Here is a 41,544-nt window from a genome sequence, read left to right as displayed (position 1 = left end):
CGATGTCGGCGGAGGCGGCTATCTATCCAACCTCGAATTCCGTGTCAAATCGTTTTTTTCAAAACTTTCCGACTTTCTCAATCCGTCCAACCCGAAGGCATTTCCGGAAGAGTTGGCAGCTTCTAAAGAAACCACCAAACCCAGTCAAGTGATTATTTTGAAGAAATCTTCAGAAGAACCAGCGACTAGACTTTCGAAATACTTGGAAGCTCTTGCGAACCTCTTCGGCATTTCTCAAGGAGGGCGGCTTCTAACGAAACCGAAACTCCCTGTCAACCGACCGTTCTGAACTTTGTTTCCAGCCCGGCGAGCGCCGTATCCAGAGACAAAAGCGAACCCGATAGCGCGCCCGAAAGGTGCGCTTGCCAAGTCCGTGACCGAGTCGATTGAGGCCGTGGAACCTAGCGATCCATCTTCCGAAAAGCAAGGCCCGAAAGCCGTGGTTTCGTCCGATGGGCGTTGGCCCCGAGGCGAGGGGCGGCTTCTAGAGACCCCTCCCCGGACTCGCAAGCGCTGAATCGGCGAAATATCCCCAGACCCGCCATTCCCCTGTGCACGGATGCTTGCGCCTCGCCTTTTCCTCCCTCAGAAGTCGGGATTAGAGGAGCACCCGCGTTCATGTTGTCCCAGAAGGCGCGTTACGCACTGCGCGCGATGATCGAACTGGCCCGCGAAGACGGGCAGGTCACTGCCGGCGAACTTTCGGTCCGGGCCGACGCCCCGCGCAAGTTCCTGGAGGCCATTCTCCTTACACTGGCGCGCGAGGGCCTGGTGGTCAGCCGCCGAGGCAAGTTCGGCGGCTATCTGCTGGGACGTCCGGCGACGGGGATCAGCTTCGCCGAGGTCATCCGCCTGGTCGACGGCCCCCTGGCCCTGGCGCCCTGCGTGAGCCGCACAGCGTTCCGGCGCTGCGAGGACTGCCGCGACCTGGCCACCTGCGCGCTGCGCGAGGCGCTGCTCAAGGCGCGCGACGCCACGGCCCAGGTGCTGGAAGGCTACAGCCTGGCCGACGCGGTCGAGGGCGAGGGCGCGGAGCTGCTCGGCGGCTAGCCCCTCCCCCTCTCTATATAGAGGCGCGATCGAACCCCGGACGGATCAGCCCGCGGCGATATAGGCCTTGAGGCCGTCGGCTTCCGCCGTGGCTTCGTGGATCTTGTACTTCACCAGGTCGCCGATCGAGATGATCCCGGCCAGACGGCCGCCCCGCACCACCGGCAGGTGGCGGATGCGGCGGTCGGTCATCCGCTCAAGCAGGGCGTCGATCGTCTCTTCGGGTTGGGCGAAGATCACCTCGGCGCTCATGCAACTGGCGATCGGCTTGGTCAGGGCGCTGGCCCCTTCCTTGGCGATCACCCGCACGACGTCGCGTTCGGACAGGATGCCGACCACGGCCTCGTCGCCGTCGACCACCACCATCGCGCCCACGCGGCGGGTGTGCAGCAAGGCCGCGGCCGCGCCCACCGTCTCTTGCGGCGACGCCGTGAAGACGAGATCGCCCTTGTCCTTCAGGATCTGAGAAACCAGCACTGCGCATCTCCCTTGTTGTTTTTAGAGAACGAGGGTCTCGCACAACGGCTCGGGGATCAATGGGTCTTAGGGCTTCGACGCCAGACGGGCGATCGGCGCGATCAGCAGGGCCCCGGCCGCGAAGCCGAACAGATGCGCCTCCCAGGCGATCAGGCCGATCCCGAACCCGGGCAGCCCGCCCACCACCGCCAGCACCAGATTGACGATCAGCCAGCCCAGGGCCAACGACACTACGCGCGGCGCCAGCAGTCCGCTGAGCCGTCCAGGGCTGTCCATCAGCCGCGAGGCGGCGCCCATCAGTCCCGCGACCGCGCCCGAGGCGCCGATCAACGGATCGATCGAGGCGGGATGCACGGCCACGTAACCCAATCCGGCCAGGACGCCGCTCACTATATAGAAGAGCACGAACAGCGCCCCGCCCCGTGCGCCCAGACCCAGGAACCGCGCGACCGGCGCGCCGAAGGCCAGGCCGAAGACCGCGTTCATCAGCGCGTGAGCCCAACCGCCATGTATGAAGAGCGACGTGACCAGGCCCGTCGGGTCGCCGGCCACCACCTGGGCCGGCACGAGGGCGAGCCGATAGAGCGCCTCGTCGCCGAGACCGCCCGACATCAGATGTGGAACCAAGATGCTGGCAGCGACCAGCAGCGCCGGCCAGGGCGCGTTGAAGATCGGTTCGGGGCGGTCGTCGGGACGGTCGGAGGTCATCTGGCTCACATATATACGCGACCGGCGGATTCAGAGTCGCACCCCTCCCCGCTTAACCATTTTGCGAGACCTTGGCGCTAGACCTGATGCTGTACGGATTTGGCACAAGGGTTGCTTGAGCCTTTGTGTCGACAGTCGCGGAGCCTCCCATGGCCTGGCATCGGAAGAACACCATCGGTTTCGGCGCGGGCATGACCGCCGCCGTGCTGGGCCTTGGCGCGCTCTGCGCCGGCGCCTCGGCCGACGCCCAGACCATGACCACCAACTCGGCGTCGTTCAACGCGGGCTATGGCCGGATCGCCGGCCAGGAGAACCGCGTCGTCGAATATTCGACCCGCGACGCCAACGGCAACCGCATCATCGTCGACGGCGTCATGCTGACCGGCGCGGACCAGAGCGTCTATTCGTCCAGCAATTCCTCGGGCTCGCTCGACTCCTATTCGGGCGTCGGCAGCCTGGGCGGCTACAGCGGCGCGACGGCGATCGGGAACAACCTGACCGTCATCACCCAGGGCAACAACAACACCGTCATCGTCAATTCCACGCAGACAAACACTGGCAACATTACCGCGGGATCGTCGACAAACGGCGGGGTCTCCAATGGTAAGTAAGCGTCTCTCCCTCATCGCGGCGGCCCTGGCCTGCAGCGCCCTGACGGCGTGCGGGACCTCCGTGCCCAAGGTGTCGATGGCCGGCAACTACGCCACGCCGATCGGCACGGCCCCGGTGACGGCCAACCCGACCGACTATTCGGCCGCGCTGGTCTGCCTGAACCAGTACGCCAAGCAGAACCGCATCGCCGCGCCGCGCGTCGCGATCGGCCGTATCGCCGACTACACCGGCAAGGAAGAGTCCGACGGCTCGGGCCGCAAGGTCACGCAAGGCGCCTCGCTGCTGGCCATGACCGCCTTCGCCAAGGCCGGCATGCCGATGGTCGAACGCTTCGACACCTCGGTGTCGGAGTTCGAACTGAAATACGCCAACAACAAGCTGATCTCGGACCGCCCCAACCCGGCCGCCGACGCGCCGGTGGACTATCGCCGCATCATCGCCGGTCAGGTCCCGGGCTCGGACTTCTACGTGGTCGGCGGAATCACCGAGCTGAACTACAACATCCGCTCGGCCGGGGTTGACGCCTATGTCGGCGACAAGGACACCGACGGCCTGAAGGGCAACTTCAAGCGCCGCGTGTTCGTGATGAACATCGCGCTGGACCTGCGCCTGGTGAACACCCGCACGCTGGAAGTGGTCGACGTGGTCGCCTACCAGAAGCAGGTGGTCGGTCGCGAAGTCAGCCTGGGCGTCTTCGACTTCCTCAATGGCAACATCTTCGACATCTCGGGCGGCAAGGGGGCTCTGGAGCCCATCCAACTGGCCGTGCGGGCGCTGATCGAGCGCTCTGTCGTCGAGTTCTCCGCCAATCTCTACGGCATGCCGGGCCCGCAAGGCTGCATGCGCTACGATCCGATGGGCGACCCCACCGTGGGACAGACGGGAGCCTTCACCCCGGCCTACAACAATCTGGGAACCAACAATGCGCAGACCCGCGAAGACCCGTCTCGCTGGAACGCTAATCGCGATCCCGATATGCGCGATGCTAAGCGGGGTCGCTACTAGCCAGACCACGTCCGGCCAGGTTCTCAACCAGGTCAATCTCGGCGAGGTCTTCTCCGAGCAGACCCTGAACGTCGAGTCCGTCTCCGAAGGCTTCAGCACCACCACCACGTCGGCGGCCAACAGCCTGCTGATCTCGCCGCGCGGCGCGGATCTGACCAAGAACTCCAACCAGGAGAACTATGGCCAGGTCACCGCGCACGGCGTGGTCAATGTCGGCTCGAACGGCGGAACCGCGAGCAACATCACCACCACCGCCGTCGGCAACGCCGGCACGGCCGCCGCCATCGAGGGCACGCTGACCACGCGCGCGACCCAGCTGAACACCGCGGGCGTCACCGCGCGCGGCCAGCTGGAAGCCGAGAACGGCCAGTTCGGCGACGTCTCGATCAGCACCCTGGCCTCCGGCAACAGCCAGGGCCTGACCCTGGTCAACGGCGCCATGGGCGCGCGGGTCAGCCAGGGCAACACCGGCGACACCCTGGCCGACGGCGGCGCCATCGCCATGTACGTCTCGGGCACAGCCGCCGTCGCCGGTACGGCCACGGGCAACAACATCACCCTGTCGGAGACCGAGCAGTCGGCCGCCCGCGCGATCACCGAACAGTCCAGCACGGGCATCACCCAGGCCAGCAAGTTCACCGCCTACGGCAACGCCCAGCTGTCCAGCACCGTGGCCACCGCCAGCGCCAACAATCTGTCGGCGACCAACGAGGGTCCGCTGCTGGACGTGACCGCCAGCCAGTACAATGCGGGCTATGTCCGCGCCCAGGCTGAAGGCACCGCCTACGAGTTCGGCGCGGCCCAGGTCGGCGCGCATGGGGTCGGCAATTCCGCCCTGGTCGGCAACTACGGCCAGGAAGTCGTGCTCGACAACACCCAGACCAACGAGGGCGGCGGCGTCGAGGTGATCGCGAACCTGGGCGGCGACTCCGGCTATGACGCCGTGGCCAGCGCCACCGCCATGGGCAACGCCGTCACCGGCTACGCCTGCAGCGACTGCAGCGGCAAGATGACCGTCAACAACAACCAGACCAACAGCGCCGACATCGGCGCGCGCACCACGGTCTCGGTCGCCAATTCCGGCCGCTCGGTCGTCGGGATCGCCACGGCGACCGGCAACAACGCCAGCTTCTATGTGAGCTCGCCCAGCGGCAACTGATCGGGCGCTTCGGGTCAGTCTCGCGCGGCGGCCCGCCGCCCGCGGGCGACCTGGCCGTCGCTCCATTCGGCGATCCGGGTCAGCAGCTCGCGCGGATTGATCGGCTTGCCGACGTGATCGTCCATGCCCTGCGCCCGATAGAAGGCCACCTGATCGGCCAGGACATTGGCCGTCAGGGCGATGATTGGGGTGCGGGCCGCCTCGCCGTCGAGGGCGCGGATGGCGCGCGTGGCGGCCAGGCCGTCCATCACCGGCATCCGCACGTCCATCAGGACCAGGTCGTAATCGCCCGACCGGACCGCCTCGACCGCCTCGACGCCGTCGCGGACCACGTCCACTACATGACCGGCGGCGCTGGCGATGGCGCTGATCAGCTCGCGATTGGCTTCGTTGTCGTCGGCCACCAGCAGGCGCAGGACTTGGTTGGCGTCGGGCGCGGCGATCTCCCTGGGCGCCTCCGCCGCGCTCGCCACCGGCAGGTCGATCACGCACCAGAAGCGCGCGCCTTGGCCCGCCGTGCTGTCGACGCCGATCCGGCCGCCCATCATCTCGACCAGCTGCCGGGTGATGGTCAGACCCAGTCCGGTGCCGCCGAAGCGTCGCGAGACCTCGGGTCCGGCCTGGGCGAAGCGGTCGAACACCGTGCCCAGCATGGCCTCGGGCACGCCGACGCCCGTGTCGGTGACGGCCAGCTCCAGCCGCGCCACGCCGGGATCGGCCGCCTCCCGGCGGACCACGGAAAGCGCCACGCGGCCCAGGCTGGTGAACTTCACCGCATTGCCCAGCAGGTTGAGCAGCACCTGGCGCAGCCGTTCGGGATCGCCCTCGACCCAATCGGGACAGGCGGTGTCGACGGCCAGTTCCAGCTCCAGCCCCTTGGCCGACGCCTGGACCTCGACGATGTCGACCGCCTGGGACAGCAGGGCCCGCAGCTCGAACGGCCTGGGCGCCAGGGACAGGCCGCCGGCTTCCAGCTTGGAAAGGTCCAGCACATCATTGAGCGTGGCCATCAGCGCCGCGCCGGCGTCCCGCACCCGGTCCAGGCGCGCGCGTTGTTCGGGATTCAAGGGACTGTCGGCCAGCAGGCCGGCGAAGCCGATGACGCTGGTCAGGGGCGTGCGCAGCTCGTGACTCATATTGGCCAGGAATTCCTGACGCGCCCGCGTGGCCGCCTCGGCCCGCTCGCGCGCCTCGCCCAGGGCCGCGCGGGCCTCGACCTCCTCGGTGATGTCCATGGCGTTGACCAGCACGCAACAGTCGCCGCTGACCGGGTCGCGGGTCATGCGGGCGTCGACGCTGTGCCAGCGTTCCCCGGCCCGGGTGACCAGCAGGAACGAGCCGGAGGCTTCCTGGCCGGCCAGGGCCGTGAGCCACAGTGCCTGGCTGGCCTGGCGATCGACGAAGGCCTGGCCGAAATCGGCGTTGGCGATCGGACACGCCTCCAGCGCGGCGGGATTAGCGAACAGGCGCCGGCCCTCGGCGTCGTACAGCGCCACCAGCACGCTGGTGTGACGCAGGGCCTCGGCGGCGCGCTGCTCGTCCGGCTGGATCTCGGCCGCGACGGCCTCGAACAGCATGGCCGGCCCGCCATCCGCCAGCAGGATCTGCGAGATCGCGGTGCGCACGGCCACCGGCGCGCCCTTCGGGTAGAAGGTCCAATGGTCGTGGACGGTCTCGCCCCGGGCGATGCGGGCGTTGATGGCGTCCATGCGGATGCGCACCGAAGGCGACTGGTCGGTGAAGTCGCGCGCCGTCAGTTCCTCGAGGCTGGCCGCCCCCCACAGCTCCAGCGCCGCCTTGTTGGCGTAGACCTTGCGCTTGCGGACGTCGTCGAAGATCCAGACCGGCTGGCGCAGGCGCTCGAACCCGTCCGCCGAGAACGGCAGGCGGCCAAGGGACGCGGAAGGATCGGCGGTCGACGACAAGGCGGCTACTCTACTCCTCAGAGCCAAGCTTTTATCAGTTGCGCGACGGCCAGCCCATCGAGCGGTGATTTTGTCGCGCCCCGCGCCGGCTTGCCCAAATGCGCTCCGTCAGACATCCCATCGGTTTGATAAGGCCGGATTTTGACGTTTCTTCCCCGCCATCCCTGATATACGCCGCATCCTCCGCGACATTCCGACGCCCCTCCCCGACCGTTTCCAAGTACGAGCACATTATGGCTTCCCCCACCCGCGCGCCGATCCTCGCCCTCAAGGACGTCCGACTGGCCGACGGCGCCAAGCCGCTGTTCGACGGCGTCGACCTGGCCCTGGAGCCGCGCGTCCGCGCCTGCCTGGTCGGCCGCAACGGCGCCGGCAAGTCGACCCTGCTGAAGATCCTGGCCGCCAAGGGCGTCGAGGCCGACAGCGGCGAGCGCTCAGTGCAGCCGGGCGCCAAGATCATCTTCGTCGACCAGGAGCCGGAGATCACCGGCGAGACCTTGCTCGACTACTGCACGGCCGGCGGCGCGGAAGACTACGAAGCCCACGCCACCCTGGCCGATTTCGGTCTCGACTACGCCAAGAGCACGCAAGGCCTGTCGGGCGGCGAACGTCGCCGCGCGGCCCTCGCCCGCGCCTTCGCCGAGCAGCCCGACGTGCTGCTGCTGGACGAGCCGACCAACCACCTGGACATCTTCGCCATCCAGACGCTGGAAGAAGAGCTGGCCAATTCCAAGTGCGCGGCCCTGATCGTCAGCCACGATCGCGCCTTCCTCAACCGCGTCACCCAGCGCACCTTCTGGCTGGAGCACCGCAAGGTGCGCCGGCTGGACAAGGGCTTCGCCGAGTTCGAGGTCTGGAGCGAGCAGGTGCTGGCCGCCGAGGCCGACGAGGAGCGTCGCCTCAACAAGCAGCTGGAAAAGGAAAACGCCTGGCTGGCGCGCGGCGTCCAGGGTCGACGGGCCCGCAACGAAGGCCGCCGTCGGGCCCTGATGGCCCTGCGCTCGCAGAAAAAGGACCTGCAGGCCGACAAGCGCGGCAGCATGACCCTGGCCGTGGAGTCCTCGGGGACCTCCGGCAAGAAGGTGGTCGAGGCCAAGCACGTCACCAAGAAGTTCGGCGAGCGCGTGATCGTCGAGGACTTCTCGACCCGCATCCTGCGCGGCGACCGCGTGGCCCTGGTCGGTCCCAACGGCGCGGGCAAGACCACCCTGGTGCGGATGCTGCTGGGCGAGCTGGAGCTCGACGCCGGCACGGTGACTCTCGGCACCAATCTCGAGATCTCCTACGTCGACCAGAACCGCATGGCGTTGTCGGAGAAGATGACGCTGTGGGACTTCCTGACCCCCGGCGGCGGCGACTCCATCCTGGTGCGCGGCCAACCCAAGCACGTGGCCGGCTACGCCAAGGAGTTCCTGTTCACCGAGGCGCAGCTGCGCCAGCCGGTCACCAGCCTGTCGGGCGGTGAGCGCAACCGTCTGCTGCTGGCCCGGGCCCTGGCCACGCCGACCAACCTGATGGTGCTCGACGAACCGACCAACGATCTGGACATGGACACCCTGGACCTGCTCGAGGAGCTGCTGGCCGACTTCGAAGGCACGCTGATCCTGGTCAGCCACGATCGCGACTTCATCGACCGCCTGGCCACCTCGACCATCGCCATGAACGGCCACGGCAAGGTGCTGGAGACCCCCGGCGGCTGGACCGACCTGATCGACCAGAGCCCGGACTTCTTCAAGGGCGCGCGCGGCGCGGCCGGCGACTTCGCCACCGGGACCGGCTCGAACAAGGCCGTCGTCACGCCCTCGGCTCCGCCGGCCAAGAAGACCGTCAAGCTGTCCTACAAGGACCAGCGCCGGCTCGATGAATGCGAAGCCCTGATCGCGGCCAGCCCGAAGATCATCGCCGACCTCGAGAAGAAGCTGGAGGACACCAACTTCTACGCCCGCGATCCGGCCGGCTTCGACAAGGTGATGAAGTCCATCGACAAGGCCCGCGCCGACCTGGCCCAGGCCGAGGAGGACTGGCTGGCGCTGGAAGAGAAGCGCGAAGCCCTGGCCACCTGATCGAGCGCGACCGAATGTCGCGGTCTCCAAGGGCCGTGGATCGTTCTTAACCGATTGTGGGTTCTTGCCTCCAACCTTAGCGTGAACCGTTGGGGGACAAGGCATCATGACAGCAGCGAGAGGCGCGACGACGTCCGCGACGCTCGACGAGCGGCGCCAGCCCCTGCTGCTGGCGGGATTGCTGGCCGCCTATCTGATCTGCTTCCTGTTCAGCGACCTGTTGACCCGGGGCGCCAACGGCATGCCGGCGCTGTGGCCGGTCAACGCCATCGTCACGGCGGGCCTGCTGCACCTGACGCCCGGCCGGCGTCTGGCGCTCTGGATCGGCAGCACGATGACCTGCCTGACCATCCACAGGCTGGCGGGCGATCCCTGGTCGCTGGTGCTGATCTATACGGGCTGCGACATCGTCGAGATCCTGATCGCCTCGATGATCGCCCGGCGGGTGACGCGCGGCCGGGGCCGGGTGCGCAGCGTGCGCCAGGCCTTGCTGCTGGTGGCGACGATCCTGCCCGTGACCATCGTGGCGGCGGTCGTCGGATCGTCCCTCACCGCCCTGATCGTCGGGGTCGACTTCTGGCCGTTCTTCTGGGGCTGGCTGTCCTGCACCGCCCTGGGCATGGCCATCGCCCTGCCCGCCACCCTGGTGATCCTGGATCCCGACAGGCCGACGACGCGCCGCCGCTCTTTGGTCGTGCAGTTTGGCCTCTACGCCCTCGTCGCCGGCCTGACCGCCGTCGCCTATAGCGCCTCCAGTCCGATGCCGTTCCTGGTGTTCCCGGCGGCCATGCTGGCGGCGTTCCAGCTGGGCCCCAAGGGCGCGGCGTGGAGCGCCGTGATCGTCGCCGCCGTCGCCGCGCCGCTGACCGTGGCGGGTCTTGGCCCCCGCGTGATCAACCCGGACTGGAGCGAGCCCGATCGCATCCGCCTGGTGCAGATCTTCGTCACGGCCCTGTTCTTCACCAGCCTGGCGGCCTCGCTGTTCCTCTACAAGGAGGATCGTCTCAAGCAGCTGATGGCCCGCCGCACCGCCGCCGCCCGCGCCGCCCGCGCTCGCGCCCAGTCGGCCAGTCAGGCCAAGACCGAGTTTCTGGCCACGATGAGCCACGAGATCCGTACGCCTCTGAACAGCATCCTGGGCTTCTCCGCCCTGCTGGGCGCGACCGAGCCGCTGTCGCCCGAGGGCCGGCGTAAGCTGGACCTGATCGGCCAGGCCGGCGGACTGCTGGCCAACATCGTCGACGACGTGCTGGATTTCTCGCGCATCGAGGCCGGCCAGATCCAGCTGGATACGGCGCCCGCCTCGCCCGCCGCCCTGCTGCGCGACGCCGCCGCCATCATCGCGCCCGAGGCCGAGGCCAAGGGCCTGATGCTGACCGTCGACACCGGCCACGCCGACGACGCCCTCTATGACCTGGACGCCAGCCGCCTGCGCCAGGTTTTGCTGAACCTGCTGGCCAACGCCGTGAAATTCACGCCCTCGGGCGAGGTCTCGGCGCGCCTGGTCATGGAGACCACGGCGGCCGGCGCGATCCTGGCCATCGAGATCACCGACACCGGCATCGGCATCCCGGCCGAACAGCTGGACCGGCTGTTCCAGCGCTTCTCCCAGGCCGACGGCTCGATCCGCCGCAGCTATGGCGGCGCGGGTCTGGGCCTGGCGATCTGCAAGGCGCTGGTGTCGCGGATGGGCGGCGAGATCGGCGTGCGCAGCGTGGCCGGTCTGGGATCGACCTTCTGGCTGCGCGTGCCCGCCACGCGAACCGAGGCGGCGGAGATCGAGCCCGCCGACGAGCCGCCAGGCCAGGCCGCCCGCATCCTGCTGGTCGACGACCATCCGATGAACCGCGAACTGGGCAAGGCGATGCTGACCCTGGCCGGCTGCGAGGTCGAGACGGCCGAGGACGGCGACGAGGCGGTGCGCATGGCGGCCGAGAGCGACTTCGATCTGATCCTGATGGACATCCACATGCCGCGCATGGACGGCCTGGCCGCCTGCGAAGCCATCCGCGCCCTGCCCGCCCCCAGCGCCCGGGCGCCGATCATCGCGCTCAGCGCCGATGTCCTGCCCCAGCAGATCGAGCGCTGCCGCCGAGCGGGAATGGTCGACCACGTGGCCAAGCCGATCGACCAGGCGACGCTCTACAGCGTGATCAATCGCTGGCTCGCGCCCGACCCCATCGCCGCCTGACGTCAGGTTCCGTCACGCCTCAAGGAGGTCTAACCTCAGCAACCACGCGCGCCGGCGCTTGAAACACATCCGGCCTTATGCATTCTCGTGCGTCCGCCAAGTACAAGGCCGGCGTTTTCGAAGACGGCCTTGACCTGAATACGCCCTTGGCGGACGCCTGCGTCAAAGCGACACAGCAGCCACTAACCCGGCAACCAGAAACGGCCGTGGGCGTATTGATGCGGGGGGACCAAACGAGCATGCAGCATCGGCTGGCACAACAGGAGCAACGACGGCAGAACACCCTGCTGTTGAGCTTGGCCGCCGCCGTGGTCGCCAGCCTCGCCTTCAGCGATTTCCTGACCCGCACGCCGCTGGGAATCGCCACCTTCTGGCCCGCCAACGCGCTGCTGACCGTGGGCCTGATGGTCCTGAACCCGCCGCGCCGCATCGCGCTGACGGTCGTGACGATCGTCTTCCATCTGACGATCGACCTGCTGGTCGGCGACGGCCCCGGCCGCGCCCTGCTCTACACCAGCATCGACGTGCTGGAGGCCTTCGCCGTCTGGATCGTGGCCAAGCGCTTCCTGGGCGAGACCCCGCGCGTGCGCACGATGCGCCAACTGGCCCTGCTGGCCGCCCTGACCGCGCCCATCACCCTGGTCTCGGCCCTGGTCTGCGCCGTCTTCATGGTCGTCGGCTACCAGGCTCCGTTCCTGACGACGATGTGGGAGTGGTTCATGTGCGGCATCCTCGGCATGGCCGTGGTGCTGCCCGCCGTGCTGGTGCTGATCGACGCCGAGCACCGGCGCTCGTTCCATCGCTCCCTGACCGAACGGCTGGCCCTTCTGGCGGCCGTGGCGCTGCTGACCCTGGCCTGCTTCCACCCCGACGGCGTGGCCACGCCGTTCATGATCTTCCCGCTGGCCATGCTGGCGGCCTTCCGTCTGGGCGCGCGCGGCGCGGCCCAGGCTTCGCTGATCGTCGCCTGCGTAGCCGTGCCGTTCATGGTGCCCGGCGCCGACAGCACCTTCCTGCTGGACTGGGGGCCGGCCAACCAGGTGCGGCTGATCCAGATCTTCGTGGCGGTGCTGTTCGGCACCAGCCTGGCCGCCGGCCTGGCCCTGGCCCAGCAGGAGCGTCTCAAACGCCTGCTGGTGCGCCGCGAGCAACTGACCCGCGCCGCACGCGCCCGCGCGATGGCGGCGACCGAGGCCAAGACCGAGTTCCTGGCCACGATGAGCCACGAGATCCGCACGCCGCTGAACAGCGTGCTCGGCTTCGCCCAGCTGCTGGCGGCCCGCAACGACCTGCCGCCCGACGCCCGCCGCCAGGTGAACCTGATCGACTCCGCCGGCGGGGCCCTGCTGACGGTGGTCAACGACATCCTCGACTTCTCGCGGGTCGAGGCCGGCCAGGTCGAGCTGCTGCCGCAGGCGACCTCGGCGGCGGCGCTGCTGCGCGACACCGCCGCCATCATGGCCCCCGAGGCGCGCGCCAAGGGCCTGGCGCTCGACGTCGAGGTCATCGACCCGATCGACGCCCTGCACGATCTGGACGCCGATCGCCTGCGCCAGGTGCTGCTCAACATCCTCAACAACGCCGTGAAGTTCACCGACCACGGCCGCATCGACGCCCGCCTGATCGTGGAACCCGGCGACCTCGAGGATCGGATTCGGTTCGAGATCGCCGACACGGGGGTCGGCATCCCGGTCGAGAAGCAGCCCCTGCTGTTCCAGCGCTTCTCGCAGGTCGACAGCTCGGCCAGCCGCACCTATGGCGGCGCGGGCCTGGGCCTGGCGATCAGCCGGGCGCTGGTGGAGCTGATGGGCGGCCGGATCGGCGTCGACAGCGTGCCCGGGCGCGGCTCGTGTTTCTGGATCGAGATCACCGCCCCGGTCGCCGAGCCGGTGGTCGCCCCCGAGCGTCGCGAGCCGGCCTCGCCCAGCGCCGCCCGCATCCTGCTGGTCGACGACCATCCCATGAACCGCGAGATCGGCGTGGCCCTGCTGACCCTGGCCGGTTGCAAGGTCGACATCGCCGAAAACGGCCAGCAGGCCGTCGATGCGGCCGAGGTCGGCGAGTACGACATGATCCTGATGGACATCCACATGCCGCTGATGGACGGCTTGGCCGCCACCCGGGCCATCCGCGCCCTGCGCACGCCGGCCAGCAAGATCCCGATCATCGCCATGAGCGCAGACGCCCTGCCCCAGCAGGTCGAGCGCTGCTACGCCGCCGGCATGGTCGACCACATCGCCAAGCCGATCCAGCGCGAGGTGCTGTACGCCAAGGTCGAACGCTGGCTGACGGCGCCGCACGCCTGATCTCTCTTGGAAGACGCGGCCTTGGCGCATAACCTCCGGCGACTTGTCCGGGAGGGGTTTCCATGAGTTTCCGTCGCTTGGCCGCGCTGGCCCTTTGCGTGCTCGTCGCCGCCTGTTCGCCGGCCAAGAAGGAGGCCGCTGCGCCTGCCGGCCGCACCGCCATGAAGCTGGCCACTGACTGGCGGGCTGAAGCGGAACTAGGCGGCTACTACCAGGCCCTGGCCACCGGCGAATACGCCAAGCGCGGCCTGGACGTGACCCTGATCCAGGGCGGCCCGGCCGTGAACGTGCCCCAGCTGCTGGCCACCGGGGCGGTCGATGTCGGCGTCGGCTCCAACAGCTTCATCGTCATGAACCTGGCCAAGGAGAAGGCTCCCGTGAAGGCGGTCGCCGCCTTCATGCAGAAGGACCCGCAGGTCCTGATCGCCCACCCCGGCCAGGGCATCAACGGCATCGCCGACATGAAGGGCCGGCCGATCCTGCTGTCGGACGCCTCGATCACCGCCTTCTGGGTGTGGCTGAAGGCCAAGTACGGCTTCACCGACGATCAGGTGCGCAAGTACAACTACAGCGCCGCGCCGTTCCTGGCCGACAAGCGCGTGGTCCAGCAGGGCTACGCCACCAGCGAGCCGTACCTGATCGAGAAGGAAGGCCACATCAAGCCGGCGGTCTTCCTGCTGGCCGACAGCGGCTATCCCGCCTACGCCTCGATGGCCCTGGTCCCCGACAGCGTCATCGCCAAGAACCCGGCCGCCGTACAGGCCTTCGTCGAGGCCACGGCCGCGGGCTGGAAGTCCTATCTCTATGGCGACGCCAAGCCGGGCGACGCGGCGATCCTGAAGGACAATCCGGAGATGACCCAGGACGTCCTGGACCAGGCGCGCGAGAAGATGCGGTCCTACGGCATCGTCGGCGCCAACGGGCCGGGCATCGGCGCGATGACCGACGCCCGCTGGGCGGAGTTCTTCAAGGTCGCGTCGGACCAGGGCGTCTATCCCAAGGACATGGACTACAAGAGCGCCTACACGCTCCAGTTTCTGCCCAAGGGCCAATGACGCCGTCCATCGCCTCTCTGTCCGCCGTCGAGGTCGACTACCCCAGGCGCGGGCGCGCGCTGGGGCCGATCGATCTCGACCTGCGCGCCGGCGAGATCGTCGCCCTGGTCGGGCCGTCGGGCTGTGGCAAGTCCACCGCCCTGCGCCTGCTGGCCGGACTGGAGCAGCCGACCCGAGGCTCCGTCACCCGCGCCGCGGGCAAGGGCGAGACCGCCGTCGTCTTCCAGGCCCCCACCCTGGCGCCGTGGCTGACCGCCCAGGCCAATGTCGCCCTGCCGCTGGAACTGGCCGGCGAGCGCCGCGCCATCGCCCTGGCCACCGCCGCCGAAGCCCTGGCCAAGGTTGGTTTGAAGGACGCCCTGAACGCCCGTCCCGCCCAGCTGTCGGGCGGCATGGCCATGCGCGCTTCACTGGCTCGCGCCTTGGTCACCCGCCCACGCCTGCTGTTGCTGGACGAGCCCTTCGCGGCCCTGGACGAGATCACCCGCCGCGTGCTGGCCGACGACGTCCTGGCCCTGGCGGCCGACCTGGCCCCGGCCCTGGTCTTCGTGACCCACAATGTCGAGGAGGCCGTCTACATGGCCGGCCGCGTTGTGGTGATGACGCCGGGCCCCGGCCTGATCGCCGGCGAGGTCGCGGTCGACGGCCCCGTCGTGCGGCCGCCCGGCTTTCGCGTCACCGAAGCCTTCCGCCAGTCGGCCGAGGCGGTCTCGGCCCTGCTGGCCCAGGCCGGAGCCCGCGCCGCGTGAAGACCCTGTCGGCCTTCCTCTCGCCCCTGGTGCTGATCGGCGTGCTGCTGATTGGCTGGGAGATCGCCTGCGCGCGTCTCGCCATCCCGCCCTATCTCCTGCCCCCGCCCACCGCCATCGGCCGGGCCCTGATCGAGGGCCTGCCGCTGCTGCTGGCCTCGGCCTGGGGCACGCTGTCGACGGCTCTGCTGGCCCTGGTCATGGCCAGCGTCCTGGCCTGCGCCCTGGCCTTCGCGGTCAGCCTCAGCCCGCTGATGGAAGACGCCGTGCGTCCGATCGCGGTGACCTTGCAGGTCACGCCGCTGGTCGCCATCGCGCCACTGGTGACCATCTGGGCCGGCATCGACCATCCCGAGCGGGCGGTGATCGGCCTGGCCGCCGTGGTCGCCTTCTTCCCGATCTTCTCGGGCGCGCTGACGGGCCTCAAGGCCGTCGATCCAGACCTCTCACGCCTGTTCGACCTCTATGGCGCGACGTCGTTCCAGCGGCTGTGGCGGCTGCGCCTGCCCTCGGCCGTGCCCGCCCTGTTGGAAGGTCACAAGGTGGCCGCTGGCCTGGCGGTGATCGGGGCCGTGGTCGCCGAGTTCGTGGCCGGCTCCGGCGGAGCCCAGGGCCTGGCCTGGCGGATCCTGGAATCCTACAACCGCCTGCAGACCGCCCGCGTGTTCGCCGCCCTGCTGACCCTGGCCCTGCTGGGCGTGGCGCTGCACGCCCTGATGGAGCTGGCGGAACGTCGGCTCCTCGCCATTTGGCGCGGACGTTAGGCCGGGATTAAGCGACGCACGGTAAGGCTAGGCACTCGGCGCCTTCCCGCCCGGACCGACCCATGCGCTCTGTCGTTGTCATCGCCGCCCTCGTCTGCGTCGCCTCCGCCGCGCGCGCCGAGGACACGCGCGAGAGCCGCTACGGCCCGGCCACGCTGCGCGCCAGCGTCTCCTTGAGCAGCGCCAACTATGGCGGACCGGTCCTGGGATGGGCCGGCAAGCCGCAGGCCGCCGCGCCGCCGTCCGCGCCCAATCTCCGTCAGGTGGCCGCGCCCTGGCGCCAACCCGCCGCCCCGGCGCCGCGCCAGACCTTGCCCCAGGCGTTCGCCGCGCAGCCTCAGGTCGTCCCGCAGGCGCCGCCGCCGGCCGTCCAAACCTACGCCCAGGCCCCGATCCAGGCGCCCGCCGCCTATGCGCCGCCGGCCCAGACCCAGGGCGCGCGCACCTATTCGGTGGGCCGCCAGTACGGCATGACGCCCGACGCCATTCCGCCCGCGCCGCCGAACGGCATGGTGTTCATCGCCCCATCCGACGATCCCGCCCAGTTGAAGAAGAACGAGGCGCCGCGCCACGGCTCGGCCGAGTGGCTGGCCCAGGCGGCGAGCGACGAGCCGGAAGGCGACGACGCCAAGAACGGTAACAACTGATGCAGTCCCGCCTCCACGACCTGATCGCCTTGGCCGACGAGCCCTCCAGCACCAAGCGCCGCGAATTGCTGCGCGGGGTCACCGACCTGTTCTTCGCCGGCGAGACCCACGGTCAGGTCGAGATGGGCCTGTTCGACGACGTCATGAGCCAGCTGGCTGGCGACATGGAAGAGGCGGTCAAGGCCGAACTCGCCGAGCGTCTCAGCCAGGCCCCCGCCGCGCCGCGCGGCGTCAGCCGCAGCCTGGCGCTGGAAAGCATCGCCGTCGCCCGGCCGCTGCTGCAAGGGTTCAGCGCCCTGTCCGAGGACGACCTGCTGCACGTGGCCCGCACCCAGGGCCAGGACCATCTGCGCGCCATCTCGCAGCGGGCCACCGTGCCCAGCGCGGTGTCGGACGCCATCGTCCAGCGCGGCGACGACGACACCCTGGGCGTCCTGCTGCGCAACGAGGGCGCGGTCCTGTCGCGCCAGGCCCACGAGGCCGTCGTCGACCGCGCCGCCGCCAACCCGGCCCTGCACGAGGCCGTGGTCGACCGCCACAGCCTGCCGGTCGACCTGCTCAACGAGATGTACTTCATGGTCGAGGCCAAGCTTCGCGACCGGATCATGGAGAAGAACGCCGACATGGACCCGGCCACGCTGGAGGCGGCGCTGAACGCCGGCCGCAAGCGTGTCGCGGCCCAGGACGGCGCCCTGCCGGCCGACCACGCCGCCGCCGAGCACGAATTCCGCATCATCAAGACCAAGGGCGGCGTCTCGCCCCAGGCCCTGGCCGGCATGCTGCGCGCCCGCAAGACCACCCTGTTCCTGGTGGCCCTGTCGGACATGGCCGACATCGACTTCCACACCGCCCGCAAGATCCTGGAGCGCCAGGAACTGGACGCTCTGGCCGTGGTCTGCCGCGCCGCCGATTTCGACCGCGCCCTGTTCCTGACCTTCGCCCTGCTGATCCTGGATCCGTCCGATGACGTGATGGGCAAGGCCAAGGTCTATGGCGAGCTCTACGCCGCCCTGCCGCGCGAGTCGGCCCTGCGGACCATCCGCTTCTGGCGCCTGCGCCGCCAGACGGGCGACGTCGCCGCCGCCTGATCGCGGCAATCGCAAGGCCTTCGACGCCTTGCTTGCGCCTTCACGGACGCCCAAGGTGCAGCCTCTAAAAGCTCACCTAACCCTAGGCTGTCTATGATCCGCGCTTCGCGCCTGACGCTCCTCGCCGCCGCCGGCCTGTCCCTCGCCGCCTGCTCTTCCCTGCCGAACCTGCCCTCGATGCCGTCGATGGGCGGCAAGGACGTCGCGCCCGTCGCGCCGGTCCAGCCGACCGGTCCACTGGTCTCGTCGCTGAAGCCGGGCCAGTGGGCCCATGAGCTTTCCGACATCAAGCCGGATCCCCGCGTCCGCTTCGGCGTGCTGCCCAACGGCATGCGCTACGCCCTGGAGAAGAACGCCACCCCGCCCGGCCAGGCCGCCGTGCGCCTGTGGTTCGACACCGGCTCGATGATGGAGACCGACGACCAGCAGGGCCTGGCCCACTTCCTCGAGCACATGGCCTTCAACGGCTCCAAGAACGTGCCTGAAGGCGAGATGATCAAGATCCTGGAGCGCCACGGCCTGGCCTTCGGCGCCGACACCAACGCCTCCACCGGCCTGGACGAAACCGTCTACCAGCTGGACCTGCCCAAGACCGACGACGCCACCGTCGACAGCTCGCTGATGCTGCTGCGCGAGGTGGCGGGCGAGCTGACCATCGACCCCGAGGCCGTCGACCGCGAGCGCGGCGTGGTGCTGTCGGAGGAGCGCACCCGCGACAGCCCGGGCTATCGCGTGGCCATCAAGACCATGGACTTCCAGATGGACGGCCAGCTGCCGCCCAAGCGGATCCCCATCGGCAAGACCGAGATCCTCAAATCCGCCCCGGCCCAGAAGATCCGCGACTATTACGAGGCCTATTATCGTCCCGAGCGGGCGGTCGTGGTCGCCGTCGGCGACTTCGACCTCGACGCCATGGAAGCCAAGATCAAGGCGCGCTTCGGCGACTGGAAGGGCAAGGGCGCGGCCGGGAAGGATCCCGACATCGGCAAGGTCGCCAAGCGCGGCGAGACCGCCCGCATCCTGGTCGAGCCGGGTGCGCCGCTGGCGGTGCAGCTGTCCTGGGCCGGCGCGCCGGACCTGGCCATCGAAACCAAGGCCAGCGACGAGCGCGACACGCTCAAGAACCTGGGCTTCGCGGTGATCAATCGCCGCCTGCAGGCGCTGGGCCGCTCGGCCGAGCCGCCCTTCATCGCCGCCGGCGCCTTCTCGGGCGACCAGTATGACGCCGTGCGCCTGACCACCCTGGGCGCCACGGCCCAGCCGGGCCGCTGGAAGGAGGCCCTGACGGCTCTGGACCAGGAGCAGCGCCGCGCCGTGCAGTACGGCGTGCGCCAGGACGAGCTGGACCGCGAGATCGCCAGCATGCGCGCGGCCCTGGTCGCCGCCGTGTCGGGCGAGGCCACCCAGCGCACCACCGCCCTGGCCGCCGGTCTCGTGGGCACGCTGGGCGATGGCGAAACCGTCACTAGCCCGAGCCAGAACCTGGCGGCCTTCGACGAGACCGTGAAGGGCCTCACGGCCGAACGCGTGTCGGCGGTGATCCGGTCGGCCTTTGCCGGCTCGGGTCCGCTGATCCTGATCCCGACTCCGGTCAATATCGAGGGCGGCGAGCAGACCGTGCTGACGGCCTATGGGGATTCCAAGAAGGTGGCGGTGGCCGCCCCCGCCGGGCCCAGCGTGACCGCCTGGCCGTATTCGAACTTCGGCCCGATCGGCAAGGTGGCCGAGCAGAAGGACGTCGCCGACCTCGACACCGTCTTCGTGCGCTTCGAGAACGGCGTGCGGCTGACCGTCAAGCCGACAAAGTTCCGCGACGATCAGGTGCTGATCAAGGCCCGCATCGGCCATGGCCTGCTGGACCTGTCGTCGACCGTGCAGACCCCGCTGTGGTCGGCATCAGCCCTGGTCGAGGGCGGCCTCAAGCAGATCAGCGCCCAGGACATGGAGCGGGTGCTGAACGGCAAGATCTGGAACGCCAGCCTCGGCGTCGAGGACGACGCCTTCACCCTGAACGGCCGCACCCGACCCGAGGACGTCGACACCGAGCTGCAGGTCCTGGCCGGCTACGCCCAGGAGCCCGGCTGGCGGCCCGAGGCCTTCTCGCGGATCAAGACCTATTACGGCACGATCCACGACCAGCTGGAAACGACGCCCGGCGGCGTGATGGGTCGCGACCTCAGCGGCCTGCTGCACGGCGGCGACCTGCGCTGGACCTTCCCGACCCGCGCCGACGTCGCCGCGGCCTCGATCGACAACATGAAGACCATCATCAATCCGCCGCTGACCCAGGGCGACATCGAGGTGGTCGTGGTCGGCGACATCACGGTCGACAAGGCGATCGCCGCGGTGGCCGCCACCTTCGGGGCGCTGCCGGCCCGTCCGGGCCTGCCCGATCCGACCGCCCAGCGCCAGTCGCCCTTCCCGGCTCCGTCCAAGTCGCCGGTGGTGCTGACCCACAAGGGCCGCGCCGACCAGGCCCAGCTGTTCATGGCCTGGCGCACCGACGACCTGTTCTCGGACCTGCAGCGGGCCCGCAACGTCTCGATCCTGGCCCAGGTGATGCAGCTGCGCCTGACGGACGAGCTGCGCGAAAAGCAGGGCGCGACCTATTCGCCCTCGGCCTCGGCGACGCACAGCGTGGTCTTTAACGACTGGGGCTATCTGGCCGTCAGCGTCGAAGTACCGCCCGAAAAGCTGGACACGGTGATCGCCTCGATCCGCAAGATCGCCGCCGACCTGCGCGACAAGCCCGTCACCGATGACGAGCTGGACCGAGCCAAGAAGCCGCGCATCGACCAGATCGAGAAGGCGCGGGTCACCAACGAGTACTGGCTCAGCTCGCTGTCGGGCGCGCAGGGCGATCCGCGGATCCTCGACTCCACCCGCTCGGTCATTGCCGGGCTGGAGCGGGTGAAGGCCGCCGACGTCCAGAAGGCCGCCAAGACCTTCCTGGGCGACGACAAGTCCTGGACCCTGCTGGTGAAGCCGGAAGGCAAGTAGCAAAAAAGCCCCTCGGTGCGAACCGAGGGGCTTTTCATTTGATTCTGTCATCCCGGGCGAAGACCCGGGACCACCGGAAGCTCAGCGCCTGTCGTGGTCCCGGTTCTCCGCTTCGCTGCGGCCGGGACGACAAGCTGAATGGCCTAGTAGACCACGCCGCCGACGCCGCCATCGAGGCTGAAGCTCATCGAGACGCTGTTGCTCTCCTTCACCGTCTCCTCGCGATAGGCGGTGTAGGTCTCGGTGGTCAGGATGGTCAGCACCTTCACGCCGGCCCCGAAGCGACGCAGCAGCGAGCGTTCGTTGCAGTCGCGGGCCGGACGTTGCGGACGGCAGACCAGCGTACCCGCCTGGCCGCCTTGGCCGCCGGCGCCGGGGGTGTGATAGAGGGCTTCGTTCTTGGCGCAGATATAGGTCTGGCCGCCCTTGCCGCCGGTGCTGATGTCGATCGCGCCGTCATAGTCGCCGATCACGTACTGCATGCGGGCGCCGGCGATGCAGCGATAGAGCTCGCCGTCATAGCTGTCGTCGATGTCACGGTCGGGGGTGACCTGCGAGGCCGGGTGCGGCACGTCGCGGTCGTCCAGGCAGAAGGCGCGGATGACGACGCGGCGCATCTTGGTGCGGGTGGCCTCGTACGACGCGCGGCGACGGGCTTCGCCGCCCTCGACGTTGAGCCCCTGAATGTAGCCGGTCGACATCGGGCCGGAATAGTAGCCGCCGTGACCGCCGCCGCCGTAATAGACGTTGGTGCTGGCGCCCGCGCTGGCGCCGGCTCCCGCCGCCGCGCCTGAGGCGGCGCCCGCGGAGGCGCTGGCGTTGGCGTTGACGATCACCGTCGCGCCGACGTTCACATTGACGCCCGGAATATTGACATTGTGCCCCGGCGTGCAGCACGGGGTGACCGGCGGCTTCGGCGGACGCGGAGGCGGCGTCGGCGTGGTGCAGCAGGTCGGCGTGGTCGGGCAGCCCGAGGTGCAGCCGGCATAGGCCGCGCCCCCTAGCAGCAGGCTTCCCAGCAGAGCTGCAAAGCCCCACATCAGCCCGCGCATCGATTGTCTCGGCGCCTTCATGGCGATCCCTTTCCACACGACGTCGTCCAGCCGATGGCCAGCAAGAATCGCGCCGTCGGCCGCCGTCTCGCCTGGGCTTGCGCCAAAACGGGACGGTTCAGCCTCTGGCACGGTCCTCTCAGCAAGCCTCGTGCGGCCGAAAACAGCCGTGGAAGGACCCGCCGAGGGGACGACGATGTTCCATCCAAGCACACAACGGTTGATAGACTATTGGCGCGACCGCAAAGGCGACGCCCCGGCGCCGGCGCGCGCCGACATCAATCCGGGCGATTTCACCGATCTTCTGCCGCAGGTTTTCATCGCCGGACGCGAGGCCCTGGGCCGCGTGCCCTTCCGCCTGGCCGGCGGCTTCGTCGCCGACCTGCACGCCCGCGACCTGCGCGGCGAGGACCTGCTGAGCCTTTGGGCCTTGTCGCATCGCCTGGAGCTGAAGTCGTCGCTGGAGATCGCCCGTCGCCGTCGCCAGCCCGTAGTGGTCACCGCCGACATTCGCGCTCACGGCGTGCCCTCGGTCGGCATGGAGGTGATGTTCGCCCCCCTGCGCGGCGCGAGCGGCGAAACCGACCGGTTCCTGGGCCTCTATCAACCGATCGCCATGATGGCTCGGCTGGAAGGCCGTCCGGCCTATGAGCTGGGCGTGCGCCAGATCCAGCCGCTGGGCGTCGACAACCAGGAAGGCGCGCAGCTGCGCCTGGCCACCCTGGACGGACGCCGGATCGCTTAGGCGCGAGAGCGCCCCGCGAGCTATTTTAAGCTCCGTCATTCCCGCCCTTGTGCGGGAATGACGGCAGCTTGGGGATTATCCGCCCCTAGGGCATCGCCTCGGCCAGCATCCGGCCCAGCCGGATCTGGCTATTGGTGTTCAGGTGCAGCTCATCGGGATTTTTCGGCAAGCCCGCCGCCGAGACATAGACCTGATGGCCCAGCTTCAGGCGCTTTTGGCCGTCCTGCACCGTGCTCCACGCCGGAAACTGCCCGGCATATTTTCCCGCTTGGGGCGGATCGCCCAGCCCCACCACCGCCAGCGGCAGGTCGGGCAAGCCGAGGTCGGCGCGAAGCTGGCCGATCATCGCGCTGAACCGGTCCGCCCAGGCCTGGGCCAGGGCGTCGGTGCGGGCGTCGGTCTCGCCCTGATACCAGAGGACGCCGGCGATCTGGCCGAACGGCGCAGCCTCGCGGGCCCGCGCCAGACAGGAGCCGTAAAGGGTCGAGCGCTCGGTCGACGGCTTCCACTCGCCGATCGCCGAACCGCCCTTGGCGCAGGTGACCAGGCCGATGGGCCGACCCGGATGGCGCTTCAGCATCGCCTTGGCGAAGGCCAGGCCGGGTCCCACGCCGTCGGGATCGCTTGAGACCTTGTCGATCTGGCCCTTGGCCGTATCGAGCGGCTCGGCCGCGCGCCGCCACAGGCCGTCATTGCCGTAGAGCTGGATGCGGTCGTCTGGATCCAGCTCGCCGGCCGCCACCTCGGCCAACACACCGCGACCCGACATGTTGGACTGGCCCATCAGCAGATAGATGGCCCGGGGCGGCGGCTGCGCCGCTGACGGCGTCGCCAGGCCCGCCGCGACCAGGGCCGCGACGCCCAGCCAGGCCTTCATCCGCATCACGTTCCGGCCGCGTCCAGCTTGGCCTTCACGTCCGCCGGGAGAGTCAGCCGCGCCGCGCCCATCAGCTCGTCCAGCTGGGCCACCGAGGTGGCGCTGGCGATCGGGGCGGTGATGGCCGGATGGGCCATGATCCAGGCCAGGGCGACCTGAGCCTGGGTGGCCGACACCGCCTTGGCGGCCTCGTCCAGCGCCGCCAGCACTCGCAGTCCCTTGTCGTTGAGGTAGTCGCGCTTGATCGTGGCGGCGCGCGCCCGGCCCTCGAGATCGGCCTCGGCGCGGTACTTGCCCGTCAGGAAGCCGGCGGCCAGGCCATAGAAGGGGATGACGCCCAGCCGCTCGTCGCCGGTCAGCTTGGCCAGCGCGCCTTCGACCTGATCGCGGTCATAGAGGTTGAACTTCGGCTGGATGGTCTCGTAGCGCGGCAGGCCCTTGTCGGCCGAAGCTTTCAGGCTGTCGGCCAGGCGGTCGGGACTGAAGTTCGAGGCGCCGATCGCCCGCACCTTGCCGGCCTTCACCAGACGGCCATAAGCCTCCAGCGTCTCGTCGATCGGCGTGGCGGCGTCGTCCTGGTGCGACTGGTAGAGGTCGATGTAGTCGGTCTGCAGGCGCTTGAGCGACCCCTCGACCGCCGCCTCGATATTGGCCGCCGACAGGCCCGGCTGCTTGGGCCACATGGCCACCTTGGTCAGGATTAGCACGTCGTCGCGCTTGCCCCGCGCCTTCAGCCAGCGGCCGATGACGCTCTCGGATTCGCCGCCCGTGTGGCCCGGGACCCAGGCTGAATAGACGTCGGCGGTGTCGATGGCGTTGAAGCCGCCGCCTACGAAGGCGTCCAGCAGAGCGTGCGAGGTCGTCTCGTCGGCGGTCCAGCCAAAGACGTTTCCGCCGAACACCAGCGGAGCGGTCGACAGGCCGGATCGGCCGAGGGGGCGGCGTTGCATGCGGTAAGCTCCACGAGGATCACGTCACCCCGGCCGCCAAGCCGGGATGACGAACTGAGAGGTCCAGACGAGGAAAATCAAGCCGCCACGGCGCGACCGTCCTCGAACACCGGAGCATCCACCGGCTGGAGCGCGGCCTTGCCAAGGATGAGGTCCGATGCCCGCTCAGCGATCATGATCGTCGGGGCGTTGGTGTTGCCGCCAACGAGGGTGGGCATGACCGAAGCGTCGATGACCCGCAGGCCGGCCACGCCCTGAACGCGCAGCTGCTCGTCGACCACGGCCAGCGGATCGCCCGCCGCGCCCATCCGGCAGGTGCCCACCGGGTGGTAGATCGTCTCCGACTTGGCGCGGATCCAGGCGTCGAGGTCGGCGTCGGCGCGGATCTCCGAGCCCGGCGCGTATTCGGCGTCGCGATAGGGATCCAGGGCCGCCTGGGCGACCACTTCGCGCGCGATCCGCACGCCCTGACGCAGGGCCCGGCGGTCCTCGTCGGTGGCCAGATAGTTGGCCAGGATGGTCGGATCATCGAACGGATCGGCCGAGCGCAAGCCAACCTTGCCCCGGCTCTCGGGGCGCAACTGGCAGACGTGCAGGGTAAAGCCGTCCTTCTCGACCTGGACCTTGCCGTGGTCCTGCATGATGGCCAGCACGCCGTGGATCTGCAGGTCGGGGCGATCCAGATCGGGCCGCGATTTCAGGAACGCGCCGCTCTCCAGGAACTGCTGCCGGCCCAACCCTTTGCCCATCAGCATGTAGGACAGGCCTGTGCTCAGCTTCTTCAAGCCCTTGTTGGCCGAGTAGGCGGTTGTCAGGTTCTTGGTCGTCCACGACAGGCAGACGTCGAGGTGGTCCTGAAGGTTGGCGCCGACGCCCCTGGACTCCTGGACCACCGCGATGCCGTGCTTCTTGAGAAGCTCCGGATCGCCGATCCCCGACAGCTGCAAGATCTGCGGAGACTGAACCGCGCCGGCGCTCAGCAGCACCTCGGCGTCGGCATGGGCGGTGCGCTTCTCGGCGGTCTTGCCGACCACATAGTCGACGCCGATGGCGCGGCCCTTCTCGATCAGGATCTTCGTCGTGCGGGCCTCGGTCACGATGGTCAGATTCGGACGGCCCGTGGCCTGGGCCAGATAACCGGCCGCCGCGCTCCAGCGCTTGCCGTCGCGGATGGTCAGGTCATAGGGCCCGAAGCCCTCCTGCTGGTAGCCGTTGAAGTCGCGGGTGGTCTTGTGCCCCGCCTGCCGGCCGGCCTCGATCAGGGCCGGATAGAAGGGGCTGACGGACTCACCCTTCGACACGTGCAGCGGCCCCTGGCCGCCATGATAGGCGTCGCCGCCGCCGTGGTGGGTCTCCGAGCGCTTGAAGTACGGCAGGACCTCGGAATAGGACCAGCCCGACAGACCCATCTGCCGCCACTGATCGTAGTCGCGCGCATGGCCGCGGATATAGATCATGCCGTTGATCGCCGAGCTGCCGCCCAGGCCCCGACCGCGCGGCCACCACAGGCGGCGATTGTTCAGATGGGGCTCTTCCTCGGTCCAGAAGCCCCAGTTCTGCTCGCCCTTGGCCTTGATCAGCTCGCCGACCCCGGCGGGCATCTTGACTAGGAGCGAGGTGTTCTTGCCACCGGCTTCCAGCAGCAGGACCTTGATGTTGGGATCTTCCGTCAGACGCGCGGCCAGCACGCAGCCCGCGGAGCCGGCTCCGATGACGATATAGTCGTAGCGTTCGCTGGCCATGGCCCTGACGCCCTCCCTGAATGTTATCGTTGTTAAGACAGAGAGTGCAGCGGCTTTTCGCCGGGCGCAAGACGAGACGCGAACGTCGTTCTGGGAGCGCTCCTGTCCAGCAGAACAACACGCCAAAAAGAAGCCCGACGCGAGAGGCGCGCCGGGCCAGGCTGGAGCGCCGATGAGGCGACGCTCCGGTTCCGTGGAGGGTCAGTCGGAGATCAGTAACGGACGCCGATCCGCACGCCGTACATGCGCGGCTCGCTGATGGCGACCGAGGCCGAGTTGATGACCGTCGCCGAATAGCTGCCCGGCGAGTTGATCATCTGCAGGTCGTTCTCGATGTTCTTGACGAAGCCGCTCAGGGTGAAGCGGCTATCCCCGTCGGCATAGGTCACCGAGGCGTCCGTGCGGGTGAAGGCGTCCTGCTGGAACTGCTTGGCGTTGACGAAGTCGCTGGTGAGATAGCCGCTCGAATATTTCGTCGCCACCCGGCCGGTGATCGAACCGCCGCTGGTCAGTTCCCAGACGTGGGAGTAGGCGCCGGTCAAGGCCGCCTTCGGCGTCTTGTCCAGGCGATAGCCCGACCAGTCGACGTTCTGCAGGATGCCCGCCAGGAAGTGCTTGTATTCCGAGTGCATGAAGGTCGCCGCCAGATCGATCGAGTCGTTCGGCGTCGGCTTGAACTTGGCCTCGCTTTCCACCCCGTAGATCGAGACGGGCACGGCGCGGGTGTAGATCACGGTGGTGCCCGAGAAGTTGATCCGGCTGGAGACCTGCGCCTTCGTGTAGTCGTAGTAGAAGGCCGTGGTGTTGATCTGCAGGTTCGACATCGGCCGGCCCTTGTAGCCGACCTCGTAGGCGGTCAGGCTTTCGGGATTGTAGGTGCCGACCTTACCGGTCGACGGCTCGAAGTCGTTGAAACCGCCCGCCTTGTAGCCCGACGCCACCGACGCGAAGATCATCTGGCCTTCGGCGATCTGGTAGTCGGCCGCCAGGCGGTAGGTGGTCTTCTTGGCGTTCTGATAGCCGTTGTTGACCGTGCCGACGCAGTCGTCGGGCGCGACGCAGACCCCGCCTTGCGGGTTCTTCCAGGGCCCGGGGCCGGCGGCGAAGGTGCCCTGGCGATTCACCTCGTCGGACGAGCGGCGGACGCCGGCCGTCACGTTGAAGCGGTCATTGACGTGGAACGTGCCCTGGGCGAACGCGCCCTTGGACGTGTGGACGGTGTTGTTCAGCGGATCGATGCCGTTGCTGCTGCCGGCCAGGGTGGGATTGGTCACGCGGGCTGACCAGTTGTGGTCGCTCTCGTGAATGTCTTCCTTGGTGTAATTGGCGCCGGCGACCCAATCCAGTCGGCCCGGCTCGGCGTTGGACAGCCGGAGCTCGTGCGAGTCCGTCTTCACGTGGCCGCGATACTGACGCCAGGCATAGGTGCCGATGGCCGGCGGAGGGCCCGTGTAGTTGCCTAGCGGATCGTTGGTCGAGGACGTGCGGTCGTTGGCCGAGAACAGGTGCTGCGCGCCGATATAGTCCAGGCCCACGCCGCCAAAGGCCGTCTTGAACTCGAGGTTGTAGTTGTGGAAGTCCTCGTTGGTCTTGCTGCCGAACGGGTTTCCGAAGACGTGCCGGGCGTCCTGGCTCGATTTGGTGACGAGGTAGTTGTACGGGATCCCGGCCGGGCCGACGCTGGCGACATGGCCGAACGTCGTGGAGACCAGCAGGCTGGTGTCCTCGTTGAAATTGACCAGGCCCGACAGGCGCGCGGAGACGTCGTCCTGGTCGTTGCGGGCCGGCGAACCGTCGGCCGGATAGACGTAGCCGTCGCGCTTGTTGCTGTTGACCGCCGCGCGGAAGGCCACCTTCTCGCCCACCGGCAGATTCACGAATGCGTCGGCGCGCCGGGTGTTGTAGTTGCCGTATTCCAGATTGGCCCCGGCCTCGAAATTGCTCTTGGGCTTGTTGGTGATGATGTTGATCGCGCCGCCGGTGCTGCTCTTGCCGTAGAGCGTGCCTTGCGGACCGCGCAGCACCTCGACGCGCTCGACGTCGAAGAAGGACAGGCCCTGGATCGCCGGACGGCCGATGGCGACGCCGTCGACGTTGAACGAGATGCCCTGCTCGCCCTTGCTGGTGGTGTCGGTGGTGGTGACGCCGCGGATGTTGGTGTTCACCCCGAAGCCGTCACGACCGATGTTCACGGACGGCGCGAGGTTCTGCAGGTCCGAGACGCTGACCACGCCCTGCGCCTTGAGGTTCTCGCCGTTATAGGCGGTCAGCGCGATCGGCGTCTTGGACGCCAGCTCGGTCTTCTTCTGGGCCGTGACCACGACCTCCTCGATGGTGGTGGTCGGCGCGCTGTCGGGCTTGGTCTGGGCGAAGGCCGCCGGGGCGATCGCGACGGGCGCGAGGGCCGTGGTCAGAAGCGCCAGCTTCAGGGCCAGGTGTCGGTTCAATGTTCCCTCCTTTTGTCTCGTGAGACATCGCGGTCGTCTCTTGCAGCACCGCCGGAGTGGCGCTGTTGGACCGCTTTCAAAGCTCTTGTTGAGCTATTGTCTCAGCTAGCAGGGCGGAGGATCAGGGCCGGTATAGATAAAACCCAGGACCTATAACTGGAATTGATCACCGTTCTTTCGCGTTACTTGCGCGCGACCGAATAGGTGATCTGGGCGTTGCGCGTGGCCAGGAAGTCCTGCAGCGACATGCCCTTCATGGCCGCATAGATCTGCGGATTGGGCACGCCCAACACGGCCCCCAGCTTCTCCAGCACGAAGAAGATCGCGCCGTAGCGGATCAGGCCCGGCCAATCGCGCGCCTCGATCAGCTGGCGCTCCTCGGCGGTCAGCCCGGCGTCTTCGAACGCCCCTTGCGGGTCGGCCAGGAACCGCTCGCGGGCAGCGGGCGCGATCAGGCCCTGCAGGAAACGGTTGATGCGATAGGCCCTGGCGCTGGTCTCCAGGGTGAAGGGATAGGTGCCCTCCAGAGCCTCGACGCCGTCCAGCTGCCGGCCGGCCTCCTTGCGCAGCTGCGCGACCTCGCGCTCGGGCGTGTCCTCGCCCAGGTCTTCGTAGAGCACCGTGGCGATCGCGGTCATCGAGGGCAGGTAGTAGGCGCTGTGCAGGCAGACGATGTCCTTGGACATCGCGCCGCGCATGATCAGCCACATGATCACCTCGGCGCTCTCGAAGCCGCCCAGCCGCGCATAGTCGGCGTGGGTCATGTCGGCCAGGCGCTCGGGCTCGCGGACCAGGAGGTCGAGGAATTCCTCGTCCCAGGCGGTGTTGTTGAAGCCGGCGCGCTCGCCATGCACCTGGTGCGACAGGCCGCCGGTGGCCACCACCACGACGCGGGCGTCCTCCGGCCAGGCGTCGATGGCCCGGCGCAGGGCCTGGCCCAGGCGCAGGCAGCGCCAGGCCGAGGGGGCCGGGAACTGCAGCACTCCGACCTGCAACGGCACGATCGGGATCGGCCAGGTCTCGCCCGGCGGGGTCAGCAGCGACAGCGGCGACAGGCAGCCATGGTCCAGCGCCTTGTGCTGGAACACCGACAGGTCGAAGTCCTGGGCCATGATCGCCCGGGTCAGCCAGCGGGCCAGCGGCGCGTGGCCGGGCGCCGGCGGCAGGTCGCGCGGACCGCCCCCCTCGTCGGCCACCTCGTAGACCTCTCCGACCCCCAGCGCGAAGGCCGAATAGTGGTCGAACGAGAACGAGGTGACGTGGTCGTTGTAGATCATCACCAGCGCGTCGGGCTTCTTCTCCTCCAGCCAGGCCTTAAGAGGCTCGAAGGCTTCGAAGATCGGGGCCCAGACCGGGTCCTTGGACAGGTCGCGGTCGCGGGCGTAGCCGATGGTCGGGGTGTGGGAGACGCCGATCGCGCCGATGAGCTTGGCCATGGGTCGCCCTTACGGCTTGGGGGTGGGCTTGCAGGAAAGGCCCGCGCCGTCGACGACGCAATCCTGGTGGAAGCGCGGGGCGACGAAGGCCGACGCATAGGCGTCGCGCGAGGACGGCTGGGTCGCCGGGGTCTTCGCCGCGAAGCTGTCAGGCGCGTCGATCGAGCCCGTCCGCTTGTAGGCCGCGACCTGCGGATAGGCGAAGACCGGACGCAGGCGCGTGGGGCTCAGGGGCGGCGGCCCGTCGCGGCCGGCTCCGGCCGGTGGCGGACCCATGCCGGGCGGCGGGCCGAAGGCGGGCGCGTCGATCTTGCCGGCCAGGATCTTGTCGGGCGCCTGGCCCGCTTCCACCCAGGCCATCAGCGGCGTGACGACGTCGAACTGGCTGAGGCCGTCGCCGCCGAAGCAGTGATAGAGACCGGGGAACAGGAACAGCCGCATCGTCTTGTCGGCAGCGCCCTGCCCCATGGTCTTCACCACGCCGTCGCGCCAGGCGATCGTGCCCAGCGGCGAGATGTGCGGGTCCGACCAACCGTGCCAGACGATCAGCTTGCCGCCCTTGGCCGCGAACGCGCCCAGGTCGGTCTCCGTGGCGTCGTAGAGGCCGTGCGCCCAACTCAGCGCCTGGAACTGCTCGGCGGTGAAGGCGAAGTCCTTCAGCGTATAGCTCTCAGGCGGATTGGTCGCCGACATCAGATACTTCACCGGCTGCTCGGCCATGCCGTAGCTGGGCGGGGTCTGGTCGACCGAGCGCGGCACGAAGACGCCGGCCCACGACAGCTCCGACCCGACCTGGGGCTGGCCGAAGGTGAAGTAGCGGCCCTTGGCGTCGGCCGGGCCGGCATAGAGCTTGCGGGCGGTCTCGACCTCGGCCGCCGTCAGGCAGGCGTCGGTCGCCTGGCCGTCCTTGCACTGGGCGACGGCGGGATCGAAGCGGCAGGCGCGCGGATCGTCGATCTGGCCGTCCTTCAGCCCGTCGACCGCGTCGCACGAGGCCAGGGCGGCGGCGTGCAGGATCGGCAGCCGGCTGGCCACCAGGATCGACTTGCCGTCCGCGCCGGTGTTCGAGCGCGCCTGCCACGCATGGTAGAAGCTGTTCTGGACGGTGAAGTACATGGCTGGCGCGCCGGCGGCGACGCCGTCGAAGTCGCCGGGGAAGCGCTGGACCTCCATCAGCGCCTCGCGACCGCCGTCCGAACAGCCCGAGAAGTACGAGAACTTCGGCCCCTTGCCGTAGAACCTGGCGATCAGCGCCTTGGACGCGACCGACGTCAGGTGGACGCCGCGATAGGCGAAGTCGACGCGGGCCTGGGGATCGGCGCCGAACGTCCCGTCGCCCATCGCCGCCATGCCGCCCTTGCCTTCGTGGCCCATGTCGGTCGAGGCCAGGGCGATGGCGCCGTCCTTGACCGGCGTGCAGCCGTCGGCGTGCTCGGTGCGGACATTGAGGACGCCGCACAGGCCGCCGCAGCCGACCTGCAGGTAGCGCTGGGTCCAGCCGTTGACGGGCAGTCGCAGCTCGAAGCGGATCTTCGGCGCGATCACGCCGCGCACGGCGCAGAACGCCTTGTCGCCGCCGCCCGAGAGCGTGGCCGAGGTGATGGTGGTCTTGGCGCCCACCTCACGGCTGACATCGACATTGGCGAGCGCTTCGCAAGGCGTCACGGGCTTGAGCGCCTCCAGCGCGGCCAAGCCCGAAGCGGGTTGGGCGTGGGCGCAGCCGGCGAAGGCCAGGGCGGCGATCGCGAGCATGGCGCGCGTCATCCCTCGAAGGTTCGCGATCCGAGACACTGCTGACGCCACGTGGTTCTCCCGCCCTGTTTTCGGCTTTGAGCCCCTGCCGTTATCAAGGCCGCCCGGGCCGACCGGTATAACAAAACGGCGGGGGCTATAACGGTTATGGCGGCCGCCCGAGGCGACAGCCGCGCGAGCGTCAAAATGGTTATACCTCGCACCCAAAAAGCATACGCGGGCTGGCGCCGCCGATGTTAGCCAATCGCCGTCCGCCTCTATGAAATCCGGGAGGGCGCGCGAGGACGATCGTGGCCCTTGGCCCTTCCCGCCGCGACGAAGCTCCCGCCCCCGAAGGAGAGTTCGTGTTGAACCAGGTCGTCCAGAACCCGCCCCGCGCCGCCAGGACCGCCGTCGATGGCCTCCAGGCGTTCGGCGTGGCGACGGTTCACGAGGCTCAAGGACGGACCGGCCTGCTGTCGCCCAAGCTGCGCCCCATCTGGCCCGGAGCTCACGTCGCCGGGACCGCCGTCACTGCCTCGGTCCCGCCCGCCGACAACTGGATGCTGCATGTGGCGGTCGAGCAGTGCCAGCCTGGCGACATTCTGGTGGTCGCCCCGACCTCGGCCTGCGACGCGGGCTATTTCGGCGACCTGTTGGCCACTTCGTTGATGTCGCGCGGCGTGCGCGGCCTTGTGATCGACGCCGGCGTGCGCGACGTCGCCACGCTGAAGGCGATGGGCTTTCCGGTCTGGTCCAGCGCGATCTCGGCCCAGGGCACGGTCAAGGCCACCTTGGGCAGCGTCAACGTGCCGATCGTCTGCGGCGGCGCCCTGGTTCATCCCGGCGACGTGATCGTGGCCGACGACGACGGCGTGGTGGTGGTCCCGCGCAAGGCCGCCGAGACCGTGCTGGCCGCGTCGGCCAAGCGGGAGGCCAACGAGACCGACAAGCGCGCCCAGCTGGCCGCCGGCGTATTGGGCCTGGACCTCTACAAGATGCGCGAAACGCTGAAGGCGGCCGGTCTGGTCTATGTCGAAAGCCAGGACGTCTGAGCCATGCAGACCGCGATACCCTGCCTGATCCTGCGCGGCGGCACGTCCAAGGGCCTCTATTTTCGCGCCGAGGACCTGCCGGCCGACACCGCCCTGCGCGACCGCGTACTGCTGGCGGCCATGGGCTCGCCCGACCGGCGTCAGATCGACGGCCTGGGCGGGGCCGACTCCCTGACCAGCAAGGTGGCGGTGATCTCGCCGCCGTCGCGGCCGGACGCCGACGTCGACTATCTCTTCCTGCAGGTCTCGGTCGCCGAGGCCCTGGTCAGCGACCGCCAGAACTGCGGCAACATCCTCGCGGGCGTGGGGCCCTATGCCCTCGAGCGCGGGCTGATCGCGGCCGGCCAGGGCCACACCGACGTCCGCATCTTCATGCGCAACACCGACGGCCTGGCCACGGCGCGGATCCAGACCCCCGGCGGCCGCGTGAACTATGAGGGCGACTGCCGCATCGACGGCGCGCCGGGCTCGGCCGCCCCGATCCCGATCACCTTCGCCGACGTGGCCGGATCGTCCTGCGGCGCGCTGCTGCCGACCGGCAACGTCGTCGACGTCATCGAGGGCGTCGAGGTCACCTGCATCGACAACGGCATGCCCGTCGTCCTGGTCCGCGCCGCCGACCTGGGCGTGCGCGGCGACGAGGCCCCGGCCGAGCTCGAGGCCAACGCCGCGCTGCGGGCCAGGGTCGAGGCCATTCGGCTGGAGGCCGGCCGACGCATGAACCTGGGCGACGTCGCAACCGCCACCGTGCCGAAGGTGACGCTGGTCTCGCCGCCCGTCGCGGGCGGGGCGCTGTCGACCCGCAGCTTCATTCCCCACACCGTGCACAAGGCGATCGGCGTGTTCGGCGCGGTCAGCGTCGCCACCGCCGCCTGCCTGCCCGGCTCAGTCGCGGCCTCCGCCGCGACCTTGGTCTCGACCACGGGGCAGGTCCCCGTCAGCGTCGAGCATCCGACCGGCGAGTTCACCGCCCTGCTGACCCTGTCGGCCGAGGGCGAGGTGGTGTCCGCCGCCCTGCTGCGCACGGCCCGCCTGCTGATGGCCGGCCAGATCTTCGTGCCCGCCTCGGTCTGGGGCGGCGTCCGATGAGCCCGCGCCTGGCCCTGATCGGCTATGGCGAGGTCGGCCAGACCCTGCGGGCCGATCTGGCCGGCGCGGGGTTTGACGACGTGGTCGTCCACGATCGCCTGTTCGCCGACCCCGCCTCTACGCCGTCCAAGGCCGCCGCCGCAGACAAGGTGAAGGTGGCCAGCCTGGCCGAGGCCTGCGCCGGTCGGGACCTGGTGATCAGCGCCGTCACCGCCGCCGAGGCCCTCCATGTCGCGACGGCCGCCGCGCCGCATCTGGGACAGGCTTTCTTCCTCGACCTGAACTCGGTCTCGCCCCAGACCCGCCAGGCCCAGGCTCAGGCGATGGCCGACGGCGCGGCGCGCTATGTCGAGGGCGCCGTCATGGCCCCGATCGCACCCAAGCGCCTGAAGACCCCGATTCTGCTGGGCGGGCCGGCGGCGGCGCAGATCGCCCCGCTGTTGTCCCAGCTCGGCTTCGTCGCCCAGCCGGCCAGCGACCAGATCGGCCGGGCCTCGGCGGTGAAGCTGTCGCGCAGCATCTTCGTCAAGGGCCTGGAGGCGATCATCACCGAGAGCCTAGCCAGCGCCCGTCACTATGGGGTCGAGGCCGAGGTCCTGGCCTCGCTGGGCAACACCATTCCCCATCCCGACTGGCCGGGCCTGGCGCGCTATCTGCTGTCGCGGCCGCTGGTGCACGGCCGCCGCCGCAGCGAGGAAATGGTCGAGGCGGCGAAGATGCTGGCGGCCGCCGGGCTTGACGCCCCGATGACCTGCGCCATGGTCGAGGTGCATGCGCGTCAGGGCGGGCTGGGACTGGGCGAGACCGCCGAGACCGCCGAGGACCTGATCGACCTGCTCGACGCGGTCGCCGACCGGGTCAAGTCGCTCTCGAACGGACGGACGGACTAGTGCGACGCTATCTGCAACAGCGCCTGAAGTTCCGGCACCTGCGGGTGATCGACGCGATCGTCACCCACGAGAGCATCCTGCAGGCCGCCAAGGCCCTGGGCCTGAGCCAGCCGGCCCTGACCAAGAGCCTGCAGGAGGTGGAGGAAATCGTCGGGGCGCGCCTGTTCGACCGTCACGCGCGCGGGGCCGACCCCACCGCCTTTGGCCTGACGGTCGCCGCCTCGGCCCGTCGCCTGCTGTCGGAGATCGGCCGGCTGGAAGACGAGCTGGACGCCCTGGAAGGCGGCGACGGCGGCCCGGTGGTGGTCGGCGCCCTGCCGGTGGCGGCGGCCGGCGTGCTGCCCGGCGCGCTGGCGCGGCTGCAGATCGCCCGGCCCGACATCGAGGTCCGGGTCATCCAGGGCCGGACCGAGGAGCTGATCTCGCTGCTGACCCTGCGCGAGATCGACCTGATCATCGGCCAGCTCTACGCCATGCCCGAGGACGATGGCCTGGTGCGCGCGCCCTTCTATTCCGAGCCGATCTCGGTGCTGGCCCGCAGCAGCCATCCGATCTTCGCCGGGGGCGGCGACACCGCCCAGGCGCTGGCCAGCTATTCGCTGGTGCTGCCGACCGTGTCCCAGCGGGTGGGGCGCGAGATCGACGTGCTGCTGGCGGAGATGGGCGTCACGCCGCGCCAGCCGCTGCGGTCCAGTTCGGCGGCGATGATCCGCGAGATCCTCTACGCCACCGACAGCGTCGCGGTGATGCCGCACATGCTGCTGGCCGGCGACCTGTTGCGGGGCGAGATGCGGCTGCTGCCGCTGGAGACCGGGGCTCGCCCCCGGCCCGCGGGCCTGATCCGTCGCGGCGACACCGCGCTGCTGCGCAACGCCCAGGCCTTCGTCGACGCCGCGCGCGGCTATGTCGGCGAGATCGAGGATCGCCTGTCGCAGGGCCGTCGCGTCTAGCGTCCCTGCGCCGCCAGGATCGCGTCCAGCCGCGGATAGACGCGGCGGGCGTTGCCCTCGAACACCTTGCGCTTGTCGGCCTCCGGGATCGGCAGGGCGTCGACATAGCGCTTGGTGTCGTCGAAGTGATGCCCGGTCTCCGGGTCGATGCCCCGCACCGCGCCGACCATCTCCGAGCCGAACAGGATGTTGTCGACGTCGATGACCTTGAACAGCAGGTCGATGCCCGGCTGGTGGTAGACGCAGGTGTCGAAGAAGACGTTCTTCATCACGTGCTCGCGCAGCGGCGGCTGCTTGAGCATGTCGGCCAGGCCGCGATAGCGCCCCCAGTGATAGGGCACGGCCCCGCCGCCGTGCGGGATGATGAAACGCAGGTCGGGAAAATCGCCGAACAGGTCGCCTTCGATGAACTGCATGAAGGCCGTGGTGTCGGCGTTGATGTAATGCGCGCCCGTGGCGTGGAAGTTGTGGTTGCAGGACCCCGAGACGTGGATCATCGCCGGCACGTCCAGCTCGACCATCTTCTCGAAGAAGGGATACCAGGCGCGGTCGGTCAGCGGCGGGCCGCTCCAGTGGCCGCCCGAGGGGTCGGGGTTGAGGTTGCAGCCGATGAAGCCCAGCTCGTTGACGCACCGCTCCAGCTCGCCGATCGACTGCGCGATCGACACGCCCGGCGACTGCGGCAGCTGGCACACGCCGACGAAGGACTCGGGGAAGAGATCGACCACCCGCTTGATCAGGTCGTTGCAGCGGCGCGTCCAGGCCTGGCTGACGGCCTCGTCGCCGACATGGTGGGCCATGGTCGAAGCGCGCGGCGAAAAGATCGTCATGTCGGCGCCGCGCTCGCGCACCAGGCGCAACTGGTTCTTCTCGATGGTCTCGCGGATTTCGTCGTCGGAGATGTCGGGATAGGCCGGATCGATGTCGCCGCCGGTCTTGAAGGCTGCGGTCTGGGTCTCGCGCCAGACGTCGTGGGCCGTGGGAGCGGTCGTGTAGTGGCCGTGGCAGTCGATGATCACGGGAGCGGCGCCTTTCGACGGGTTGGTCCTGGCCTGCGGTTGGGCCCGGCCCTGCGCATCGCCTCTTTATTGGGATGGCTTACCAACACCGCCCGGCGGGCCGGTATAACAAAACCCGGCGCCCTATAACCGCCCGACGCCGCAGGGGCGGTCTCACGGCCGCGGCGCCCCACTCGCCTTCCATGACACGAATGTCACTCGCCAATGCAACCAAAGCGCGTTCTACTGGCTTGGTCTTCGATGGATCGGTTTCCGGTCGTCGGGCGATCGCCGCCCAAACCGGAATCAATCTCGCGCGAGCCGCGAGACAGGAGCGCCGCCTTCGCTTGCCCCCCGATAGGAGGCGGCGCTCCCCCCTTTCTTCCCGCTCAGCCGGCCTCGACCGGCGTCAGGTCGCGGGCGTAGCGCTTCCAGTTCTCGACGTAGTGCAGGGCCGAGGCCTGCAGGATCGCCGCGTGCCCCTCGCCGATCTCCCGCACCACCTTGCCCGGCGCGCCCATCACCATCGAGTTGTCGGGGATCTCCTTGCCCTCGGTGATGAGGGCCCCAGCGCCGATCAGGCAGTTCTTCCCGATCCGGGCGCCGTTGAGCACGATCGACCCGATCCCGATCAGCGACCCGTCGCCGATGGTGCAGCCATGCAACATAACCATGTGACCGATGGTCACATTGGCCCCGATGGTCAGCGGCGCGCCGGCGTCGGTATGAAGTACAGAACCGTCCTGGACATTGCTGTTCTCGCCGATCTCGATCGGATCGTTGTCTCCGCGAACAACGCTGCCCCACCAAATACTGGCGTTTTTCTTCAGGATGACATTGCCCATGACCGACGCCGTCGGCGCGATCCAGTATTCGCCTGACGCGGGAAGCGTCGGACGGACGGCGCCCAAAGAATAAACAGTCATCCGTACACCCCGTGTTCTGAAAATCGCCGCTTGATTAACATCTGAGAAACCACGTTAGCATCATCCTAATCGGGCGATTCGAGCGGAGAAATCCTCTCGCGTCCCGCTGAAGCCGGCTTTCGGTTTCAGCCTCCCGACGACGGAGATCAGGGTGTCGCTCTTGGGGTGCAGGCGTTCTTCTGAACCACCGCCTACTCGGTCCAGCGCCGAGCCGCCGCGATGCGCACGCGTCTTCGTCTATCTCCTCCCCATGACCACCACCAAGGACGACGCCACATGGCCTCGTCCTTTTTTCATGCCTGAATGGAGGCTTTCATGACCAAGCGAGCCCTGAAGCGTATGGCGCGCGAAGGCGCGATGGATACCGGCCACTTCTCGGACGACGCCAAGGTGCGTCGCCTGCCGGTCGATCATCGCGAACGCGGGAATGCGTGGTCGCCGCTGGGACATGACGGAGCTCCACGAAATCCGGAGCGGGACCAGAGTTACCTCAAAACCATAAAACCAAAATCGCCCGGCCAGGACGAGCTGATGAAGGCGATCGACGCCAAGAACCTGGTCATGGCCCTGGGTCCGGCCGGCACCGGCAAGACCTACATCGCCATCGCCAAGGCCGTCGAAGCCCTCGAGGCCGGAACCGTAGCCCGCATTGTCCTGTCGCGCCCGGCGGTCGAGGCCGGCGAGTCGATCGGCTATCTGCCCGGCGACATGGAAGACAAGCTGGCCCCCTATCTGCGTCCGCTCTACGACGCGCTGACCGACCGTCTCTCGACCCGGCGCATGCGCGCGCTGATGGCCGAGGGCGCCATCGAGATCGCCCCGGTCGGCTTCATGCGCGGCCGCACGCTGAACAACGCCTTCGTCGTGATCGATGAAGCCCAGAACTGCACCTACATGCAGCTGAAGATGCTGCTGACGCGCCTGGGCTGGCACTCGACCATGGTCGTGACCGGCGACCCCAACCAGTCGGACCTTCTGCCGGGCATTTCGGGCCTGGCCGACGTCGCCGCGCGGTTCGAGGCGGTCGAGAATATCGGCGTGGTCCGCCTGGCCGACCGCGACATCGTCCGTCACCCGCTGGTCGCGGAGATGCTGGGCGTCCTCTAAACATCCGATCAGGGCCGCTTCGTCCGGTGACGGAGCGGCCTTTCGGAAGCAACGACGCTTTACAGCAGTCTAAGGTTGAGCGACCGTACCCTTTCTTCTTAGGCTCAGGAAGGAACGGTCATGTTGAAACGCCTGGCTTTCGCGGCGCTCGTCGCCGCCGGTTTCGCGAGCGGCGCCGCCGCGCAAACCGCGCCCTCACCGCAACCGCCGCCCCAGCTCCCCTCGATGTCCCCGGGGGCCGCCCGGTATGACGCCATGAACTACCAGACCAAGCTCTACCGTCAGAGCATGACCGAAAACCCGCAGTCGGAGGTCACGCCGGAGCAACGGCGGCGCGCGCGGAAGGCCGTCGCCCTGATCAAATCCAACCATTGCGAGGACGCCTACAACCTCGCCCTGGCGGAGCACGACGACCGGCTGGCCCTCAACATCGCCGTGGCCTGCAAGGCGCGCCTGCCCGAGTAGACGCTCGAGGCCGACCGAGGTTCTCAAATCGAGACTTGAGCTCAGGGCGGTCGGACGTGCAAGGTCCGGCCGCCTTAACGATTTTCAGGACCGCTTCATGGCCGATTCCGCCGCCGCTCCACGTTCGGAGTTCACCTTCAGGGGTGTTCTGCTCGGGATCGCGATCACCCTCGTCTTCACCGCCGCCCAGGTCTATCTGGGCCTGAAGGTGGGCCTGACCTTCGCCACCTCGATCCCGGCGGCCGTCATCTCGATGGCGCTGCTGCGGGCCTTCAAGACGGCGACCATCCAGGAAAACAACATCGTCCAGACCATCGCCTCGGCGGCGGGGACGCTGTCGTCGGTGATCTTCGTGCTGCCGGGCCTGCTGATGATCGGCTGGTGGGCGCACATTCCGTTCCTGCCCACCTTCGGCGCCTGCGCGGTCGGCGGCATCCTGGGCGTGATGTACACCATCCCCCTGCGCCGGGCCCTGGTGACCAACTCCGACCTGCCCTACCCCGAAGGCGTCGCCGCCGCCGAGGTGCTGAAGGTCGGCACCGGTTCGCGTGAAGGCCAGGCCGAGGGCAAGGCGGGCCTGGTGGCCGTGACCCTGGGCACCATCGCCTCGGCCGCCTTCGGCGCTCTCGCGGCGGCAAAGATCTTCGCCGCCGAGGTTGCGGGCTACTTCAAGGCCGGGGCCGGCGCGACCGGCCTGGGCGCCTCCAGCTCGCTGGCCCTGATGGGCGCGGGCCACCTGATGGGCATCACCGTCGGCGTCGCCATGTTCGCCGGCCTGGCCATCGCCTGGGGCGTGCTGGTGCCGATCATGACCAGCATCCACCAGATCCCCGGCGCGGACGCCGCCACCCACGCCCTCACCGTCTGGAAGACCGAAGTCCGCTTCATGGGGGCCGGCGTCATCGGCGCCGCCGCCATCTGGACGCTGGGCAAGCTGGCCGGTCCGATCTGGAGCGGCCTGATCTCGTCCCTGGACGCCGGCAAGGCCCGCAAGGTCGACGGCGCGATTATTCCCCGTTCGGAGCAGGACATCCCGATCGGCCTGGTCGGCCTGATCTCCCTGCTACTGCTGGCCCCGGCCGGCTGGTTCCTGGCCGAGTTCCTGGTGGGCGGGCCGATCGCCGGCCTGACCGCCCCGCTGGTCGCCATCGGCGTCGGCTATGTGCTGGTGGCCGGCCTGCTGGCCGCCGCGGTCTGCGGCTACATGGCCGGCCTGATCGGCTCGTCCAACAGCCCCGTCTCGGGCATCGCCATCCTGACCGTGCTGGGCGCCTCGCTGATGGTCGGCGCGGCCGCGCGCGGCGTGATCGGCCCGGACGTCACCAAGGCCCTGGTCGCCTTCGCCCTCTATGTCACCACCGTCGTCCTGGCCGTGGCCGTGGTCGCCAACGACAACCTGCAGGACCTGAAGACCGGCCAGCTGGTCGACGCCACGCCGTGGAAGCAGCAGGTGGCCCTGGTGATCGGCGTCATCGCCGGCGCCATCGTCATCCCGTTCGTGCTGGAGTTGCTGAACCGCTCCAATGGCTTCGCCGGCGCGCCGAACCTGGACGCCATCTCCAACGACCCGCTGGCCGCGCCCCAGGCGACCCTGATCTCGACCCTGGCCAAGGGCGTGCTGGGCGGTGACCTGAACTGGAGCCTGCTGGGCGTGGGCGCCCTGATCGGCATCGCCTTGGTGATCGTCGACGCCGTCCTGCGCAAGTCCAGCGCCGGTCGCCTGAGCCTGCCGCCCCTGGGCGTGGGCCTTGCCATCTACTTGCCCAGCGCCGTCACCGCCCCCGTGGTGGTCGGCGCCCTGGCCGGCTGGATCTACGACAAGCTCGTGGCCAAGGACAAAACCGCCGAGGCGGCAAAGCGCCTGGGCGTGCTGGTGGCCTCGGGCTTCATCGTCGGCGAGAGCCTGTTCAACGTCGCCCTGGCCGGTCTGATCGTCGCCACCAACAAGGGCGAGCCCCTGGCCGTGCCCTTCGCGCCTTCGGAGCACGTCGGCATGATCCTGGCCCTGATCGCCGCGGCGATCGTGGTGTTCGGCCTCTATAACTGGGCGCGCGGCGCGGCGAAGAAGACCGCCGAGGCCTAACGGTTCAGCGGCTTCGACAGGAACAGCCCCGGAGGACAGCCCGTCCTCCGGGGTTTTTCTTGGCCGTCAGGCGAGCTTAAGGATCGTGAAGATCACTTTGCTGCGGCCGCGATAGCCCAGCGACTCGTAGAGGCCGATGGCCGTGGCGTTGTCGGCGTAGCTGTGCAGGAACACCTTCTCGCCGCGCGCCAGGATCTTGGCC

34 protein-coding genes and 1 pseudogene (1 of these 35 only partly in view) are annotated in these 41,544 nt (G+C 68.8%); 22 read left to right on the top strand and 13 right to left on the bottom strand.

Annotation, left to right across the window (positions count from 1 at the left end):
• Both AC1RUS_RS22600 and AC1RUS_RS22595 read left to right on the top strand, forming a co-directional pair.
• A pseudogene (locus tag AC1RUS_RS22600) lies at window positions 1-289 on the top strand (hypothetical protein); the annotation flags it as partial.
• A gap of 329 nt (window positions 290-618) precedes the next feature.
• Window positions 619-1,050, top strand: a complete 432-nt coding sequence (locus AC1RUS_RS22595) for an RrF2 family transcriptional regulator (RefSeq protein ID WP_492918866.1) — start codon at window positions 619-621, stop codon at window positions 1,048-1,050.
• Between the two features lie 45 nt (window positions 1,051-1,095).
• On the opposite strand, the gene AC1RUS_RS22590 is transcribed toward AC1RUS_RS22595, so the two are convergent.
• Both AC1RUS_RS22590 and AC1RUS_RS22585 read right to left on the bottom strand, forming a co-directional pair.
• Entirely contained in the window at window positions 1,096-1,527 is a 432-nt protein-coding gene (locus tag AC1RUS_RS22590) for a CBS domain-containing protein (protein ID WP_492918865.1), read from the bottom strand.
• A gap of 66 nt (window positions 1,528-1,593) precedes the next feature.
• Window positions 1,594-2,235: a rhomboid family intramembrane serine protease gene (locus AC1RUS_RS22585; protein WP_492918870.1), complete on the bottom strand. Its 642-nt coding sequence runs from the start codon at window positions 2,233-2,235 to the stop codon at window positions 1,594-1,596.
• A gap of 149 nt (window positions 2,236-2,384) precedes the next feature.
• Here AC1RUS_RS22585 and hfaA point away from each other — a divergent pair, with 149 nt between their 5' ends.
• Genes hfaA through hfaD form a run of 3 tightly spaced genes read left to right on the top strand, consistent with a single transcriptional unit; the run spans window position 2,385 to window position 5,011 of the window.
• Window positions 2,385-2,846: a holdfast anchoring protein HfaA gene (hfaA, locus tag AC1RUS_RS22580; protein ID WP_492918864.1), complete on the top strand. Its 462-nt coding sequence runs from the start codon at window positions 2,385-2,387 to the stop codon at window positions 2,844-2,846.
• Window positions 2,836-3,852, top strand: coding sequence for a holdfast anchoring protein HfaB (gene hfaB / locus AC1RUS_RS22575; protein ID WP_492918863.1), 1,017 nt, complete (start codon window positions 2,836-2,838; stop codon window positions 3,850-3,852). Before hfaA ends, hfaB begins: the two co-directional genes overlap by 11 nt.
• Window positions 3,830-5,011 (top strand): holdfast anchor protein HfaD, encoded by a 1,182-nt coding sequence (gene hfaD / locus AC1RUS_RS22570; RefSeq protein ID WP_492918862.1) that lies wholly within the window; start codon window positions 3,830-3,832, stop codon window positions 5,009-5,011. The genes hfaB and hfaD overlap by 23 nt, the downstream gene beginning before the upstream one ends.
• Window positions 5,012-5,025: 14 nt before the next feature.
• On the opposite strand, the gene AC1RUS_RS22565 is transcribed toward hfaD, so the two are convergent.
• Window positions 5,026-6,936, bottom strand: coding sequence for an ATP-binding protein (locus tag AC1RUS_RS22565; protein ID WP_492918861.1), 1,911 nt, complete (start codon window positions 6,934-6,936; stop codon window positions 5,026-5,028).
• A gap of 233 nt (window positions 6,937-7,169) precedes the next feature.
• On the opposite strand from AC1RUS_RS22565, the gene AC1RUS_RS22560 reads away from it, so the two are divergent.
• The 9 genes from AC1RUS_RS22560 to AC1RUS_RS22520 all read left to right on the top strand — a co-directional run bounded on the left by AC1RUS_RS22560 (window position 7,170) and on the right by AC1RUS_RS22520 (window position 20,799).
• Window positions 7,170-8,999: an ABC-F family ATP-binding cassette domain-containing protein gene (locus AC1RUS_RS22560; protein ID WP_492918860.1), complete on the top strand. Its 1,830-nt coding sequence runs from the start codon at window positions 7,170-7,172 to the stop codon at window positions 8,997-8,999.
• A 106-nt stretch (window positions 9,000-9,105) separates the two neighbouring features.
• Window positions 9,106-11,190 carry an ATP-binding protein gene (locus AC1RUS_RS22555; protein ID WP_492918859.1) on the top strand — a complete coding sequence of 695 codons (2,085 nt, stop codon included), beginning with the start codon at window positions 9,106-9,108 and terminating at the stop codon, window positions 11,188-11,190.
• A gap of 239 nt (window positions 11,191-11,429) precedes the next feature.
• Window positions 11,430-13,496 carry a hybrid sensor histidine kinase/response regulator gene (locus AC1RUS_RS22550; RefSeq protein ID WP_492918858.1) on the top strand — a complete coding sequence of 689 codons (2,067 nt, stop codon included), beginning with the start codon at window positions 11,430-11,432 and terminating at the stop codon, window positions 13,494-13,496.
• A gap of 62 nt (window positions 13,497-13,558) precedes the next feature.
• The gene (locus tag AC1RUS_RS22545; protein WP_492918857.1) at window positions 13,559-14,551 is read left to right on the top strand and encodes an ABC transporter substrate-binding protein; all 993 of its coding nucleotides are present in this window, start codon (window positions 13,559-13,561) and stop codon (window positions 14,549-14,551) included.
• On the top strand, window positions 14,548-15,300 hold the full coding sequence (locus AC1RUS_RS22540) for an ABC transporter ATP-binding protein (RefSeq protein WP_492918856.1): 753 nt from the start codon (window positions 14,548-14,550) through the stop codon (window positions 15,298-15,300). Before AC1RUS_RS22545 ends, AC1RUS_RS22540 begins: the two co-directional genes overlap by 4 nt.
• A 5-nt stretch (window positions 15,301-15,305) precedes the next feature.
• Window positions 15,306-16,064 (top strand): ABC transporter permease, encoded by a 759-nt coding sequence (locus AC1RUS_RS22535; RefSeq protein WP_492918869.1) that lies wholly within the window; start codon window positions 15,306-15,308, stop codon window positions 16,062-16,064.
• Window positions 16,065-16,126: 62 nt separating this feature from the next.
• Window positions 16,127-16,711 carry a hypothetical protein gene (locus AC1RUS_RS22530; protein WP_492918855.1) on the top strand — a complete coding sequence of 195 codons (585 nt, stop codon included), beginning with the start codon at window positions 16,127-16,129 and terminating at the stop codon, window positions 16,709-16,711.
• A complete protein-coding gene (locus AC1RUS_RS22525) occupies window positions 16,711-17,799 on the top strand; it encodes a DUF2336 domain-containing protein (RefSeq protein ID WP_492918854.1) in 1,089 nt (362 codons plus the stop codon). The genes AC1RUS_RS22530 and AC1RUS_RS22525 overlap by 1 nt, the downstream gene beginning before the upstream one ends.
• A gap of 93 nt (window positions 17,800-17,892) precedes the next feature.
• A complete protein-coding gene (locus AC1RUS_RS22520; protein WP_492918853.1) occupies window positions 17,893-20,799 on the top strand; it encodes a M16 family metallopeptidase in 2,907 nt (968 codons plus the stop codon).
• 143 nt (window positions 20,800-20,942) lie between these two features.
• Here AC1RUS_RS22520 and AC1RUS_RS22515 read toward each other — a convergent pair whose 3' ends face one another.
• Window positions 20,943-21,872, bottom strand: coding sequence for a hypothetical protein (locus AC1RUS_RS22515; RefSeq protein WP_492918852.1), 930 nt, complete (start codon window positions 21,870-21,872; stop codon window positions 20,943-20,945).
• Between the two features lie 175 nt (window positions 21,873-22,047).
• On the opposite strand from AC1RUS_RS22515, the gene AC1RUS_RS22510 reads away from it, so the two are divergent.
• Window positions 22,048-22,596, top strand: coding sequence for a PAS domain-containing protein (locus AC1RUS_RS22510; protein WP_492918851.1), 549 nt, complete (start codon window positions 22,048-22,050; stop codon window positions 22,594-22,596).
• A gap of 85 nt (window positions 22,597-22,681) precedes the next feature.
• On the opposite strand, the gene AC1RUS_RS22505 is transcribed toward AC1RUS_RS22510, so the two are convergent.
• The 6 genes from AC1RUS_RS22505 to AC1RUS_RS22480 form a co-directional block, all read right to left on the bottom strand.
• Window positions 22,682-23,473: a sialate O-acetylesterase gene (locus AC1RUS_RS22505; RefSeq protein WP_492918850.1), complete on the bottom strand. Its 792-nt coding sequence runs from the start codon at window positions 23,471-23,473 to the stop codon at window positions 22,682-22,684.
• Window positions 23,474-23,478: 5 nt separating this feature from the next.
• Window positions 23,479-24,423 (bottom strand): aldo/keto reductase, encoded by a 945-nt coding sequence (locus AC1RUS_RS22500; RefSeq protein WP_492918849.1) that lies wholly within the window; start codon window positions 24,421-24,423, stop codon window positions 23,479-23,481.
• A gap of 77 nt (window positions 24,424-24,500) precedes the next feature.
• A complete protein-coding gene (locus AC1RUS_RS22495; protein WP_492918848.1) occupies window positions 24,501-26,165 on the bottom strand; it encodes a choline dehydrogenase in 1,665 nt (554 codons plus the stop codon).
• Between the two features lie 212 nt (window positions 26,166-26,377).
• Window positions 26,378-28,612 (bottom strand): TonB-dependent receptor, encoded by a 2,235-nt coding sequence (locus AC1RUS_RS22490; RefSeq protein WP_492918847.1) that lies wholly within the window; start codon window positions 28,610-28,612, stop codon window positions 26,378-26,380.
• Between the two features lie 182 nt (window positions 28,613-28,794).
• Window positions 28,795-30,048, bottom strand: coding sequence for a gallate dioxygenase (locus AC1RUS_RS22485; protein ID WP_492918846.1), 1,254 nt, complete (start codon window positions 30,046-30,048; stop codon window positions 28,795-28,797).
• Window positions 30,049-30,057: 9 nt separating this feature from the next.
• Window positions 30,058-31,800: a tannase/feruloyl esterase family alpha/beta hydrolase gene (locus tag AC1RUS_RS22480; protein WP_492918845.1), complete on the bottom strand. Its 1,743-nt coding sequence runs from the start codon at window positions 31,798-31,800 to the stop codon at window positions 30,058-30,060.
• A gap of 347 nt (window positions 31,801-32,147) precedes the next feature.
• Between AC1RUS_RS22480 and AC1RUS_RS22475 the strand changes: the two genes are divergently transcribed.
• The 4 genes from AC1RUS_RS22475 to AC1RUS_RS22460 are packed head-to-tail and all read left to right on the top strand — an operon-like array spanning window position 32,148 to window position 35,763.
• A complete protein-coding gene (locus AC1RUS_RS22475; protein WP_492918844.1) occupies window positions 32,148-32,834 on the top strand; it encodes a 4-carboxy-4-hydroxy-2-oxoadipate aldolase/oxaloacetate decarboxylase in 687 nt (228 codons plus the stop codon).
• A gap of 3 nt (window positions 32,835-32,837) precedes the next feature.
• Window positions 32,838-33,923 (top strand): 4-oxalomesaconate tautomerase, encoded by a 1,086-nt coding sequence (locus AC1RUS_RS22470; protein WP_492918843.1) that lies wholly within the window; start codon window positions 32,838-32,840, stop codon window positions 33,921-33,923.
• Entirely contained in the window at window positions 33,920-34,813 is an 894-nt protein-coding gene (locus tag AC1RUS_RS22465) for an NAD(P)-dependent oxidoreductase (RefSeq protein ID WP_492918842.1), read from the top strand. Before AC1RUS_RS22470 ends, AC1RUS_RS22465 begins: the two co-directional genes overlap by 4 nt.
• The gene (locus AC1RUS_RS22460; RefSeq protein WP_492918841.1) at window positions 34,813-35,763 is read left to right on the top strand and encodes a LysR substrate-binding domain-containing protein; all 951 of its coding nucleotides are present in this window, start codon (window positions 34,813-34,815) and stop codon (window positions 35,761-35,763) included. Before AC1RUS_RS22465 ends, AC1RUS_RS22460 begins: the two co-directional genes overlap by 1 nt.
• Here AC1RUS_RS22460 and AC1RUS_RS22455 read toward each other — a convergent pair.
• Together AC1RUS_RS22455 and AC1RUS_RS22450 are read right to left on the bottom strand one after the other, a co-directional pair.
• Window positions 35,760-36,782, bottom strand: coding sequence for an amidohydrolase family protein (locus AC1RUS_RS22455; RefSeq protein WP_492918840.1), 1,023 nt, complete (start codon window positions 36,780-36,782; stop codon window positions 35,760-35,762). The two genes, AC1RUS_RS22460 and AC1RUS_RS22455, sit on opposite strands and share 4 nt — an antisense overlap.
• A 368-nt stretch (window positions 36,783-37,150) precedes the next feature.
• The gene (locus AC1RUS_RS22450; RefSeq protein WP_492918839.1) at window positions 37,151-37,687 is read right to left on the bottom strand and encodes a gamma carbonic anhydrase family protein; all 537 of its coding nucleotides are present in this window, start codon (window positions 37,685-37,687) and stop codon (window positions 37,151-37,153) included.
• A 303-nt stretch (window positions 37,688-37,990) separates the two neighbouring features.
• Between AC1RUS_RS22450 and AC1RUS_RS22445 the strand changes: the two genes are divergently transcribed.
• From AC1RUS_RS22445 to AC1RUS_RS22435, 3 genes are all read left to right on the top strand, one after another.
• Window positions 37,991-38,794 carry a PhoH family protein gene (locus tag AC1RUS_RS22445; RefSeq protein ID WP_492918838.1) on the top strand — a complete coding sequence of 268 codons (804 nt, stop codon included), beginning with the start codon at window positions 37,991-37,993 and terminating at the stop codon, window positions 38,792-38,794.
• A gap of 120 nt (window positions 38,795-38,914) precedes the next feature.
• Entirely contained in the window at window positions 38,915-39,259 is a 345-nt protein-coding gene (locus AC1RUS_RS22440) for a hypothetical protein (RefSeq protein ID WP_492918837.1), read from the top strand.
• 97 nt (window positions 39,260-39,356) lie between these two features.
• Complete coding sequence (locus AC1RUS_RS22435) at window positions 39,357-41,342, top strand: OPT family oligopeptide transporter (protein WP_492918836.1); 1,986 nt, start codon at window positions 39,357-39,359, stop codon at window positions 41,340-41,342.
• Between the two features lie 66 nt (window positions 41,343-41,408).
• On the opposite strand, the gene AC1RUS_RS22430 is transcribed toward AC1RUS_RS22435, so the two are convergent.
• Window positions 41,409-41,544 carry the 3' portion of a GNAT family N-acetyltransferase gene (locus AC1RUS_RS22430; RefSeq protein ID WP_492918835.1) on the bottom strand. Its footprint extends 548 nt past the window's final position, so only the last 136 of its 684 coding nucleotides appear in the window; the start codon falls outside the window, past its right edge; it ends in the stop codon at window positions 41,409-41,411.

The sequence above is a fragment of the Caulobacter sp. GW821-FHT10F06 genome (assembly GCF_058809215.1).
The sequence above is the reverse complement of the archived record's forward strand: the minus strand, read 5'-3'. Positions and strand labels throughout refer to the sequence as shown.

What these genes read in the sequence shown, in the direction of transcription:
- AC1RUS_RS22595 (WP_492918866.1), top strand. Translation starts at nt 619, where the DNA reads ATGTTGTCCCAGAAGGCGCGTTACGCACTGCGCGCGATGATCGAACTG.
- AC1RUS_RS22585 (WP_492918870.1), bottom strand. Translation starts at nt 2,235, where the DNA reads ATGACCTCCGACCGTCCCGACGACCGCCCCGAACCGATCTTCAACGCG.
- hfaA (WP_492918864.1), top strand. Translation starts at nt 2,385, where the DNA reads ATGGCCTGGCATCGGAAGAACACCATCGGTTTCGGCGCGGGCATGACC.
- hfaB (WP_492918863.1), top strand. Translation starts at nt 2,836, where the DNA reads ATGGTAAGTAAGCGTCTCTCCCTCATCGCGGCGGCCCTGGCCTGCAGC.
- hfaD (WP_492918862.1), top strand. Translation starts at nt 3,830, where the DNA reads ATGCTAAGCGGGGTCGCTACTAGCCAGACCACGTCCGGCCAGGTTCTC.
- AC1RUS_RS22560 (WP_492918860.1), top strand. Translation starts at nt 7,170, where the DNA reads ATGGCTTCCCCCACCCGCGCGCCGATCCTCGCCCTCAAGGACGTCCGA.
- AC1RUS_RS22555 (WP_492918859.1), top strand. Translation starts at nt 9,106, where the DNA reads ATGACAGCAGCGAGAGGCGCGACGACGTCCGCGACGCTCGACGAGCGG.
- AC1RUS_RS22550 (WP_492918858.1), top strand. Translation starts at nt 11,430, where the DNA reads ATGCAGCATCGGCTGGCACAACAGGAGCAACGACGGCAGAACACCCTG.
- AC1RUS_RS22545 (WP_492918857.1), top strand. Translation starts at nt 13,559, where the DNA reads ATGAGTTTCCGTCGCTTGGCCGCGCTGGCCCTTTGCGTGCTCGTCGCC.
- AC1RUS_RS22540 (WP_492918856.1), top strand. Translation starts at nt 14,548, where the DNA reads ATGACGCCGTCCATCGCCTCTCTGTCCGCCGTCGAGGTCGACTACCCC.
- AC1RUS_RS22530 (WP_492918855.1), top strand. Translation starts at nt 16,127, where the DNA reads ATGCGCTCTGTCGTTGTCATCGCCGCCCTCGTCTGCGTCGCCTCCGCC.
- AC1RUS_RS22525 (WP_492918854.1), top strand. Translation starts at nt 16,711, where the DNA reads ATGCAGTCCCGCCTCCACGACCTGATCGCCTTGGCCGACGAGCCCTCC.
- AC1RUS_RS22520 (WP_492918853.1), top strand. Translation starts at nt 17,893, where the DNA reads ATGATCCGCGCTTCGCGCCTGACGCTCCTCGCCGCCGCCGGCCTGTCC.
- AC1RUS_RS22515 (WP_492918852.1), bottom strand. Translation starts at nt 21,872, where the DNA reads ATGAAGGCGCCGAGACAATCGATGCGCGGGCTGATGTGGGGCTTTGCA.
- AC1RUS_RS22510 (WP_492918851.1), top strand. Translation starts at nt 22,048, where the DNA reads ATGTTCCATCCAAGCACACAACGGTTGATAGACTATTGGCGCGACCGC.
- AC1RUS_RS22505 (WP_492918850.1), bottom strand. Translation starts at nt 23,473, where the DNA reads ATGAAGGCCTGGCTGGGCGTCGCGGCCCTGGTCGCGGCGGGCCTGGCG.
- AC1RUS_RS22500 (WP_492918849.1), bottom strand. Translation starts at nt 24,423, where the DNA reads ATGCAACGCCGCCCCCTCGGCCGATCCGGCCTGTCGACCGCTCCGCTG.
- AC1RUS_RS22495 (WP_492918848.1), bottom strand. Translation starts at nt 26,165, where the DNA reads ATGGCCAGCGAACGCTACGACTATATCGTCATCGGAGCCGGCTCCGCG.
- AC1RUS_RS22485 (WP_492918846.1), bottom strand. Translation starts at nt 30,048, where the DNA reads ATGGCCAAGCTCATCGGCGCGATCGGCGTCTCCCACACCCCGACCATC.
- AC1RUS_RS22480 (WP_492918845.1), bottom strand. Translation starts at nt 31,800, where the DNA reads ATGCTCGCGATCGCCGCCCTGGCCTTCGCCGGCTGCGCCCACGCCCAA.
- AC1RUS_RS22470 (WP_492918843.1), top strand. Translation starts at nt 32,838, where the DNA reads ATGCAGACCGCGATACCCTGCCTGATCCTGCGCGGCGGCACGTCCAAG.
- AC1RUS_RS22465 (WP_492918842.1), top strand. Translation starts at nt 33,920, where the DNA reads ATGAGCCCGCGCCTGGCCCTGATCGGCTATGGCGAGGTCGGCCAGACC.
- AC1RUS_RS22450 (WP_492918839.1), bottom strand. Translation starts at nt 37,687, where the DNA reads ATGACTGTTTATTCTTTGGGCGCCGTCCGTCCGACGCTTCCCGCGTCA.
- AC1RUS_RS22445 (WP_492918838.1), top strand. Translation starts at nt 37,991, where the DNA reads ATGGAGGCTTTCATGACCAAGCGAGCCCTGAAGCGTATGGCGCGCGAA.
- AC1RUS_RS22440 (WP_492918837.1), top strand. Translation starts at nt 38,915, where the DNA reads ATGTTGAAACGCCTGGCTTTCGCGGCGCTCGTCGCCGCCGGTTTCGCG.
- AC1RUS_RS22435 (WP_492918836.1), top strand. Translation starts at nt 39,357, where the DNA reads ATGGCCGATTCCGCCGCCGCTCCACGTTCGGAGTTCACCTTCAGGGGT.